The organism is Variovorax guangxiensis, assembly GCF_003952165.1.
Classification (GTDB): Bacteria; Pseudomonadota; Gammaproteobacteria; order Burkholderiales; family Burkholderiaceae_C; genus Variovorax; species Variovorax guangxiensis.
On record NZ_RXFT01000015.1, the window covers coordinates 54,891 to 111,378 of the forward strand.

51 protein-coding genes (2 of these 51 only partly in view) are annotated in these 56,488 nt (G+C 67.7%); 13 read left to right on the forward strand and 38 right to left on the reverse strand.

Going from position 1 to position 56,488, the window contains the following annotated elements:
• A protein-coding gene (locus EJP67_RS27170; protein WP_126024852.1) for a LysR family transcriptional regulator crosses the window boundary here: on the forward strand, positions 1-682 show its 3' portion. 251 nt of this gene lie to the left of the window's left edge; 682 of the gene's 933 nt are visible here — the last part of the coding sequence; the start codon falls outside the window, past its left edge; its stop codon occupies positions 680-682.
• A 12-nt stretch (positions 683-694) separates the two neighbouring features.
• Here EJP67_RS27170 and EJP67_RS27175 read toward each other — a convergent pair whose 3' ends face one another.
• From EJP67_RS27175 to gnd, 5 genes are all read right to left on the reverse strand, one after another.
• Entirely contained in the window at positions 695-2,131 is a 1,437-nt protein-coding gene (locus tag EJP67_RS27175; RefSeq protein ID WP_126024955.1) for an efflux transporter outer membrane subunit, read from the reverse strand.
• Positions 2,132-2,175: 44 nt separating this feature from the next.
• Entirely contained in the window at positions 2,176-3,435 is a 1,260-nt protein-coding gene (locus EJP67_RS27180; protein WP_126024853.1) for an efflux RND transporter periplasmic adaptor subunit, read from the reverse strand.
• A gap of 4 nt (positions 3,436-3,439) precedes the next feature.
• Entirely contained in the window at positions 3,440-6,673 is a 3,234-nt protein-coding gene (locus tag EJP67_RS27185) for an efflux RND transporter permease subunit (protein WP_126024854.1), read from the reverse strand.
• A 189-nt stretch (positions 6,674-6,862) separates the two neighbouring features.
• Positions 6,863-7,414: a GNAT family N-acetyltransferase gene (locus EJP67_RS27190; RefSeq protein WP_126024855.1), complete on the reverse strand. Its 552-nt coding sequence runs from the start codon at positions 7,412-7,414 to the stop codon at positions 6,863-6,865.
• A 15-nt stretch (positions 7,415-7,429) separates the two neighbouring features.
• The gene (gene gnd / locus EJP67_RS27195; RefSeq protein WP_126024856.1) at positions 7,430-8,854 is read right to left on the reverse strand and encodes a decarboxylating NADP(+)-dependent phosphogluconate dehydrogenase; all 1,425 of its coding nucleotides are present in this window, start codon (positions 8,852-8,854) and stop codon (positions 7,430-7,432) included.
• A 160-nt stretch (positions 8,855-9,014) separates the two neighbouring features.
• On the opposite strand from gnd, the gene EJP67_RS27200 reads away from it, so the two are divergent.
• Together EJP67_RS27200 and EJP67_RS27205 are read left to right on the forward strand one after the other, a co-directional pair.
• A complete protein-coding gene (locus EJP67_RS27200) occupies positions 9,015-9,983 on the forward strand; it encodes an AraC-like ligand-binding domain-containing protein (RefSeq protein WP_126024857.1) in 969 nt (322 codons plus the stop codon).
• 100 nt (positions 9,984-10,083) lie between these two features.
• Positions 10,084-10,812, forward strand: a complete 729-nt coding sequence (locus tag EJP67_RS27205) for an alpha/beta fold hydrolase (protein ID WP_126024858.1) — start codon at positions 10,084-10,086, stop codon at positions 10,810-10,812.
• A gap of 12 nt (positions 10,813-10,824) precedes the next feature.
• Here the strand turns inward: EJP67_RS27205 and EJP67_RS27210 are convergent, their stop codons facing one another.
• The 10 genes from EJP67_RS27210 to EJP67_RS27260 form a co-directional block, all read right to left on the reverse strand.
• Positions 10,825-11,442, reverse strand: coding sequence for a 3'-5' exonuclease (locus tag EJP67_RS27210; RefSeq protein ID WP_126024859.1), 618 nt, complete (start codon positions 11,440-11,442; stop codon positions 10,825-10,827).
• The gene (locus tag EJP67_RS27215) at positions 11,439-11,867 is read right to left on the reverse strand and encodes a TfoX/Sxy family protein (protein WP_126024860.1); all 429 of its coding nucleotides are present in this window, start codon (positions 11,865-11,867) and stop codon (positions 11,439-11,441) included. Before EJP67_RS27215 ends, EJP67_RS27210 begins: the two co-directional genes overlap by 4 nt.
• Positions 11,868-11,928: 61 nt before the next feature.
• Positions 11,929-12,318 carry a VOC family protein gene (locus tag EJP67_RS27220; RefSeq protein ID WP_126024861.1) on the reverse strand — a complete coding sequence of 130 codons (390 nt, stop codon included), beginning with the start codon at positions 12,316-12,318 and terminating at the stop codon, positions 11,929-11,931.
• Positions 12,319-12,349: 31 nt separating this feature from the next.
• Complete coding sequence (locus EJP67_RS27225; protein ID WP_240650801.1) at positions 12,350-12,844, reverse strand: GNAT family N-acetyltransferase; 495 nt, start codon at positions 12,842-12,844, stop codon at positions 12,350-12,352.
• A 50-nt stretch (positions 12,845-12,894) separates the two neighbouring features.
• Positions 12,895-13,779 carry an S-formylglutathione hydrolase gene (fghA, locus tag EJP67_RS27230; RefSeq protein WP_126024863.1) on the reverse strand — a complete coding sequence of 295 codons (885 nt, stop codon included), beginning with the start codon at positions 13,777-13,779 and terminating at the stop codon, positions 12,895-12,897.
• Positions 13,776-14,705, reverse strand: a complete 930-nt coding sequence (locus tag EJP67_RS27235; protein WP_126024864.1) for an alpha/beta fold hydrolase — start codon at positions 14,703-14,705, stop codon at positions 13,776-13,778. The genes fghA and EJP67_RS27235 overlap by 4 nt, the downstream gene beginning before the upstream one ends.
• 131 nt (positions 14,706-14,836) lie before the next feature.
• Positions 14,837-15,943, reverse strand: a complete 1,107-nt coding sequence (locus EJP67_RS27245) for an S-(hydroxymethyl)glutathione dehydrogenase/class III alcohol dehydrogenase (protein ID WP_126024865.1) — start codon at positions 15,941-15,943, stop codon at positions 14,837-14,839.
• A gap of 38 nt (positions 15,944-15,981) precedes the next feature.
• Complete coding sequence (locus tag EJP67_RS27250; protein ID WP_126024866.1) at positions 15,982-16,635, reverse strand: glutathione S-transferase family protein; 654 nt, start codon at positions 16,633-16,635, stop codon at positions 15,982-15,984.
• Positions 16,632-17,483: an aromatic ring-hydroxylating oxygenase subunit alpha gene (locus EJP67_RS27255; protein ID WP_126024867.1), complete on the reverse strand. Its 852-nt coding sequence runs from the start codon at positions 17,481-17,483 to the stop codon at positions 16,632-16,634. The genes EJP67_RS27250 and EJP67_RS27255 overlap by 4 nt, the downstream gene beginning before the upstream one ends.
• Positions 17,484-17,497: 14 nt before the next feature.
• Positions 17,498-18,172 (reverse strand): Rieske (2Fe-2S) protein, encoded by a 675-nt coding sequence (locus tag EJP67_RS27260; RefSeq protein WP_126024868.1) that lies wholly within the window; start codon positions 18,170-18,172, stop codon positions 17,498-17,500.
• A gap of 111 nt (positions 18,173-18,283) precedes the next feature.
• Between EJP67_RS27260 and EJP67_RS27265 the strand changes: the two genes are divergently transcribed.
• The gene (locus tag EJP67_RS27265; RefSeq protein ID WP_126024869.1) at positions 18,284-19,252 is read left to right on the forward strand and encodes a LysR family transcriptional regulator; all 969 of its coding nucleotides are present in this window, start codon (positions 18,284-18,286) and stop codon (positions 19,250-19,252) included.
• A gap of 37 nt (positions 19,253-19,289) precedes the next feature.
• Positions 19,290-19,730, forward strand: a complete 441-nt coding sequence (aroQ, locus tag EJP67_RS27270; protein ID WP_126024870.1) for a type II 3-dehydroquinate dehydratase — start codon at positions 19,290-19,292, stop codon at positions 19,728-19,730.
• Positions 19,731-19,748: 18 nt separating this feature from the next.
• Here aroQ and EJP67_RS27275 read toward each other — a convergent pair whose 3' ends face one another.
• The 19 genes from EJP67_RS27275 to EJP67_RS27370 form a co-directional block, all read right to left on the reverse strand.
• Positions 19,749-21,302: a SpoVR family protein gene (locus EJP67_RS27275; RefSeq protein WP_126024871.1), complete on the reverse strand. Its 1,554-nt coding sequence runs from the start codon at positions 21,300-21,302 to the stop codon at positions 19,749-19,751.
• Positions 21,299-22,591 carry a YeaH/YhbH family protein gene (locus EJP67_RS27280; protein WP_126024872.1) on the reverse strand — a complete coding sequence of 431 codons (1,293 nt, stop codon included), beginning with the start codon at positions 22,589-22,591 and terminating at the stop codon, positions 21,299-21,301. Before EJP67_RS27280 ends, EJP67_RS27275 begins: the two co-directional genes overlap by 4 nt.
• 145 nt (positions 22,592-22,736) lie before the next feature.
• A complete protein-coding gene (locus EJP67_RS27285) occupies positions 22,737-24,659 on the reverse strand; it encodes a PrkA family serine protein kinase (protein ID WP_126024873.1) in 1,923 nt (640 codons plus the stop codon).
• 781 nt (positions 24,660-25,440) lie between these two features.
• Positions 25,441-26,568: a molecular chaperone DnaJ gene (gene dnaJ, locus EJP67_RS27290; protein WP_126024874.1), complete on the reverse strand. Its 1,128-nt coding sequence runs from the start codon at positions 26,566-26,568 to the stop codon at positions 25,441-25,443.
• A gap of 108 nt (positions 26,569-26,676) precedes the next feature.
• Positions 26,677-28,614, reverse strand: a complete 1,938-nt coding sequence (gene dnaK / locus EJP67_RS27295) for a molecular chaperone DnaK (protein ID WP_126024875.1) — start codon at positions 28,612-28,614, stop codon at positions 26,677-26,679.
• Positions 28,615-28,732: 118 nt separating this feature from the next.
• Positions 28,733-29,305, reverse strand: a complete 573-nt coding sequence (gene grpE / locus EJP67_RS27300; RefSeq protein WP_126024876.1) for a nucleotide exchange factor GrpE — start codon at positions 29,303-29,305, stop codon at positions 28,733-28,735.
• Positions 29,306-29,456: 151 nt separating this feature from the next.
• Positions 29,457-29,807, reverse strand: coding sequence for an FKBP-type peptidyl-prolyl cis-trans isomerase (locus EJP67_RS27305; RefSeq protein ID WP_013540334.1), 351 nt, complete (start codon positions 29,805-29,807; stop codon positions 29,457-29,459).
• 84 nt (positions 29,808-29,891) lie between these two features.
• Positions 29,892-30,347 carry a winged helix-turn-helix transcriptional regulator gene (locus EJP67_RS27310; protein ID WP_126024877.1) on the reverse strand — a complete coding sequence of 152 codons (456 nt, stop codon included), beginning with the start codon at positions 30,345-30,347 and terminating at the stop codon, positions 29,892-29,894.
• Positions 30,348-30,525: 178 nt separating this feature from the next.
• Positions 30,526-31,377, reverse strand: a complete 852-nt coding sequence (asd, locus tag EJP67_RS27315) for an archaetidylserine decarboxylase (protein ID WP_126024878.1) — start codon at positions 31,375-31,377, stop codon at positions 30,526-30,528.
• A gap of 111 nt (positions 31,378-31,488) precedes the next feature.
• Positions 31,489-32,484 (reverse strand): Bug family tripartite tricarboxylate transporter substrate binding protein, encoded by a 996-nt coding sequence (locus EJP67_RS27320; protein WP_126024879.1) that lies wholly within the window; start codon positions 32,482-32,484, stop codon positions 31,489-31,491.
• A 40-nt stretch (positions 32,485-32,524) separates the two neighbouring features.
• Positions 32,525-33,592: a lactonase family protein gene (locus EJP67_RS27325; protein WP_126024880.1), complete on the reverse strand. Its 1,068-nt coding sequence runs from the start codon at positions 33,590-33,592 to the stop codon at positions 32,525-32,527.
• 9 nt (positions 33,593-33,601) lie between these two features.
• Positions 33,602-34,579, reverse strand: a complete 978-nt coding sequence (locus tag EJP67_RS27330; RefSeq protein ID WP_126024881.1) for a tripartite tricarboxylate transporter substrate binding protein — start codon at positions 34,577-34,579, stop codon at positions 33,602-33,604.
• A gap of 58 nt (positions 34,580-34,637) precedes the next feature.
• Positions 34,638-35,402: an SDR family NAD(P)-dependent oxidoreductase gene (locus EJP67_RS27335; RefSeq protein WP_126024882.1), complete on the reverse strand. Its 765-nt coding sequence runs from the start codon at positions 35,400-35,402 to the stop codon at positions 34,638-34,640.
• A gap of 80 nt (positions 35,403-35,482) precedes the next feature.
• Positions 35,483-37,057, reverse strand: coding sequence for a galactarate dehydratase (gene garD, locus EJP67_RS27340; RefSeq protein ID WP_126024883.1), 1,575 nt, complete (start codon positions 37,055-37,057; stop codon positions 35,483-35,485).
• 19 nt (positions 37,058-37,076) lie between these two features.
• A complete protein-coding gene (locus EJP67_RS27345) occupies positions 37,077-38,372 on the reverse strand; it encodes a TRAP transporter large permease (RefSeq protein ID WP_126024884.1) in 1,296 nt (431 codons plus the stop codon).
• 146 nt (positions 38,373-38,518) lie between these two features.
• Complete coding sequence (locus tag EJP67_RS27355; RefSeq protein ID WP_126024885.1) at positions 38,519-39,007, reverse strand: TRAP transporter small permease; 489 nt, start codon at positions 39,005-39,007, stop codon at positions 38,519-38,521.
• 142 nt (positions 39,008-39,149) lie between these two features.
• Complete coding sequence (locus tag EJP67_RS27360) at positions 39,150-40,130, reverse strand: TRAP transporter substrate-binding protein (protein WP_126024886.1); 981 nt, start codon at positions 40,128-40,130, stop codon at positions 39,150-39,152.
• Between the two features lie 45 nt (positions 40,131-40,175).
• Positions 40,176-41,066, reverse strand: coding sequence for an SMP-30/gluconolactonase/LRE family protein (locus EJP67_RS27365; RefSeq protein ID WP_126024887.1), 891 nt, complete (start codon positions 41,064-41,066; stop codon positions 40,176-40,178).
• Positions 41,067-41,070: 4 nt separating this feature from the next.
• Positions 41,071-41,883 (reverse strand): NAD-dependent epimerase/dehydratase family protein, encoded by an 813-nt coding sequence (locus EJP67_RS27370; protein WP_126024888.1) that lies wholly within the window; start codon positions 41,881-41,883, stop codon positions 41,071-41,073.
• A 238-nt stretch (positions 41,884-42,121) separates the two neighbouring features.
• Between EJP67_RS27370 and EJP67_RS27375 the strand changes: the two genes are divergently transcribed.
• From EJP67_RS27375 to EJP67_RS27410, 7 genes are all read left to right on the forward strand, one after another.
• Positions 42,122-42,991 (forward strand): FadR/GntR family transcriptional regulator, encoded by an 870-nt coding sequence (locus tag EJP67_RS27375; RefSeq protein ID WP_126024889.1) that lies wholly within the window; start codon positions 42,122-42,124, stop codon positions 42,989-42,991.
• 115 nt (positions 42,992-43,106) lie between these two features.
• Positions 43,107-44,114 (forward strand): Bug family tripartite tricarboxylate transporter substrate binding protein, encoded by a 1,008-nt coding sequence (locus EJP67_RS27380; protein WP_126024890.1) that lies wholly within the window; start codon positions 43,107-43,109, stop codon positions 44,112-44,114.
• A 51-nt stretch (positions 44,115-44,165) separates the two neighbouring features.
• On the forward strand, positions 44,166-45,077 hold the full coding sequence (gene kdgD / locus EJP67_RS27385) for a 5-dehydro-4-deoxyglucarate dehydratase (protein ID WP_126024891.1): 912 nt from the start codon (positions 44,166-44,168) through the stop codon (positions 45,075-45,077).
• A gap of 54 nt (positions 45,078-45,131) precedes the next feature.
• Positions 45,132-45,581: a nuclear transport factor 2 family protein gene (locus EJP67_RS27390; protein WP_126024892.1), complete on the forward strand. Its 450-nt coding sequence runs from the start codon at positions 45,132-45,134 to the stop codon at positions 45,579-45,581.
• Between the two features lie 5 nt (positions 45,582-45,586).
• A complete protein-coding gene (locus EJP67_RS27395) occupies positions 45,587-46,573 on the forward strand; it encodes a Bug family tripartite tricarboxylate transporter substrate binding protein (RefSeq protein WP_126024893.1) in 987 nt (328 codons plus the stop codon).
• 134 nt (positions 46,574-46,707) lie between these two features.
• Positions 46,708-48,063: a glucarate dehydratase gene (gudD, locus tag EJP67_RS27405; RefSeq protein ID WP_126024894.1), complete on the forward strand. Its 1,356-nt coding sequence runs from the start codon at positions 46,708-46,710 to the stop codon at positions 48,061-48,063.
• Between the two features lie 94 nt (positions 48,064-48,157).
• Positions 48,158-49,594, forward strand: coding sequence for an aldehyde dehydrogenase family protein (locus tag EJP67_RS27410; RefSeq protein ID WP_126024895.1), 1,437 nt, complete (start codon positions 48,158-48,160; stop codon positions 49,592-49,594).
• A 169-nt stretch (positions 49,595-49,763) separates the two neighbouring features.
• Here EJP67_RS27410 and EJP67_RS27415 read toward each other — a convergent pair whose 3' ends face one another.
• Entirely contained in the window at positions 49,764-51,317 is a 1,554-nt protein-coding gene (locus EJP67_RS27415) for an ABC transporter permease/substrate-binding protein (RefSeq protein ID WP_126024896.1), read from the reverse strand.
• A gap of 111 nt (positions 51,318-51,428) precedes the next feature.
• Here EJP67_RS27415 and EJP67_RS27420 point away from each other — a divergent pair, with 111 nt between their 5' ends.
• Complete coding sequence (locus EJP67_RS27420) at positions 51,429-52,511, forward strand: ROK family protein (protein WP_126024897.1); 1,083 nt, start codon at positions 51,429-51,431, stop codon at positions 52,509-52,511.
• A 6-nt stretch (positions 52,512-52,517) separates the two neighbouring features.
• Here the strand turns inward: EJP67_RS27420 and EJP67_RS27425 are convergent, their stop codons facing one another.
• The 3 genes from EJP67_RS27425 to EJP67_RS27435 all read right to left on the reverse strand — a co-directional run.
• Entirely contained in the window at positions 52,518-54,275 is a 1,758-nt protein-coding gene (locus tag EJP67_RS27425; RefSeq protein ID WP_126024898.1) for an Ig-like domain-containing protein, read from the reverse strand.
• A gap of 264 nt (positions 54,276-54,539) precedes the next feature.
• Complete coding sequence (locus EJP67_RS27430; protein WP_126024899.1) at positions 54,540-55,916, reverse strand: phospholipase D-like domain-containing protein; 1,377 nt, start codon at positions 55,914-55,916, stop codon at positions 54,540-54,542.
• Positions 55,917-55,964: 48 nt separating this feature from the next.
• Positions 55,965-56,488 carry the 3' portion of a glutathione S-transferase family protein gene (locus EJP67_RS27435; RefSeq protein WP_126024900.1) on the reverse strand. 142 nt of this gene lie beyond the right edge of the window, so only the last 524 of its 666 coding nucleotides appear in the window; the start codon falls outside the window, past its right edge; it ends in the stop codon at positions 55,965-55,967.

Genomic DNA, 56,488 nt, shown 5'->3' on the forward strand with positions numbered 1-56,488 from the left:
CGCGGGCAGCCAGGAGCCGAGCGGGGCGGTGCGGGTGGCCGCGCCCAGCAATTTCTTCGACTTCTTCCCGATGGAGTGGGTGTCCGGCTTCCTCGCTGCGAATCCGCGCGTGCGGATCGACTTCGTCCTGAGCGACGCGGCGGCCGACCTCGTCGCCGAGCGCATCGACGTCGCCTTTCGCGGCGGCCCGCTGCGGGATGCGGGCAGCGCGACACGCAGGATATTCGCCAGCTACGGCGGCCTTTTCGCAAGCCCGGGCTACGTGGCCGCGCACGGCCAGCCTGCCAGCCTGCATGAGCTGGGCGAACACCACTGCGTGACGCCGCCGCCCGACGCGGGCAGCTACGCCACCTGGCGCCTGCTGGACGCCGACGGCGCGGAGCAGGACGTGCGCGTGCGGGGCCGCTTCATCAGCAACATGCAGGACGTTCTGCGCAAGGCCGCGTGCGCGGGGCTGGGCATCGCCGCGCTGCCGTCGATCCTGGTGGCGTCCGACGTCGCCGCCGGCCGGCTGGTGCCGGTGCTGCCGCAGTACAGGCGGGCGGGGCGTGGCCTGAGCGTGATCTACGCCAGCCGCCACCACATTCCGCATGCGGTGTCGGCCTTCGTCGAGATGGCGATGGAGAAGCTTGCCGCCAGCCAGGACTGGGGTTCGGCTTCCGTGGGGGCTCCTGCCGGCTGAGCCGCGCGTCGATCAGCCGGCCTTGGCGGTCCGATCGAGGGCGGGGCAGCTCGACGGCGCGCCTGCCGTGTCAGTGCCGCACCAGTCGCCACCCAGCGCCTTCACAAGAAACACCGATGTCAGCAGCCGCTGCCCCTGCAACTGCGCGGCTTGCCGCTCCACCGTCAGCAGCGACTGCTGCGCGGTGATCACGTCGAGGTACGTCGATGCGCCTCCCTCGTAGCGGCTGGTCGCCATGTCGAGCACGCGCCGTGCAGCCGTCACGGCCGACTGCGCCTGCGTGGTGGCGCTGTCGAGCGCCGAGAGGCCGGTGATGCCGTCTTCCACCTCCTGCATCGCCGTGAGCACGGTGCGGCGGTAGTTGCCGACGGTGACGTCGTAGCCGGCCTTGGCGAAGTCGACGTTCGCGCGGATGCGCCCGCCGTCGAACAGCACCTGCGTGGCCGACACGCCCACCGACCACAGCAGGCTGGGGCCGTTGAAGAGCGTCTCGATCAGGCGGCTGTCCACGCCCACCGTGGGCGAGATGACGAAGCTCGGGTAGAAGGCGGCCGTCGCCACGCCGATCTGTGCGTTGGCAGCCGCCATTGCGCGTTCGGCCGAGGCCACGTCGGGGCGGCGCTGCAGAATCTCGGACGGCACGCCCAGCGGCACTGCAGGCGGCCTGATCTCGCGCAGGTCCACCGGCAGCGAGAAGTTCGGCGCCGGCGTGCCGGTGAGCGTGGCCAGCGCGTGCTCGTATTGCGCGCGCTGCTTCTTCAGCACGTCGACCTGCGTGAGCGTGGTTTCCAGCAGCGCCTGCTGCTGCGCCACGTCCAGGCCCGATACCGCGCCCAGGTCGTGGCGCGCCGTCACCAACTCCAGCGCGCGGCGCTGCAGGCCGATGGAGCGCGAGAGCACGTCGAGCTCGATGTCGGTGGAGCGCAGGTTGAAGTAGTTGCTGGCGAGCTCGGCGCTCAGCAGCAGCCTGGTGTTGGCGAGGTCGGCGGCCGATTGCTCGGCGGAGGCCGTGGCGCCCTCGACGGTGCGCTGCACGCGGCCCGCGAGGTCGAGCTCGTAGCTCGCGTTCAGCGAGACGGCGAAGTCGTTCTGCACCGTCGACGAATTGGCGGTGGCGTAGTTGGTGAGCGGCCGGTTGGCCGAGATCTTCAGGCGCGAGGCGCGCGCGCCCAGGCCGAGCTGCGGATAGCGGCTGGCCGAAGTGGCGGCCAGCGTGGCGCGTGCCTGCGCCAGCCGCGCGTTGGCGATGGCCAGCGTGGGGCTGCCGGCCAGGGCCTGCGCCTGCAGCGTGTCGAGCGTGGCGTCGTCGAAGCGCTTCCACCACGGGCCCTTGTCGGCGCTGTCGCTGGGCGTGCTCACGCGCCACGGCTCCTCGAGCTTCCAGCTCACGGGCAGGGGGGTGTCGGGCGTCTTGTAGTCGGGGCCGACGGCGCAGCCGGCTGCGAGCATGAGCAGTGCGGCGCAGGCGGCCGCGCAGGGCAGTCGCGCCAGCGTCACGCCGGCTCCTTCTTCGCCCCGGCAGGCGCCGCCCTGGCAGGAGGCTGATCGGGCGCGACAGCCACGATGTCGCCTTCGGCCAGCGAGTCGGAGGGATTCAGCACCATGCGGTCGGTTCCTTCGAGCCCGTCGATCACTTCCACGTTCTCGCCGTAGTTGCGCCCCAGCGTCACCGCGCGCAGGGCGACGCGGCCCTGTGCATCGACCACCGCGATGCGCGTGCCCTCGGCGCGGAACAGCAGCGCGTTCGCCGGCACGGTGAGCGTGCGGCTCGCGGCCAGCGGCAGCGACACCTGCACATAGGCGCCCGGCAGCAGCGCGCCGTCCTTGTTGGGCAGCGAGACCTCGACCTGCATCATCCGCGTGGTCGTGTCGATGGCGCCCGAGGTTCGCGCCACCTCGCCCTTGAAGGCCTGGCCGCGCAGCTCGGCCTGCGTCACCACCACCGGCTGGCCGGCCTTCACCAGCTGCGCGTAGGCCTGCGGCACGTTGACGTACACGCGCAGCGGATCGGTCTGCGCCAGCATGAAGAGCGCGCGCCCGGCGCCGCCGCCCGCGCCGGCGTCGATCAGGTCGCCCACGTCGACGTTGCGCCGCGTGATCACGCCCGCGAACGGCGCCACCACGCGCTTGAAGCCCTCGGTCTGCTTGAGGCGCTGCACGTTGGCGTCGGCCGCCGCCACGTTGGAGGTGGCCTGCGCGACGGCGCTGCGGCGCTCGTCCAGGTCCTGCTGCGAAACCACGTCCTTCTTGCGCAGCGCCTCCCAGCGATCTGCCGTGCTGCGCGCCAGTTCCAGCCCCGAGGCGGCCTGCGCGCGGGCAGCGACGGCCTGCGAGAGCTGCTGGTCGATCTCGGGCGTCTCGATCTCGGCGAGCAACTCGCCCTTTTCGACGCGGCTGCCGATGTCCCTGGTCCAGCGCTTGAGGTAGCCGCTGGCGCGCGCCGAGATGGGCGACTGCACGAAGCCCTGCAGCGTGCCCGGCAGCGACAGCGTCTGGCCCGCGGTGGGCATGCGGGGCAGGGCGGTCTGCACGTACTGCTTCGCGCGCTCGGCGGTGCCGGCCTCCAGCGCGCGGGCGTTGGCGATGCGCACGAACACGGTGCGCGCCGCGCCCAGCGCCAGCAGCACCAGCACGATCAGCACCAGCCAGCGCGTGCGCCGCACGATCTGCCGGCGGCGCAGCAGCTGCTCGCCGTCGCCCTCCTCGACGGCGATGGGGTGGATGGCCAATGCCGAATGGCGTTGCTCCGTCATGGAATCAGTTCTCCTGGGGGGCGGTCGTGCCCGCTGGCGGTTGATGCTGTTGATGCTGCGCGGCCTCGCGCGCCGCGCGGCGGTGCGCAAGCCGACTGTGCACTCCCGCGAACACGGCGGGCACGAAAAACAATGTCGACACCGTGGCAAAGACCAGGCCGCCGATCACCGCGCGGCCCAGCGGCGCGTTCTGCTCGGCGCCTTCGCCCAGGCCCAGCGCCATCGGGATCATGCCGATGATCATCGCCAGCGCCGTCATCAGCACCGGCCGGATGCGGGTGGCACCCGCTTCCAGCGCGGCCGACAGCGGCGGAATGCCGGCGGCCAGCCGCTCGCGCGCGAAGGACACCAGCAGGATGGAGTTGGCCGTGGCCACGCCCATGGTCATGATCGCGCCCGTCAGCGCGGGCACGCTCAGCGTGGTGCCGGTGATGAACAGCATCCACGCGATGCCCGCCAGCGCCGCCGGCAGGGCGGTGATGATGATGGCCGCGTCCAGCCACGACTGGAAGGTGACCACGATCAGCAGGTACACCAGCACGATGGCCATCGCCAGCCCCACGCCCAGGCCGATGAAGGACGACTGCATCGTCTGCACCTGCCCGCGGATCTCGACGCGGCTGCCGCGCGGCAGCGTGGGCCGCATCTCGTCGACCAGCTTCTGCACCTTCGAGGCCACGCTGGCGAGGTCGGTGCCCTGCACGCTCACGTAGACGTCGATCACCGGCGCGATGTTGTAGCGCGACATCACGGCCGGCTGGCGCGCGGCCTGCGCGTCCACCAGGTTGCCCAGCAGCTGCTGCGAACCGCCGCCCGCCGCCGGCGTGCCGCTGGCGCCCACCGGGATGTTCAGCAGCGAATCCAGCGAATCGACCACGTACTGCGGCGACTGCACCGCGATGCTGTAGACCACGCCGTTGGCCGGGTTCAGCCAGAAGGCGGGCGCCGTCTGCGAGCTGCCCGACAGCGCGATGAGCACGTTCTGCCCCACGTTGGAGGCGGTCAGGCCGTACTGCTGCAGCCGGGTGCGGTCCATCTGCAGGCTCAGCGCGGGGCCGTCCAGGCGCTGGTGCACGTGGGCGTCGACCGCGCCGGGGATCTGGCGGATCGCCTTGGTCAGCTCGGCCGCGCGCGCCGCGTTGCCGGCCATGTCGTTGCCGCTGAACTGCACGTCGATGGCCGCGGGCAGGCCGAAGTTCAGGATCTGCGTGACGATGTCCGCCGGCTGGAAGAAGAACTCGATGCCCGGAAAGCGCTTGGGCAGCTCCGCGCGCAGCAGCGACACGAACTGCTCGGTGGGCTTGTGGCCTTCCTTCAGCGACAGCAGCAGCTCGCCGTCGAAGGTGCCGATGGTGCCGGCGTTGCTGTACGAGAGGTTGATACCGCTGTTGGGCACGCCCAGGTTGTCGAGGATGGTCTCCAGCTGGTCGGGTGGCACCAGCTCTCGGATGGCGGCCTCCACCCGGTCGGTGAGGCGCGCCGTTTCCTCGATGCGCGTGCCGGTGGGCGCGCGCAGGTGCAGGCGGATCTGGCCGGCATCCACCGTCGGGAAGAAGTCGCGACCCAGCGCGGGGTAGAGCAGGCACGACAGCAGGCAGAAGCCGAGGAACAGGCCGATGAAGCCCGCGCGCTTCGACAGCACCGCCGACAGCACCAGCGTGTAGGCGCGGCGCACGCGCTCGAAACGGCGGTCGAAGGCGCGGTAGAGGCGCTGCAGGGCGCTCTGCTTCGCGCCTTCAGCCTGTTGAGCGGGTTGCGCCGAATGCGCACCGCCCATCAGCAGCATCACCAGCGTCGGCACCAGCGTGCGCGACAGCAGGTAGGACGCGATCATCGCGAACACCACCGCCTCGGCCAGCGGCACGAACAGGAAGCGCGCCACGCCCGAGAGGAAGAACATCGGCACGAACACGATGCAGATGCACAGCGTGGACACGAACGCCGCCGAGCCGATCTCGCCCGCGCCGACTTCGATGGCTTCCTTCAGCGGCGTGCCCATGTGCAGGTGCCGCTCAATGTTCTCGATGGTCACGATCGCCTGGTCGACCAGGATGCCCACCGAGAGCGCGAGGCCGCCCAGCGTCATGAGGTTGAGCGTCTCGCCCAGCGCGTAGAGCACCAGGATCGAGACCAGGATCGACAGCGGAATCGTCAGCCCGATGATCAGCGTGCTGCGCCAGTTGCCCAGGAATAGCAGCACCATCGCGGCGGTGAGGGCGGCGGCCAGGATGGCCTCGAACACCACGCCCTTGACGGCCGCCTTCACGAACACCGACTGATCGAACAGCGGGGTGATCTTGATGTCCTCCGGCATCGTCTGGGCGGCGATGGGCAGCATCGCGCGGATGTTGGAGACGATGTCCAGCGTGGAGGCGCCGCCGTTCTTCAGCACCGACAGCAGCACGCCGCGCACGCCGTCCTGGCGCACCACGTTGGTCTGCGGCGAGAAGCCGTCGCGCACGTAGGCCACGTCGCGCAGGTAGGTGGTGGCGCCGTTCACCGTGCGGATCGGCAGGTCGTTCAGGCCCGCGATGGCATCGGGCGAGCCGTTCATCCTCACGTTGTATTCGGTGGCGCCGAACTTGGCCGTGCCCGAGGGCAGGATCAGGTTCTGCGTGTTCACCGCGTTCACCACGTCGGCCGGCGAGAGGCCGCGCGCCTGCAGCGCCTGGGTGTCGAGGTCGACCGAGATCAGCCGGTTCTTGCCGCCGTAGGGAAAGGGAATGGCCGCGCCCGGCACGGTGATGAGCTGCGGCCGCAGCTGGTTGACGGTGGCGTCGAAGAGTGAGTTTTCAGAGCGCGTGGGGCTCGACAGAGCCAGCTGGATCACCGGCACGCTGGAGGCCGAGTACTTGATGACCAGCGGCGGCGTGATGCCCGGCGGCAGCTGCCGCACCTGCGCCTGCATCGAGGCCACCACCTGCGAGATCGCCATCTCGATGTTGGCCGTGGGCTGGAAGAACACCTTGATGATGGCCACGCCCGCCAGCGACTGCGATTCGATGTGCTCGATGTCGCTCACCGTGGTGGTCAGCCCGCGCTCCACCTGGCCCGAGATGCGCTGGCCCATCTCCTGGGCCGGCAGGCCGGTGTAGTTCCAGATGATGCTGACCACCGGGATGTTGATTTCCGGGAAGATGTCGGTCGCCATGCGCGCCAGCACGAAGGGCGTGGCCAGCACGATCAGCATCGCCATGACGATGAATGTGTACGGACGACGCAATGCGAGCTGGACCATGGCGAAGGCTCTCTGCTTCCGGCGGAAAAAGGTTTTGCATCATAAGGAAGTAGATTTAGGTTTGCAGGCGTCAGCGGAGGAGGTGTGGCGCTTTACCAAAAGGCTGCGTGCGGGCGGGCTGCGACAGGCCGAGGCCGGCCGTACAAGGTGGCGGCATGGCGGGGTGTTCGGCCGCCGGCCGGCCGAAGCTCAGGCGGCCGGGGCGAGCACGAGCCGCAGCCGCGTCACGTTCGGGTTGCCCGGATCGCGCTGCACGCGGAAGCCCAGCTTGCGCGCCAGCGCCAGCATGGCGGTGTTGTCGTAGAGGGTGATGTCGGCCAGCTGCCTCACGCCGGCCGCCCTGGCGGCGTCGATCAGCTTGCGCATGAGCTTGGACGCCAGGCCGCGGTGCTGCCAGGCGTCGGCGATGACGATGGCGAACTCGGCGACCTGCGCCGTCTCCGGCGTCTCGCCCCGCACGTAGCGCGCCACGCCCATCTGCTGCTCGGCGCCGTCGGCCATGGTGGTCGCGATGAGCGCCAACTCCCGGTCGTAGTCGATGTGCGTCATGCGCCACAGCTCGTCGGGCTGCGGCGTTCGCGGCGAGAGCAGGCGCCGGTAGCCGGTTTCCTTCGAGAGGCCGTTCACGAAGGCGGTGTGCATCGCGAGATCTTCGGCGCGGATCGGGCGGATGCGCACAGGGGTGCCGTCGGGCAGTTGCCAGTCCTCGACCAGGTGGCTGGGGTAGTCGAGGGCCGGCATGGGGTCACACGGTGTTCAGCCGATCACTTCGGGCCAGTCGGTGTGGAAGAACTGGCCTTCGGGCTTGTCCACGCGCTCGTAGGTGTGGGCGCCGAAGAAGTCCCGCTGCGCCTGCAGCAGGTTGGCCGGCAGGCGCTCGGTGCGGTAGCTGTCGTAGTAGGCCAGCGATGCGCTGAAGGCCGGCACCGGGATGCCGTTGCTCACCGCCAGCGCCACCACTTCGCGCCAGCTCTGCTGCGTGCGGTTGAGCAGGTCCTTGAAGAACGGGTCGAGCATCAGGTTGGCCAGCGCCGGATCGGTGCGGAATGCGTCGGTGATGCGGTTGAGGAAGCGCGCGCGGATGATGCAGCCGCCGCGCCAGATCGAGGCGATGCCGCCCAGGTCGAGGCCCCAGCCTTTCTTGTCGCCCATGGTCTTGATGAGGTCGAAGCCCTGCGTGTAGCTGATGACCTTCGAGGCGTAGAGCGCGTCGTGCACCTTGGCCACCAGCGCCTTCTTCTCCACCGACAGTTCGATCTTCGGCCCCTGCAGCTGCCTGCTGGCGGCCACGCGCGCCTTCTTCTGCGACGAGAGCACGCGCGCTTCCACGGCGGCGTTGATGGTGCTGATGACCACCGCGTTCTCGGCCGCGTTGATCAGCGTCCACTGGCCCGTGCCCTTCTGGCCGGCCTTGTCGAGGATCACGTCGACGATCGGCTTGCCCGTCTCGGGGTCTTTCTGCTCGAGCGCCTTGGCGGTGATCTGGATCAGGTAGCTCTGCAGCTCCCCCTCGTTCCATTCGTTGAAGATGGCGGCCATCTCGTCGGTGCTGAAGCCGGCCGCCTTGAACAGGCTGTAGGCCTCGCAGATGAGCTGCATGTCGCCGTACTCGATGCCGTTGTGCACCATCTTCACGTAGTGGCCCGCGCCGCCGGGGCCGATGTGGATCACGCAGGGCTCGCCGTCCACCTTGGCCGAGATGCTCTCGAAGATCGGCTTCATCACCTCCCAGGTGGAAAGCGGCCCGCCCGGCATGATCGACGGCCCCTTGCGCGCGCCTTCCTCGCCGCCCGACACGCCCGCGCCGATGAAGCGCAGGCCCTTCGATGCGAGGTATGCGTCGCGGCGCTCGGTGTCGGTATAGAGGCTGTTGCCGCCGTCGATGACGATGTCGTCCTTGTCCAGCAGGGGAATGAGCTGCTCGATCACCTGGTCGACCGGGGCGCCGGCCTTGACCATGATCTGGATCTTGCGCGGCTTCGCCAGACCCTGCACGAACTCTTCCAGCGTCTTCGCGCCGACCAGCTTCTTGCCCGGGTTGGCGGCGATGAAGGCCTCGGTGGTGGCCTCGGTGCGGTTGTAGACGCTGACCTGGAAGCCGCGGCTTTCCACGTTCAGAACGAGGTTCTGGCCCATCACGGCCAGGCCGATCAGTCCGAAGTCGCTTTGCTTGTTGCTCATGGCCTGTGGTGTCCTTCCTTCGTGTATGTGCAGGCGGGGCGGCGCCCCGCGCACCGGTTTGATTCGAGGGCCATTGTGCCGATGTGGCGCCCGGCGGGGCGTCGGAGGCGGTCTAAACCCGATTGGCAAGCGGGTCCGCCTTGGCTATGTTCATTCCCCCATGAGCCACGACGCCATCCACCGCTGGTCCACCGACGCCGTGCCGCCCTCGCAGCGGCTCGACTACTGGGTGAGCGCCGTCTGCGAGGGCTTCCTGGAGATGGACGTGACGAGCCCCAAAGCCGGCAGCTTCGGCGCCACGCTCGAATCGGCGCCGCTGGGCCCCATCGTGGTCAACCAGGTGCGCGGCAGCGCGCAGGACGTCTACCGCACGCGCCGGGCCATCGCCCACAGCCGCAACAACTACTTCTACCTGCTGTGCAAGGCCGACTCGGCCTGGGTGGCGGTGCAGGACGGCCGCTCGGCGCGGCTTCTCCCGGGCGACGCGGTGCTGGTCGATTCGCGCCGGCTCTACGAATTCCACCTGCTGCAGTCGGCCGACACCATCTCGATCGAGCTGCCCACCGCCTGGGTCGATGCCTGGATTCCCGATGCCGGCGACCAGGTGGCGCGGCGCATCGACGGGCAATCGGGCTGGGGCGGCGTGCTCAGCGGCTTCGTTCGGCAGCTGACGCCCGAGTTGGCGGCGAAGCCCCCGATGCCCGCCGAGCTGCTGAGCGACCAGCTCGGCAGCCTGCTGGCCCTGGCCACGGGCAGCGGCGCCGCAAATGAGCCGGACAAGGGCAGGGCGGCGCTGCGCCGCCGCGTGCTCGACGCCACGCGCGAGCGGCACGCCGAGTGCGGGCTCACCGCGGCGAGCGTGGCGCGCGGGCTGGGCATTTCCGAACGCAGCCTGCACCGCTGCCTGGTCGCCGGCGAAAGCAGCGCACAGGGGCCCACAACCTTCGCCGCCGCGCTCGCCGGTTTCCGCATGGCGGCCGCGCGCCGCATGCTGGCCGATGCACGTTTCGACCGTCTGGGCATCGCCCAAATCGGGTATCGCGTGGGCCTGGCCGATGCATCACACTTTGTTCGCCAATGCCGTGCGCACCTGGGCGCCACACCCGGCGAACTGCGGCGCAGGCGCTGAACTGGCGCGAACCGGCCATCCGCGTGGCAGGCATCGGCCATTCGCGGCATCGCCCCGTTCCTAAAGTCCCTCTGCATCGAAACAACGAAAGAGACTTCCCATGTCCGATACCTATGTCCTGGTCCACGGCGCGTGGCATACAGGCGCCGAGATCGAAGCCGTGGCCGACGGCGTGCGCGCGGCCGGCCACACCGTGTACTGCCCCACGCTGGCGGGCAACAACCCCGGCGACGACCGTTCCAGCACCGGCCTCGAAGACGCCATCGCCTCCGCCGTGCGCTACATCGAGGAGAAGGACCTGACGCAGGTGCGCCTCGTGGGCCACAGCTACGGCGGCATGGTGATCTCGGGCGTGGCCGACCGCATCGCCCACCGGCTCAAGCGGTTGGTGTACATCAACGCCTTCGTGCCGCTGGACGGCGAATCGCTCAACGACATGGTGCCGCCGCACTACGTGACGATGTTCGATGCCGTCGCCGCGGCCAACGGCAACGCGGTGACGCTGCCCTTCGAGATCTGGCGCGAGGCCTTCATCAACGACGCCGACCTCGCGACCGCGCAGGCCGCCTACGAGAAGCTCAACCCCCATCCGTACCGCACCTTCACGGACAAGATCCGCCTGAGCCAGCCGCTGGCGGCGCTGGCGCTGGGCAAGTCGTACCTGAACTGCCAGCAGGACACCGCGATGCCGCACGGCCTGCCGTGGCATCCGCGCCTGTCGGAGCGGCTCGGCCTGTTCCGTCTGGTGGAGTGTCCGGGCAGCCACGAGATGTTCTTCTCGAACCCGCAGCGGCTCGCGCAGGCCGTCATCGAAGCCGGGCGGGACTGAGCACGGGGCTCTTCAGCCGCCGCCGAAGAGCGCGTCGTACACGCGGATCGACGCCCAGGCGTCGTTCGCGGCGTAGCGGATCTGCGCCTCGGTGAGCTGCCGGTTGGCCCAGTTCGAGGTGGTCGCCTTGCGCGACTTGACGAAGCGGCGGCCGAACACCAGCGCCACCGCCGCCTTCACGCCCACCGACCTGCGGTAGCCGCGCCGGCGGAACTCGTCGTCGATGTCGAACACGGCCTTCGGCTCGATGTTCAGCCGGTTGCGGATCAGCGTCAGGTCGCCCGACAGGCCGAAGCCGACCTTGCGCAGCTCGGTCGAGGCGATCAGCGCGGCCACCACCGGATTGCACTCGGTGCGGTGCAGCTGGAACAGCCAGGCCGCATCGCGCGTGGCGAACTGCACCACGTGCGGGCCGCCCGACACTTCGTTCTTTGCGAAGGTGGGCTTCGATTCGGTGTCGAAGCCCGCGATGCCGGCCGCCAGCAGCGTGGCGGCGGCGCGCTCGGCCTCCTGCAGCGTGGAGACGACCACGACGTTCGCGGCGGTCAGGGTTTCGAAGGGGTCGAGCAGCGCGATCTGTTCGCGCTCGGGCAGGGGCGGGAGCGCGGGGTTGTTGCGGCGCTCGTTCACCGGGCGGCTGCTTTCGTCGTGGTCTTTTTCTTCTTCACGGGTGCTTTCTTGGCCGCCGCCTTCTTTGCAGCTGGCGCTTTTTTCGGTTTCTTCGGCTTCGGCGGCTGGCCCGAGCGCAGTGCCGCCTCGTAGGCGAGCCGGCCCCAGCGGGCAGCCTCCTCGCGGTCCTCGAAGAGGTCCGCCGGGGCGAGCCGGTACGACATCGGCATCGCCTTGCCCTGGCGCATGTAGGTGAAGGGCTGCAGGTTCAGCCTGTCGAAGTGCGGGGCGCTCTCGGCGTCGGACTTCAGGTAGAGCGTTTCGTTGGCGACCAGCGCGATCATCCGGCCCTCGTGCCAGACGCCATGGCCGCCGAACATGCGCCTGGTTTCGATGCGGCCCAGGCGCTCGAAGATCTCGTGCAGGCTTTGGACGAACTCGCTCATCGGCGTGCCTTCGTGCTTCGCACTGCGGCGCGAGCTTGCCTGGGGCGGCCCGGCGCGGCACTCATGCGGTGATCTCGATGCGGTTGCCGTCCGGGTCGAGCACCACGCTCTCGTAGTAGCCGTCGCCGGTGCGGCGCGGGCCGTCGAGCAGCGGATATCCGTCGGCCTTCAGGCGTTGCGTGAGTTCGTCCACGGCGGCGTCGGAGCCCACGCTGATCGCGAGGTGCGTCCAGCCCATGCGCTGGGCGCCGGCTTCGGCCGGCAGGGGCGAGAGCGTGCTGGTGGTCATGGCCTCGATGCGCGCGCCGTCGCCCAGGCTCAGGAAGCAGGAGGCGAAGCCCTTGGCCGGGTTGACGTAGCCCGCGCCCGCGGTGGCGCCGAAGTAGTCGACGTAGAAGCGCTTGCAGCGTTCGAGATCGGTGGTCCAGAGTGCGATGTGGTCGATGCGCATGGGGAAGCGAAGAAGGAAGGAAATCGGCCGCTCAGGCGATGCGCCACGGCGGGCGCGAGGGCGACCAATGGTAGGCGATGCGCTCGCGGCCGCTCGTGGGGTGGCGGTCGGCCGCGCCACGCTCCAGCCCGTAGCGTTCGTAGAAGCGCTGCGCCGAGGTGTTGCCGGCCGCCACGTGCAGCCGCCAGCCGTTGGGAATGCGCACGCAGGCCTCGTCGAGCAGCGCCTTGCCCAGGCCCTGGTTGCGCAGATGAGGCTCGACGAAGAGCTGGGCCACGTACTCGCGCCTCACGAGCAGCACCATGAAGGCCAGCACCTGGCCTTCGCGCTCGGCCAGCACCACGTCGGCGGGCGGGCCGAACTCGGTATGCACGCGATGCAGCCAGTGGGCGATGGGCTCGATGTGCGGCACGTCGCGGTTGGCGGAAATCCAGGCGCGCCGCCAGATGCCCGCCAGCACCATGTTCTCCTCGGCGCCGCCTTCGCGCGACCGCAGGTGGAAGACCGGAGTTTGGGCGGCGGACATGATGCGTTTCATGATACGGCGCGGGGCCGCCGCGGTCGATGGGCCGTGCTCTAGCTGGAGGCCCGCAAGGTCTGCGCGTGGTGCGCGATGTGGTCCGCCATGAAGCTCTGGATGAAGTAGTAGCCGTGGTCGTAGCCCGCGTGGCGGCGCAGCGTGAGCGGCTGGCCGGCGGCGAAGCAGGCGGCCTCGAAGGCCTCGGGATGCAGCTGCTCGGCCAGGAATTTGTCGTCCAGGCCCTGGTCGATGAGGATGCCCTGCGGATACGGCGCCGTGACCTGCGACTTCATGAGCGCGCTGGCATCGTGCGCCAGCCATTGCGCGCGGTCGGCGCCAGGCTCGCCCAGGTAGCCCGCGAAGGCCTTCTCGCCCCATGGGCACTGCGTGGGCGCGCAGATCGGCGCGAAGGCCGACAGCGACCTGAAGCGCCCCGGATGCCGAAGCGCCAGCGTGAGCGCGCCATGCCCGCCCATCGAGTGGCCGAAGATGCCGATGCGCTCGCCGTCGATCGGGAAGTGCCTGGCCACCAGGGGCAGCAGCTCCTGCACGATCCAGCTTTCCATGCGCCAGTGCGTGGCCCAGGGCTCGGCCAGCGCGTCGAGATAGAAGCCGGCGCCGATGCCGAAGTCCCAGTTGTCCCTGGCGCCGGGAATGCCTTCCACCACCGGGCCGCGCGGACTGGTGTCGGGCGCGATCAGCGCGATGCCCAGGCTGGCGGCCATGCGCTGCGCGCCGGCCTTGATGGCGAAGGTCTCCTCGTTGCAGGTCAGGCCCGCGAGGTAGAGCAGGGCGGGCACGCGCTCGTGCGCGGCCTGCGGCGGCAGGTAGACCGAGAAGCGCATCGGCAGGCCGATCTCGAGCGAATGGTGCTCGACGAAGCGCTGCAGGCCGCCGAAGGCGCGGTGCTCGGAAAGCAGCTTGGGGGTGTTGTCGGTCATTGGGGGTTCTTGTCGTTGCTGCGCAGTGCCGGCACGAGCTCGAGCACGGCGTCGGCGAAGGTGCATGGCGCTTCCTGCGGCAGGTTGTGGCCGGCCCCGGCCACCAGCCGGTGCGAGCGCGGGCCGCCGAAGCGGTTGGCGTGGGCGGAGGCATCGGCCGGCGGGCGCACGCCGTCGTCGATGCCGTCGAAGGTGATGGCGGGCACGGTGATCGTCGGCTGGGCCGCGAGGCGGCGCTCGATGTCGGCGTAAGCCGGGTCACCCGGCACCAGGCCGAAGCGGTGGCGGTACGACTGGATCACCACGTCCACGAAGTCGGGATGGTCGAAGGCGGCGGCACTGCGCTCGAAGGTGGCGTCGTCGAACTTCCAGGTGGGCGACCACAGCTTCCACAGCAGCTTCGTGAGCGCCTTGCGGTCTTTCTGGAGACCGGCGCGCCCGCGTTCGCTGTGGAAGTAGTACTGGTACCAGAGGCTGTGCTCGTTGTCGGGCGTGTCGGGTTCCATCGCCTTGGCGATGTTCTGGATGTTGTAGCTGTTGAGGGACACCAGCCCCGCGCAGCGCTCGGGCCACAGCGCCGCGACCACGCAGGCCGCGCGGCCGCCCCAGTCGTAGCCGGCCAGCACGGCGCGCTCGATCTCCAGCGCGTCGAGCAGAGCGAGCAGGTCGGCGCCCAGCGCGGCCTGCTCGCCCGAGCGCGGCGTGGCCTCGCTCAGAAAGCGCGTGGCGCCGTAGCCGCGCAGGTACGGCACGATCACGCGGCAGCCGGCGTCGGCCAGCATGGGCGCGACTTCGGCATACGTGTGGATGTCGTACGGAAAGCCGTGCATCAGCAGCACCGGCGGGCCGTCGGCGGGGCCGGCTTCGTAGTAGGCGACTTCGAGGACGCCCGCCTCGATCCTGCGCAGGGGTTCCATTCTTTCCATCAAGAGACCACCTTCGAGTAGTGAACTGATGCCTGTTCCAGGAACACCGCGGAACCGGCTTGGCCGGGCCGCAGGTGTTGCCCCCTTGCAGGGGGGTGGCGCAGCGACACGAAGTGCGCGTAGCCTGGGGGTTAGTAGATGACCACGCCGCGGATGGATTCGCCGCGCTTCATCAGGTCGAAGCCGTCGTTGATCTTCTCCAGCGGCATCGTGTGCGTGATCAGGCTGTCGATGTCGATCTTGCCTTCCATGTACCAGTCGACGATCTTCGGCACGTCGGTGCGCCCGCGCGCGCCGCCGAAGGCCGAGCCTTCCCACTTGCGGCCGGTGACCAGCTGGAACGGGCGGGTGCTGATCTCGGCACCGGCCTCGGCCACGCCGATGATGATGCTGCGGCCCCAGCCCTTGTGCGTGCACTCCAGCGCCTGGCGCATCACCTTGGTGTTGCCGATGCACTCGAAGCTGTAGTCGGCGCCGCCGTCGGTGAGCTGCACGATGGCATCGACCACGTTCTCCGTGTCCTTGGGGTTGATGAAGTGCGTCATGCCGAACTTGCGGGCCATGGCCTCGCGCTCGGGGTTCAGGTCGATGCCGATGATCTTGTCGGCGCCCACCATCTTCGCGCCCTGGATCACGTTCAGGCCAATGCCGCCGAGGCCGAACACCACCACGTTGGCGCCGGCTTCCACCTTGGCGGTGAAGATCACCGCGCCGATGCCGGTGGTCACGCCGCAGCCGATGTAGCAGACCTTGTCGAACGGTGCGTCCTCGCGGATCTTGGCCAGCGAGATCTCGGGCGCGACCGTGTAGTTGCTGAAGGTGCTGGTACCCATGTAGTGGGCGATGGGCTTGCCGTCGAGGCTGAAGCGGCTGGTGCCGTCGGGCATCAGGCCCTTGCCCTGCGTGCCGCGGATGAGCTGGCACAGGTTGGTCTTGCGGCTCAGGCAGAACTTGCACTGGCGGCACTCGGGCGTGTACAGCGGAATGACGTGGTCGCCCTTCTTCAGCGTGGTGACGCCGGGGCCGACGTCCACCACGATGCCCGCGCCCTCATGGCCCAGGATGGCGGGAAAGATGCCTTCGGGGTCGGCGCCCGAGAGGGTGTAGTAGTCGGTGTGGCAGATGCCGGTGGCCTTGATCTCGACGAGCACTTCGCCAAACTTCGGGCCTTCGAGGTCCACGGTTTCGATGGTGAGCGGGGCGCCTGATTTCCAGGCGACGGCGGCTTTGGTCTTCATGATGTTCGATCTCGGAAGCGGGGGATGGGAGAGGATTCTCAGGCAGGGCCAGCAGGGAAGATACCCGACATGCCGATGAACCCCGGCAGGTGGCGGAAATCCCAGACCCAGTTTCGCAGCGCGGGAAATTCGTCGAGCGAGATGCCGCCTTCGCCCGCGAGCGCCACATAGGGAAAGCAGGCGAGGTCGGCAATCGTGGCCTCCGGCGCCGACGCGAGCCAGCGCAGGCCTTCGGTGGCACGTTCGGCGAGGTGGTCGTCGAGCACGCGGAACACGGCGCGCGCGCCCGCGCGGCAGGCATCGATGTCGAGGTGGTGATAGCCCAGCGCGTCGTGCAGCCGCGCGGCCGAGGCGGTTCGGGTGATCTCGTCGGCGGTGGCGAGCCACTGGGCGACTTCGCCGCGCAGCCTGGCGTCGGCGGGATACCAGCGGCCCTGCGGGTCGTGGCGGCTCGCGAGGTAGACCAGGATGGCCTGCGCGTCGCGCAGCACGAAGCCGTCGTCGTCGATCACCGGCAGCTGGCCCAGCGGATTGACGTTGGCGAGGAACGCGGCCGACCTGTGCTCGCGGCCGGGAAAGAAATCGACCGGCACCGCCTGGTACGCCACGCCCAGCCAGGCCAGCATCTGCCTCACCTTGAAGCAGTTGCCCGAGAGCGGGTAGTCGTAGAGCTTCAGCGTCGCCGTCGTCATGCCGCAGCCCTCACGCCGAAGCGCATGCCGCGCTCGCGCAGCCATCGCCGGTAGGTGACGGAGGAGGTATCGCCGCGCGTGGGCGTCTCGGCGCGGCCTTCGAGCGGCATGCGCTTGAAGGCGTGGTTCTCCAGGATGGGCTTGTCCTGCCCGAAGATGGTGTGCTGGAAGGCGATGAGCTCGGCATCGGTGGAGCGGTCGTCGTAGCAGGCCAGCAGGGTGTGGGCGATCACGTGTTCCTCGTCGACCGGCTGCAGGAAGATGCCGATCGCATCGAGCTCGCCCGCGCGGAAGCTGCTCTTGTAGAGCATGGCCGAGAAGGGCTGCATCACGCGGTACTTGTAGAGCACCTCGCTGCCCGAGGCGTCGTGCGCGGCGGAGGCGCGCGGCTGCCAGAAGCGGCAGTCGGTGGCCCAGATCTCGCCGGTGGCGGGCTCCACCTGCACCTGGTACTGTGCGACCTCGGTGTGCGGCACTTTGCCAAGGTAGTCGGCATGCACGAAGGGAAAATGCGCCATGTCGAGAAAGTTCTCGATCACCCGCAGGCCCGACACCGCGACGCCGATGCCGCCGCAGTCCACGCGGCGGCGGCCGGGTTCGCCGTATTCGGGAAAGTCGAACAGCGGGCGGGCGGGGCGGCCGCTCGGGCAGACCCAGAGATAGCCGTAGCTGGATTGCACGGCGAGCGGGGTGTCGCCGAGGCTGCAGCGGGGAGCGCCGTCGGCATCGGTCGACAGCCGCACGGTTTCGCCGAGCAGCCGGGTTTCGCGCGAGGCCGTTGGCGCCGGCGCGGGGCCGACGACCAGCCAGTCGTCGAGCATGTTGGGATCGTCGGTGACGAAGGGCATGGGTTTCTCTTCTTTCAACCCTGGGGCAGGGCTTCGATTTCGGTGCGCAGCTGGCGGGCAGCTGCGTGCAAGGCTTTCATGGCGGCCGAACCGGAGGCTGCTTCCGTCCACAGGTGGATGAAGGCGAGCCGGGGCTGGGCGTCGAGGACGAGGGCGACGGTTTCCGTGCCGCCGAGCCGGCCCCGCCAGGAGCAGGAAACCCTGGCCATGCCGTGGCTCTCCAGCGCTTCACGAGCGGCCTGGGCGGGCGCGCGAACCGTCAGCGTGCGGCAGAAGTGCCAGCCGGTGGGAACGGCATCGCGCAGTTCGTCTGGAACCGGCGCAGCCTCGGGCGAAAGATTCACCCACAGCATCCCGGCCGCCTCCGCCGTGCCGAAGGTCTTCGCGCAGACGTTGCGCGGCGCCTGCATGGCCGGGTGCGCCGGAATGCTGGTGCACTGCCCGCTGCCGGCCTCGTACTGCCAGCCGTGGTAGGCGCAGGCCAGGCGGTTGTCGATGACCTGCCCGAGCGTGAAGCGCACGCTGCGGTGCGGGCAGCGGTTTTCCCAGGCTTGGGCGGTGCCGTCGGCGGCGCGCCAGAGCGCAAATTCCTGGCCTTCGGCGAAGCCGGCGACGATGTTGGCGCCCGGGCGCAGGTCGGCCGAGCGTGCCACGGGGTGCCACGCGGCCGTGTGTTGTGGAGTGTTCATGGAGGGATCGTGGGAAGCGAACTGTTCGCCGGTGATACCGTACCGTTTCCGCCGCACCGATGAAAGTCACATGAAGAGACGCTGCTTTTCATTCCTGCAACGCTGGGCCGCATGAGCCGCATCGATCTCGCCCTGGTCGAGGCTTTCGTGCTGATTGCCCACAGCGGCAGCCTCACCAAGGCCGAAAGCCTCTCCGGCGTTTCCAAGGCCACCCTGAGCCGGCAGCTCACGCGGCTGGAGGAACTGCTTGGCGCGCAACTGCTGCTGCGCAGCCCGCGCCGCATCTCGCTCACCGAGGCCGGCCGCGCGTTTCTTGTGCGCGGCGAAGGGCTGCTCGACGAGGTGAAGGGCCGACTCGAAGAGGCCAGCACCGAGGTCCACGCGCTGACGACGGGCGTGTCGGGCAGCCTCTCGCTGCTGTCGGACACGCAGTTCAGCACCTCCTTCGTCTGCCATGTGGTCAAGCTGTTCCTCGAGGAGCATCCGCACGTGTGCTGCCAGCTCGACGTGGCCAGCGGCTTCCATGCGCCTCGGATCGGCGACGTCGACTGCTACGTGTGCTCCGAGCCGCCCGAGGCGCCGAACCTCGTGGCTCGCCTGCTGGGGCGGCTGAGCTACGGGCTGTATGCGAGCCCGCAGTACCTGGCGCGGCACGGGGTGCCCTCGTCACCCGATGAGCTGGTGGCGCACCAGTCCATCGTGATGAAGGAGCCTTCGGAGCGCTCGCAGGTGCTGCTGGTGTCGGGCGCGGCCAGCTTCGCGTTCGGCCCCGAGCCGGCCTTCGAGACCAACGACCACTGGGTGATGAAGACCTTCTGCATCGACGGCCTGGGCATCGCGCTGTTGCCCGCCTTCTTCGTGCGGCCCGAACTGGAGCAGGGCGTGCTGGTGCCGGTGCTGCCGCAGTGGCAGCCGGAGCCGCGGCGCATCTACTGCGCCTACCAGCGGCAGCGCTACATGGGGCGGAAGCTGCGCTCCTTCGTCGACCTGATGGCGCGCTGCGTGGTCGACATCGACTCGTACAACTACTACGTCGGCTCGTCCGCCGCGCGCAGGCGCAGGACGGCCGCGAGACCATAATCGGCCTCCGTTCGCCAGATTCCCCCAGACAACCATCATGAAGAAGATCCTCGTCCTCAACGGCCCCAACCTCAACCTGCTCGGCACGCGCGAGCCCGAACAGTACGGACGCGACACGCTGGCCGACGTCGAGCGCCTGTGCAAGGAAACGGGCGCGAAGTTCGGCGTCGAGATCGAATGCCGCCAGTCGAACCATGAAGGCGTGCTGATCGACTGGATCCAGGAGGCCGGCCGCGAAGTGGCGGCGGGCAACATGATCGGCGTGGTGATGAACCCCGGCGCCTACACCCACACCTCGATCGCGCTGCACGACGCCATCAAGGGCGCGAGCGTGCCGCTGATCGAACTGCACATCTCGAACGTGCATGCGCGCGAGGAGTTCCGCCACCACTCGTACATCTCGCCGGCGGCGAAGGGCATCATCGTGGGGCTGGGCGTGAAGGGCTACATCCTCGCCATCACGGCGCTGGCGGCCTGACCCGAGCCCGCGGCGCGCTCAGTAGAGTTGTTTGGGCGCGGAGGCCTTCCAGCTGCGGCTGATGCGGCCCTGGCTGTCGATGCTCTCCAGGTGCACGTCGAAGCCCCAGAGCCGGGCGACGTGCTTGAGCACTTCTTCGGCCGTGTCGTGCAGCGGCAGGTTGTTGCGCTGCGTGTGGCGCAGCGTCAGCGAGCGGTCGCCGCGCATGGCCACGTTCCACACCTGGATGTCGGGCTCGCGGCTTCCCATGTCGTACTGGCGTGAAAGCGATTCGCGCAGCGCGTGGTAGCCGCTGTCGTCGTGGATGGCCGATACCTCCAGTTCCGATTCGCTCTGGAAGTCGCGGATCGCGAAGAAGCGGAAGTCGCGCATCGTCTTCGGACTCAGGAACTGGCCGATGAAGCTCTCGTCCTTGAAGTTGCGCATCGCGTAGTCGAGCGTGCGCAGCCAGTCGGTGCCCGCGAAGTCGGGGAACCAGCGGCGGTCTTCCTCGGTGGGCTTCTCGCAGATGCGCCGCAGGTCGGTGTACATCGCGAAGCCCAGCGCGTACGGATTGATGCCGCTGTAGGCGCGGTGGCCCACCGGCGGCTGGAAGATCACGCCCGTGTGGGAGCTGAGCCATTCCATCATGAAGCCGTCGGCGAGCTGGCCGCGGTCGTACATGGTGTTGAGCAGCGTGTAGTGCCAGAAGGTGGCCCAGCCTTCGTTCATGACCTGGGTCTGGCGCTGCGGGTAGAAGTACTGCGCGATCTTGCGCACGATGCGCACCACCTCGCGCTGCCACGGCTCCAGCAGCGCGGCGTTCTTCTCGATGAAGTAGAGCAGGTTCTCCTGCGGCTCCAACGGAAAGCGCTTGGCAGCGTCGGCCTCGGCCGCCTGCTCGCTCTTGCGCGGCAGCGTGCGCCAGAGGTCGTTCACCTGCTGCTGCATGTGGCGCTCGCGTTCGGCGCGCTGGGCGGCTTCCTGCGCCAGCGAGCGCTTCTGCGGGCGGCGATAGCGGTCGACGCCGTAGTTCATCAACGCATGGCAGGAGTCGAGCAGTTCTTCCACCGCGTCCAGCCCGTGGCGCTCCTCGCACTCGGCGATGTAGTGCCGCGCGTACACCAGGTAGTCGATGATGGACGAGGCGTCGGTCCACATCCGGAACAGGTAATTGCCCTTGAAGAAGCTGTTGTGGCCGTAGGCCGCGTGCGCGATCACCAGGGCCTGCATGGCCATGGTGTTCTCCTCCATCAGGTAGGCGATGCAGGGGTCGGAGTTGATGACGATCTCGTAGGCCAGCCCCATGTGGCCGCGCTTGTAGTTCTTCTCGGTCGAGATGAACTGCTTTCCGTACGACCAGTGCCGGTAGATCATGGGCATGCCCACGCTGGCGTAGGCGTCCATCATCTGCTCGGCGGTGATGACTTCGAGCTGGTTCGCGTACACGTCCAGGCCGTAGCCCCGGGCCGTCTTGGCGATTTCCGAGTGGTAGGTCTCGATGAGCTCGAAGGTCCAGTCGGAAGGGCTGGGCAGGCGCTCCAGCCGGGGCAGGCTGGTGGCCGGAGGAGGGGCGGTGATGGCGGTGTTCATGACGTGACCCCTTCCTTCTTGAACAGGTCGCGGAAGACCGGGTAGATGTCTTGAGCGTCGGACACCTTGCGCATCGCGAAGTTGGGCTCCACGCCTTCGAGCTGCTGGTATTCCTGCCACAGGTTCTGCTCGGTCTCGGCCACCTGCACGTAGGCGTAGTAGCGCACGACCGGCAGAATGTTCTCGACCAGCAGCTCGCGGCAGCGGCCGCTGTCCTGGTGCCAGTTGTCGCCGTCGCTGGCCTGCGCGCCGTACACGTTCCATTCGCCGCTGGGGTAGCGCGCCTTAATGATCTCGTCCATCAGCACCAGCGCGCTGGACACCACCGTGCCGCCGGTCTCGGTGGCGTGGAAGAACTCTTCCTCGCTCACTTCCTGCGCCTGCGTGTGGTGGCGCAGGAAGACCAGGTCGATCTTCTCGTAGTGCCGCGTGAGGAACATGTACAGCAGCATGAAGAAGCGCTTGGCCATGTCCTTGCGCGCCTCGTCCATCGAGCCCGACACGTCCATGAGACAGAACATCACGGCCTTGGCGCTGGGCACCGGTGTCTTCACGCGGTTGCGGTAGCGCAGGTCGATGGGGTCGATGTAGGGCACGTGCCGCATGGTGCGGCGCACTTCGGCGATGCGCTCTTCCGTCTCGCGGATTTCCTTCTGGATGAAGGGCTGCTCGACCTGCGGATGCTTGCGCAGGCTTTCGAGGTGCGCCTCCAGCCGCTTGAGCTCCTTGCGCGGCTCGCCGCCCAGCGCGATGCGGCGGGCGAGGGCGCCGCGCATCGAGCGCACCACGTGCAGGTTGTTGGGCGAGCCGTCGCTGGTGAAGCCTGCGCGGTGGCTCTTCCACTCGGGCACGTCGGCGATCTGCGTGCGGATGAGGTGGGGCAGCGCGAGGTCGTCGAAGAAGACGCGCATGAACTCCTCGCGCGTGAGGCGGAAGACGAAGTCGTCCTCGCCTTCGCCGCTGTCGCTGGCCTCTCCGCTGCCGGAGCCGCCTCCGCCGCCGCCTTCAGGCCGCTTGATGCGGTCGCCCTTCAGGTACTCCTGGTTGCCGGGGTGGACGTACTCGCGGTCGCCGCCGCGGGCGTGGCCGAACACGGGCTCCGACACGTCGTGGCGCGGCAGCGTCACATCTTCGCCCTGCTCCAGTTCGCGAATGTTGCGGCCGCTGACGGCGCGCCTCACCGCTTCCTGGATCTGCCCCTTGTAGCGCCTGAGGAAGCGCTCGCGGTTGCCGATGGACTTGTTCTTGCCCGACAGGCGGCGGTCGATGATCTGCTGCAGGATGGCCACGATGTGTCTACTCCCTTAGTGACGGATCAGGCCGCGTCCCTTCGTGAAACGCCGCGGAACCGGCTTTGCCGGGCCGCTGGCGTTGCCCCCTGCAAGGGGGTTGGCGAAGCGACACGAAGTGCGCGAAGCCTGGGGGTGTGCCATGTCATGAGCTCTTACGCACCCGCAGATACCACTCGCACAGCAGGCGCACCTGCTTGGCCGTATAGCCCTTCTCGACCATGCGGGTCACGAAGTCCTCGTGCTTCTTCTGCTCGTCGGCGCTGCTCTTGGTGTTGAAGCTGATCACCGGCAGCAGCTCTTCGGTGTTGGAGAACATCTTCTTCTCGATCACCGAGCGCAGCTTCTCGTAGCTGGTCCACGCCGGGTTGCGCCCTGCGTTGCCGGCCCGCGCGCGCAGCACGAAGTTGACGATCTCGTTGCGGAAGTCCTTCGGGTTGCCGATGCCGGCGGGCCGCTCGATCTTCTCGAGTTCGGCGTTGAGCGAGGCGCGGTCGAAGACTTCGCCGGTGTCCACGTCGCGGAACTCCTGGTCCTGGATCCAGTAGTCGGCGTAGGTGACGTAGCGGTCGAAGATGTTCTGGCCGTACTCGCTGTAGCTCTCGAGGTAGGCGGTCTGGATCTCCTTGCCGATGAACTCCGCATAGCGCGGCGCCAGAAGCTCCTTGATGTAGCTGATGTACTTCTGCTCGACTTCCGGCGGGAACTGCTCGCGCTCGATCTGCTGCTCGAGCACGTACATCAGGTGCACCGGGTTGGCGGCCACCTCGGAGCTGTCGAAGTTGAAGACCTTGGAGATGATCTTGAAGGCGAAGCGCGTGGAGACGCCGCTCATGCCTTCGTCGACGCCCGCGTAGTCGCGGTACTCCTGGATCGACTTGGCCTTGGGGTCGGTGTCCTTGAGGTTCTCGCCGTCGTATACCTGCATCTTGCTGAAGGTGCTGGAGTTCTCCGGCTCCTTCAGGCGGGTGAGCACCGAGAGCTGGGCCATCATGCGCAGCGTTCCGGGGGCGCAGGGAGCGTTGGCGAGCGAGGAGTTGCGCACCAGTTTCTCGTAGATCTTGATCTCTTCCGAGGCCCGCAGGCAGTAGGGCACCTTGACGATGTAGATCCGGTCGAGGAAAGCCTCGTTGTTCTTGTTGTTGCGGAAAGCTTTCCACTCGCTCTCGTTGCTGTGCGCGAGCACGATGCCGTCGAAGGGTATGGCGCCGAAGCCTTCGGTACCCTTGAAGTTGCCTTCCTGGGTGGCCGTCAACAGCGGGTGCAGCACCTTGATGGGCGCCTTGAACATTTCCACGAACTCCAGCAGGCCCTGGTTGGCCAGGCACAGGCCACCGGAGTAGGAGTAGGCGTCGGGGTCGTCCTGGGCGAAGGTCTCGAGCTTGCGGATGTCGACCTTGCCGACCAGCGAGGAGATGTCCTGGTTGTTCTCGTCGCCGGGCTCGGTCTTGGCGACCGCGATCTGCCGCAGCACCGAGGGAAAGCGCTTGACCACCTTGAACTGGCGGATGTCGCCGCCGTACTCCTCGAGCCGCTTGACGGCCCAGGGAGAGAGAATTCGATTCAGGTAGCGGCTCGGGATGCCGTATTCCTTTTCAAGGATCTCGCCGTCCTCGACCGCGCTGAAGAGGCCCAGCGGCGATTCGTTCACCGGCGAGCCCTGGATGGCATAGAAGGGCACGTGCTCCATGAGCTGCTTCAGGCGCTCCGCGATGGAGCTCTTGCCGCCGCCCACCGGGCCCAGCAGGTAAAGGATTTGCTTCTTTTCTTCCAGTCCCTGCGCGGCGTGGCGGAAATAGGACACCACTTGTTCTATGGCGTCTTCCATGCCATAGAACTCCTTGAATGCCGGATAGATCTTGATGACCTTGTTCGCGAAGATGCGCGAAAGGCGGGGGTCGTTGCGGGTGTCGACCAGCTGGGGCTCGCCGATGGCCTTGAGCATGCGCTCGGAGGCAGTGGCGTACGCCATGGGATCACGCTTGCAGGTGTCCAGGTAATCCTGCAGCGAGATGACTTCCTCGCGGGTGCGCTCGTAGCGGGCGGCAAAGTTGCTGATCACATCCATGGTCACGCCTCCTTCAGGTCGGTGGGCTTTTGGCCCGATGGCGTGCAGCAAAGGCCTTGCGCAACATTTAAAGGTGTGCCTGCCCATGGCTGCATGCCGTGGAAAACTCCCTTACAACAATCTGCTAACAATCAGCATAAAGCAAAGATTGAACCCGGCAAATCATTTGTTAATTCAGAACCACGACGCCAAGTAAAGTTCCACAAAAAGCAAGGAACAAATTTCCAGATTTCAGGTAAATTCAAAGGCTCGCTTTCTTGATTCTCTCCGGGTGAAAACACCTATGCCGAATGGCCATCGTCCGTTTTTGCCTTTTCTCCGGGAAAAAATCGCCTATTGAGCTTCGAGGCTCAAAAAACAGGCGTTCCTGTTGCAATAACGCGCGATCTGCCGTTCGGTTTATTGCTCAACCCAAAAAATATAAAAGCAAACCCTGAGCCACCTTCGGATAGGTGACTCGCGTGAGTCGGTGTCGGTATCGCGCCCGGGACAGGGTCGGCCTGATCCTCCTGGTGCGGATGCACCGCCTCGGTGCGACGAGGGGCAGCGACCGGCGCACCAGTTCAAGGTGACCGGTCTGCTCCAGGGATAGGTGGGGATAGCGGGAGGCTGCTTTCGAGCCCCCGTGTTCAGCGAAGCGGCCCCGGTTCGCTGTTCAACCTTGAGTAGACAGGGCCAGCCTTTCAGCGGGGCTTGAGCGTGCCGAGGCCGGCCATGGCAGCCGGCCCGAAGCACAACGCCGGTTTCCTGCGCAGCGGCAGGCCCGGCGTGTACAGGACGATCAGCTGAAGAATTCCTTCGCCTTGTCGAACCAGCCCTTGTCGGTGGGGCTGTGCTTCTCTCCACCCTTCTTGAGCGAATCGTCGAGGTCCTTCAGCAGCTTGCGCTGGTACTCGGTGAGCTTCACCGGCGTCTCGACACGCACGTGGCAGTACAGGTCGCCCGGGTAGCTCGAGTTCACGCCCTTGATGCCCTTGCCGCGCAGGCGGAACTGCTTGCCGCTCTGCGTGCCTTCGGGAATGTCGATGGCCGCCGCGCCCTTCAGTGTGGGCACGTTGATCTCGCCGCCGAGCGCGGCCGTGGTCACGCTCACCGGCACCACGCAGTGCAGGTTGTCGCCGTCGCGCTCGAAGATGTCGTGCTTCTTCAGGCGGATCTCGATGTACAGGTCGCCCGGAGGGCCGCCATTGACGCCGGGCTCGCCGCTGCCGGTCACGCGCATGCGCTGGCCGTCGTCGATGCCGGCGCGGATCTTCACTTCGAGCGTCTTGTTGCGCTTGATCTTGCCCTGGCCATGGCACGCGGTGCAGGGCTCGGGAATGATCTTGCCGCTGCCGTGGCAGGTGGGGCAGGTCTGCTGCACGCTGAAGAAGCCCTGGCGCATCTGCACCGCGCCCGCGCCGTGGCAGGTGGTGCAGGTGATGGGCTTGGTGCCGGGTTTCGCGCCCGAGCCGTGGCAGGTCTCGCATTCGTCCCAGGTGGGAATGCGGATCTCGGTGGTCTTGCCCTCGGCTGCTTCCTCGAGCGTGATCTCCATCGCGTAGCTCAGGTCGCTGCCGCGGAAGACCTGCCGGCCGCCGCCACGGCGTCCGCCGCCGAACACGTCGCCGAAGATGTCGCCGAAGGCTTCAGCGAAGCCCCCGAAGCCTTCCGCGCCCGGGCCGCGCATGTTCGGGTCGACGCCGGCATGGCCGTACTGGTCGTAGGCCGCGCGCTTCTGGCCGTCGGACAGCATTTCGTAGGCTTCCTTGACCTCCTTGAACTTGGCCTCGGCCTCCTTCGCGGTGTCGCCGTGATTGCGGTCCGGGTGGTGCTTCATCGCGAGCTTGCGATAAGCCTTCTTGATTTCTTCTTCGCTGGCGTTCTTGGGGACGCCGAGGGTTTCGTAGTAGTCGCGTTTGGTGGCCATGGCAGGTCGATCGGGAGATCAGGGAAGCAGCGGGAACTCGGGTGACTTGAAGCGAGAAAGGCTGGAGCACCCTTTCAGGTGTTCCAGCCTTGGTCGGCGGGCTGGAGATCAGCCCTTCTTGACTTCCTTCACTTCGGCGTCGACCACGTTGTCGTCGGCCTGGGCGTGCGATGCAGCTTCCGCGCCAGCGGCACCGGAAGCTGCCGAGGCGCCGGCCGCGGCCTGCGATTCGGCATACATCTTCTCGCCGAGCTTCTGGCTTGCGGTCATCAGCGCGTTCGTCTTTTCCTCGATCGCGGCCTTGTCCTCGCCCTTGAGGGCTTCTTCCAGGTTCTTGATCGCGGTCTCGATCGCTTCCTTCTCGGCGGCTTCGAGGCTGGCGCCGTGTTCGCCCAGCGACTTCTTCACGCTGTGCACCATGGCTTCGCCCTGGTTGCGCGCCTGAACGATCTCGAGCTTCTTCTTGTCGTCGGCGGCGTTCAGCTCGGCATCCTTCACCATCTTCTGGATCTCGTCTTCCGACAGGCCCGAGCTCGCCTTGATGGTGATCTTGTTTTCCTTGCCGGTGCCCTTGTCCTTGGCGCCGACGTGCAGGATGCCGTTGGCGTCGATGTCGAAGCTCACCTCGATCTGCGGCGTGCCGCGCGATGCCGGCGGAATGCCTTCCAGGTTGAATTCGCCCAGCAGCTTGTTGCCCGCGGCGATGTCGCGTTCACCCTGGAACACCTTGATGGTCACGGCCGGCTGGTTGTCCTCGGCGGTCGAGAAGGTCTGCGCGAACTTCGTCGGGATCGTGGTGTTCTTGGCGATCATCTTGGTCATGACGCCGCCCATGGTCTCGATGCCCAGCGACAGCGGGGTCACGTCCAGCAGCAGCACGTCCTTGCGGTCGCCCGAGAGCACCTGGCCCTGGATGGCGGCGCCGACGGCCACGGCCTCGTCGGGGTTCACGTCCTTGCGCGGCTCCTTGCCGAAGAAGGCCTTCACCTTCTCCTGCACCTTGGGCATGCGGGTCATGCCGCCGACCAGGATCACGTCGTTGATGTCGCCCACGCTGATGCCGGCGTCCTTGATGGCCAGGCGGCAGGGAGCGATGGTGCGCTCGATCAGCTCGTCGACCAGGCTTTCCAGCTTGGCGCGGGTCAGCTTGATGTTCAGGTGCTTCGGACCCGAGGCATCGGCCGTGATGTACGGCAGGTTGATGTCGGTCTGCGCGCTGTTCGACAGCTCGATCTTGGCCTTTTCAGCGGCTTCCTTCAGGCGCTGCAGTGCCAGCACGTCCTTGCTCAGGTCGACGCCCTGTTCCTTTTTGAACTCGCCGATGATGTAGTCGATGATGCGCTGGTCGAAGTCTTCGCCGCCCAGGAAGGTGTCGCCGTTGGTCGAAAGCACTTCGAACTGCTTCTCGCCGTCGACGTCCGCGATCTCGATGATCGACACGTCGAAGGTACCGCCGCCGAGGTCGTACACGGCGATCTTGCGGTCGGCCTTGTCCTGCTTGTCCAGGCCGAAGGCCAGGGCAGCGGCGGTGGGCTCGTTGATGATGCGCTTGACGTCGAGGCCCGCGATGCGGCCGGCGTCCTTGGTGGCCTGGCGCTGGGCGTCGTTGAAGTAGGCGGGCACCGTGATCACGGCTTCGCTGACGGTCTCGCCGAGGTAGTCTTCGGCGGTCTTCTTCATCTTGCGCAGGATGTCGGCGCTGACCTGCTGCGGGGCGATCTTCTTGCCGCGCACTTCCACCCATGCGTCGCCGTTGTCGGCCTTGGCGATGGTGTAGGGCATCAGGTCGATGTCCTTCTGGACTTCCTTTTCCTCGAACTTGCGCCCGATCAGGCGCTTGATCGCGTACAGCGTGTTCTTGGGGTTGGTCACGGCCTGGCGCTTGGCCGAGGCACCGACCAGCACTTCACCGTCTTCCTGGTACGCGACGATCGACGGCGTGGTGCGCGCACCTTCCGAGTTCTCGATCACACGCGTGGTGTTGCCTTCCATGATCGACACGCACGAGTTGGTGGTGCCGAGGTCGATGCCGATGATCTTTGCCATGTTCTTACTCCTGAAAGCCTGAAAAATATGTTGTTATGAACTTGTGGATAACCCGTCGCGATTCAAGGCATGAAGCGGGGATTTCCTGTGGGAATCTTGTGCGTCGCCGAACGGCGGGTCACTTCGGGGCGCTGACCGTGACCAGCGCCGGGCGCAGCACGCGGTCGTTGATGGTGTAGCCCTTCTGCAGCACGGTGACCACGGTGTTGGGTTCCTGGTCGGCGGGGACCATCGAGATGGCCTGGTGCTGGTGCGGGTCGAACTTCGTGCCGGGCGCGGGGGCCACTTCGATCACCTTGTTGCGTTCGAGCGCGCTCTTGAGCTGGCGCAGCGTGGCTTCGGCGCCTTCGCGGATCTGCTCGGGCGTGGCGTCCTTGACGGCCAGGCCGGCTTCCAGGCTGTCGGTCACCGGCAGCAGGCTTTCGGCGAAAGCCTCGACGGCGAACTTGCGGGCCTTGCTGACTTCCTCGTCCGCGCGGCGGCGGGCGTTCTGCACGTCCGCCTGGGCGCGCAGGTACTGATCGGCAAGCTCGGCATTCTTGGTCTGCAGCGCGGCGAGCTCGCCCTGGGCGACGGCCAGGGCATCGAGCGCCTCGGCTTCGTTGGCGGCTTGCGCTGCCTCCAGTTCTTCGGGGCTGGGCTCGCCTTGCAGCATTTGAGAATTCTGTGCGGATTGTTGCGGGTCAGACATTTTTCAAAGAACCGGCACGTGCCGGAAAACAAACGATAGCCAGCCACATGGGGCTGGCCGAAGGCATTTCAAGCGAAAAAATGGGGTCGAAACGACCTCCGAGACACGAAAAAGGCCCGAAACCGGGCCTTGGAGCCGTCAGCTGGGAGGCTCAGTGGGCGTCGAGCAGTTCGACGTCGAACTTCAGGGTGGCATTGGGGGGGATCACGCCGCCCGCGCCGCGAGCGCCATAGCCCAGCGATGCGGGAATGATCAGCGTGCGCTTGCCGCCGATCTTCATGCCGGCCACGCCTTCGTCCCAGCCCTTGATGACCTGGCCCGCGCCCAGCGAGAACGCGAAGGGATCGTTGCGGTCGCGGCTGGAGTCGAACTTGGCGCCTTGCACGCCGTCGTTGTAGAGCCAGCCGGTGTAGTGCACGTGCACGTGCTGGCCGGCCTTGGCTTCGGCGCCGGTGCCGACTTCGGTGTCTTCGTATTGCAGGCCGGAGGGAGTGGTGGGCATGGGAAACGCTCCTTGCGTCGATGTGAGATCCGTGGATCGAAGGCGCGGAGTTTACCGAGGCCCGGCGGGCGGCCCCGCCGTCCGTCAGCCGTGGCTACTGTCGTCGCCGGACGGCGCGGGTGTAGGCGCAGGCGCCGGAGGAGGTTCGGGGGAGGGCGCTGCCGGGGGCGCAACGGGAGCCATGGCGGGAGCGGCGGAGGCGGTTGCGGCCGGCGCAGCAGGCGCAGTCGCCGCAGCCTTCTTCTGCTGGCCGAGCTGCCATTTGCCGGCGAAGGCCTGCAGGTCGGACAGGCGCTTGAGCAGGTCCTGCCCGCTGAGCGTGAGGCTGTAGCCGTCGCTGCCATGGCCCACGAGGCCGGCCTCGCGCAGTTCCTTGATGCGGGTGTTGAGCGTGTTGGGGGTGATGCCGCCGACGCTGTCCTGCAGCAGGCGGAAGGTCTGCGCATGGCCGTCGCGCAGGGCCCAGAGCACGCGCAGCGCATAACGGGCTTCGAGCAGGGCGAGCAGCTGGCTGATGGCTGCGTTTTCCTTGGTACTCATCGACATCATCTCCTCGAAGCTGGGCGGGCCGTCGACCTGCGGGGGCAGGGCGATGCCTCGCGTTCTTGTGGTTGGTTATGAACCGTCTCGTTGGGCGGCGACTATAGCGCAATCGATGAGGATGCTACTAGTTTTGTAGCTGTCAAGGCAAGCTGGATGCGGCTTGTGAGACAAAGCCTCACAAATTGGTGTATCCGGCCATGGCTTCGCCCAACCGGATCGCGCGGCCGGGCGACCACTGCGGGTTGAAAGCCAGCGCGGGCGCCGGGAAGAGCATGACGACGGTGGAGCCCAGCAAGAACCGGCCCATCTCGTCGCCCTTGCGGATGTCGATCTGCTGGTCGGTGTAGTGCCACTCGCGCAGTTCGCCCACGCGCGGCGGATTGACCACCCCATGCCACACGGTGGCCATGCTGCCGACGATGGTGGCGCCCACCAGCACCAGCACGAAGGGCCCGCGCGCCGATTCGAAGACGCACACCACGCGCTCGTTGCGCGCGAAGAGGCCGGGCACGCCGCGCGCCGTCGTCGGGTTCACCGAGAACAGGTCGCCCGGCACGTGGATCATGCGCACCAGCCGCCCGTCGCAGGGCATGTGGATGCGGTGGTAGTCCTTCGGGCTCAGGTAGAGCGTGGCGAAGCTGCCGTGCGCGAACTTCGCGGCCAGGGTGGCGTCGCCGCCCACCAGTGCGGTGGTCGTGTAGTTGTGGCCCTTGGCCTGGAAGATCTGGTCGCCTTCGATCGCGCCGAACTGGCTGATCGCGCCGTCCACGGGGCAGATCAGGTCGGCCTGGGCGATGGGCCGGGCGCCGGGCTTGAGTTCGCGCGTGAAGAACTGGTTGAAGCTCTTGTAGTGGCTGATGTCCGACTCGAGCGCCTCGCCCATGTCCACGCCGTACTTGGCCACGAAGCGCCGGATGATCCACGTCGTCACGGCGCCCCGTTCCTTGCCCGCGACCCAGCCGGCGAAATTGGTCAGGGCCTGCTTGGGAAACAGGTATTGGGGCAGTACGGCGGAGCGGTCGGACACGTGGGAATGATCTGGAAAGCGGATCGGAGGGGCATTCTATAAAGGGCTTTTCTCCCGGGACGTAGGAAGCTTCCCTTGGTTCTTCCGGCCAACCCCGCCGATCGCGCCGGATCAGTCGGGCTTGATCCCCGCCGCCTTGATCACCTGCGCCCACTTCTCCACCTCGGCCTTCTGGAAGGCCGCGATCTGCACCGTGCTCAGGTCGGCCGGCTCCATGCCGAAGCCCTTGAGCTTGTCCTGCATCTCCGGCGTCGCGAGGATCTTGCGGATCTCGGTGTGCAGCCGGTCGACCACCGGCGCGGGCGTGTGCGCGGGCACGAAGATCGCCTGCCACGACACCACCTCGAAGTCCTGCAGGCCCGGCACGCCCGACTCGGCCACCGTCGGCACGTCGGGCATCGAGGCCAGCCGCTTCGACGAGGTGACCGCGATCGCGCGCAGCTTGCCGCTCTGGATGTGCGGGCCGGCCACCACCGTGGTGTCGAACATCATGTCGACCTGCCCGCCGATCACGTCCTGGATCGCCGGGCCGCTGCCCTTGTACGGGATGTGCGTGAACTTCACGCCCGACTTGTAGGCCAGCAGTTCCAGCGCCAGGTGCTGCGAGGTGCCCGTGCCGGCCGAGGCCGACGAGAGCCCGCCCGCCTTGCCCTTGCTCGCGGCGATCACGTCCTTCAGCGTCTTGTAGGGGCTCGCCTGGTTCACCACCAGCACCACCGGGTTGGTGCCGATCAGCGTCACCGGCGCGAACGACTTCTGCGGGTCGTAGCCGAGCTTGGGGTACAGGCTCACGTTGATCGCGTGCGAGCTGATCGTGCCGCCCACCAGCGTGAATCCGTCGGGCGCGGCACGCGAGCCGATCTCCGAGCCAACGCTGCCGCCGGCGCCGCCCTTGTTGTCGATGATGACCGTGGTGCCCAGCGCGGGGCCCAGCTTCTGTCCTATCAGCCGGCCCAGCACGTCGGTGGTGCCGCCCGCCGGAAAGGGCACGAGGTAGGTGATCGGCTTGCCCGTGGGCCAGTTGCTGCTGCCCTGGGCGAATGCCGCCGGAAGCGCGGCGGCGACCGAAGAGGCGAGGGCGGTGCGGATGAGTGTGCGGCGTTGCATGCGAAGTCTCCTTGGGTTGTCAGTTGGCGCCGGCTGCCCTTCAGGGCAGGTCGACGATCTCGATCCAGTTCGGGTTCTTGCCCACCTCCAGGTGCTGGGGCGTGCCCAGCGCGCCGGTGTCGGCGTCGATGGCGTAGAGGGAGATGCCGTTCGATTCCTGTCCCGCCGCGATCAGGTAGCGGCCGGTGGAATCGATGGCGAAGCCGCGCGGCCCCTTCTCGGTCGGCGTCTGGCCCAGCGGCTGCAGCTGCCCCGTAGCGGCGTCGACCTTGAATGCCGAGAGCGTGCTCGAGGTGCGCTCCGACGCGTAGAGGAAGCGCCCGTCCGGCGTCAGGTGCAGGTCGGCGGCCCAGGGCTTGCCGGTGAAACCGGCGGGCAGGGTGGTGGTGCTCTGTTCGAGCCTGAGCGTGCCGCGCGCGGCGTCCCATGCGAACACGTGCAGCGCGGCGTCGAGCTCGTCCAGCAGGTAGACGTGACGCTGCGCCTTGTCCCACACGAAGTGGCGCGGGCCCGACTTCGCGGCGGTGGTGGTCAGCGGAGGGTCGTTGGGCGAGAGCAGGCCTTTCTCGGCGTCGAAGCGCCAGCTCGACACGTTGTCGCCGCCCAGGCTGGTGGCGAGCACGAAGCGGTTGCTCGCGTCGGCGTGGATGGCGTGCGCGTTGGGCGCCGTCTGGATCAGCTGGTTGATCGGCCCCACCGCGCCGTCCTTGCCCACGGCGTTGACCGTGATCTTGCCGCCCTGATAGGAGGCCGCGAACAGCCACTTGCCGCTCGCGTCGAGGTCGATGTTGGCCATGCTGTCGGCCAGTGGCGCCTCGCCCAGCTTCCGCAGCCTGCCGCTGGCGCCGTCGATCGACAGCGCGGTCACGCGAAACGGCTGCGAGCGCAGCGCGGCGTACAGCACGCGCTTGTCGCGGCTCACCACCATCGGCATCACCGTGCCGCCCACGTTCAGCGTCTGCACCGGCTTGAGCGCGCCCTGGCTCCTGTCGAGCTCGAGCACCGAGATTTCCTGGCTGTCGGCGTTCGATACGTAGACCCAGGTGGCGGCCGATGCGGGTACCGCCGCGGCCAGCCACAGCAGCGATGCGATGGTCGTCTTCTTCATGGCCGGGGCTCAGGGCTTGATGTTGAGTTTGGTGATGAGCTGCTTGAAGTACACGTTGTCCTTCGCCAGCGTTTCCTTGAACACCGCGCCGTCGGTGTAGACATAGCCCAGGTTCTGCTTGTCCATCACCTCGTGCATCAGCGGTTCGGCGGCGGTCTTCGCGGTGATCTCGCGCAGCTTCGCCATCACTTCGGGCGGCGTGTTCTTCGGCGCGCCCAGGCCGCGCCAGGTGCCGATCGACAGGTCGATGCCGCGCTCCTTGGCTGTGGGCACCTTCTCGAAGCCCTTCACGCGCTTGTCGGCCATCACCATCAGCACCTTGAGCTTGCCGCCCTGCACATGCGTCGTCACCTCGGCCGGGCTCACCGCCACGGCCTCGATGTGGCCGCCCAGCAGCGCCAGCACCGCGGGTGCCGCGCCCTGGAACGGGATGTGGCCGAACTTGGCGCCGGTCTTGTCTTCCAGCGCGGCGGCGGCAAGGTGCCAGATCGAGCCGTTGCCCGAGTTGCCCACGCGCACGCTCTCCGGCGATTTCTTCGCGGCGGCCAGGAACTCCTCGATGGTGTTCCACGGCGCGTCGGCCTTCACCGTGATCGCGGCCGGATCGGCGTTGAGCTGAGCGATCGGCTGGAAGTCGTCGTAGTTGAACTTGGCCAGCCCCAGGTGCGGCAGCGTCAGCAGCTCGACCGTGAGCACGGCGAGCTTGTAGCCGTCGGGCTTGGAATTGATCACCTCGGTCCAGCCGATGGCGCCCCCCGCGCCGGGACGGTTGACGATCACGATGCTCTGCGAGATGTGCTTGCGGCTCGCTTCCGAGAATGCACGCGCCAGGCCGTCGGTACCGCCGCCGGGCTGGTAGGGCACGAGCAGTTCGATGGTGCGGTTCGGAAAGTCGGCCTGTGCGGCGGCCGGTGCCGCCAGCCCGAGCGAGAGGGCTGCCGTGGCCGAGAGGGCGGCGATGCCGCGAATGAACTGCTTGTGTTTCATGATCCTTGTCTCCGTTGTTGTGGTTGAGCGTTGAAGTGTTGAAAAGCGTGGGTGCGCGTCAGGGCATGTACTGCCCGCCGTTCACCTCGATCACCTGCCCGGTGACGTAGCCCGAGAGTTGTTCCGATGCGAGATAGAGGAATGCGCCCACGCATTCATCCGGCGTGCCGATGCGGCCCATCGGAATGCCGGCGCGGAAGTTCTCCAGCATCGCGGGGGTGGAGAAGCGGTCCTGGAAGGGCGTCTGGATGACGCCCGGCGCCACCGCGTTCACGCGGATGCGGTCGCCCACCAGCTCCTTCGCCAGCCCGTGCGTCGCCGTGCTCACGAAGCCCTTCGAGCCCGCGTACAGATAGGCCGAAGGCCCGCCGCCGGTGCGTGCCGCGACAGAGGTCACGTTGATGATGTTGCCGCCGCCGCTCTTGCGCATCAGCGGAACCACCTCGCGGCAGAAAGCGAGCACCGAGCGCGCGTTGATGTGCAGCACTTCGTCGAAGAGTGCATCGTCGAACTCGGCGATGGGCACGCGTTTGACCAGGCTGCCCGCGTTGTTCACCAGCACGTCGATGCGGCCGCCGAACTGTGCCGAGGCCTGCTTCACGCACTCGCGGATCGCGCCCGTGTCGCGCACGTCGGCCTTCAGTGCGAAGGCGGTGCCGCCGGCCGCGCGGATGGTGTCGACCACCTTGTTCGCCGCGTCGGCGGAGCTGTTGTAGTGCACCGCCACGCGCATGCCGCGCGCGGCGAAGGCGATGGCCACCGCCGCGCCGATGCCGGTGCTGGCGCCGGTGACGAGGGCTGTCTTGTCCTTGAGGTCTTCCATGAGGGGCTCCGTTGATGAAGAGACAGGTCTTAGAAAGGAAATCAGAAAGACGTGAACCCGCGCGTCGCGCAGCGCCTTGCTCAGGTCACGGGCGCGGGGTTGAAAAGCACCAGCGCGTTGTGCAGCTTCCAGTGCTCGGCCCAGGTCTTCTTCCGTCCGCTGGCCACGTCGAGCATCAGGCGGAACATTTCCCAGCCGATGTCCTCGATGGTGGCTTCGCCGTCGGCGATGCGGCCCGCGTTCACGTCCATCAGGTCGTGCCAGCGGCGCGCGAGGTCGCTGCGCGTGGCGACCTTGATCACCGGCACCTCGGCCAGTCCGTAGGGCGTGCCGCGGCCGGTGGTGAACACGTGCAGGTTGATGCCGGCGGCCAGCTGCAGCGTGCCGCAGATGAAGTCGCTGGCGGGCGTGGCGGTGTAGATCAGGCCCTTCTGCTTCGCCTTCTCGCCGGGCGCGAGCACGCCGGTGATGGGCGCCGAGCCCGACTTGACGATGGAGCCCATCGCCTTCTCGACGATGTTGGAGAGCCCGCCCTTCTTGTTGCCGGGCGTGGTGTTGGCGCTGCGGTCGACCAGGCCCTTCTTCAGGTAGGCGTCGTACCAGGCCATCTCGCGGATCATGGCTTCGGCCACCTCGGGCGTGGACGCGCGCGAGGTGAGCTGGTCGATGCCGTCGCGCACCTCGGTGGTCTCGGAGAACATCACAGTGGCGCCCGCGCGCACCAGCAGGTCGGTGCAGAAGCCCACCGCCGGGTTGGCGGTGACGCCCGAGAAGGCATCGCTGCCGCCGCACTGCACGCCCACCACCAGTTCGCTGGCGGGCACGGTCTCGCGTTTGCGCGCGTTGAGCCGGGCGAGGTGCTCCTCGGCCTGGCGCATGACCGAATCGATCATCGACATGAAGCCGACGTGCGCGTCGTCCTGCAGGCAGACCACGTCGAGCGCGGTATCGGGTGTGGTGCCGGCACGCTGGTCGGCGATGGGAATGCTGCCCGGCGGCAGCAGCCGCTCGGGCTGCAGCTTCTCGCAGCCCAGGCTCACCACCATCACCTCGCCGCCGAAGTTCGGGTTGAGGCTGATGTTGCGCAGCGTGCGGATGGGCACGACGGCGTCGGGTGCGTCGATGGCCACACCGCAGCCGTAGGTGTGCTCCAGCGCCACCACGTCGTCGACGTTGGGGTACTTCGGCAGCAGCTCGGCCTTGATGCGCTGCACCGCGAACTCGGTGACGCCGGCCACGCACTGCACCGTCTGCGTGATGGCCAGTATGTTGCGCGTGCCCACCGAGCCGTCGGCGTTGCGGTAGCCCTCGAAGGTGTAGCCCTCCAGCGGCGGCAGGGCAGGGGGCTTGACCGTCGCGATGGGAAGGCCGTCGAGCTCGGGCGCGGTCGGCATCCGCATCACGCGCTCGTGCACCCAGCTGCCGCGCGGCAGCGCCTTCTGTGCGTAGCCGATCACCACGTCGTAGCGGCGGATGGCATCGCCTTCGGCGAGGTCGACCAGCGCGACCTTGTGGCCCTGGGGCACGTTGTCCACCAGCCGCAGGCCGTCGGCGAACTCCGCGCCGGCCTTCAGCCCGCCGTCGTTGGCGACGATGGCCACGTTGTCGGCCGCGTGGATGCGGATGTAGAGCGGAGGGCGGGTGGTCTCGGTCATCGCGGGTTCCTTGCTTTGCTTACTTCACGACCATGAACATACTCGGGAGCCAGGTCGAGAAGGCCGGCACGAAGGTGACCACGCCGAGCGCGAAGATCAGCGCCCCGTAGAACGGCCAGATGGTGCGCATCACCGTTCCCACCGACACCCCGCCGATCGCGCAGCCGACGAACTGGGTCGTGCCCACGGGCGGCGTGTTCAGGCCCAGCGCGCAGTTGATGAGCATCACGATGCCGAACTGCACGGAGGTCATGCCGTACTGCTGCGCGATGGGCAGGAAGATCGGCGTGCATAGCAGGATGGTGGCGGCCATGTCCAGGAAGGTGCCCAGCACGAACAGGATGATGTTGATCAGCAGGAAGATCACCCACGGCGTGCTCGTGACCTGCGACAGCATCTGTCCCGTGAGCTCGGCCACGCCGTACAGGCTGATGAGGTAGCCGAAGGTGCTGGAGATGCCGATCAGCAGCAGGATCACGCCGGTGGTGCGCACAGCCTTCGAGGCCGCCTTGACGAAGTGCTCCCACTTCAGCGTGCGGTACACGAAGATCGTGAGGGCCAGCGCGTAGAGCACCGCCACCGCCGCCGACTCGGTGGCCGTGAAGATGCCCGACAGGATGCCGCCCAGGATCAGCAGCACCACGAACAGGCCCGGCAGCGCCGCCGCGAACGAGCGCGCCACGATGGCCCAGCCCGGGAAGGTGCCGGCGGGGTAGCCGCGCTTGACCGCCACCAGGTAGGCGGCCGCCAGGTTGCTGACGGTGAGCACCGCCGCCGGCAGCAGCGCCGCGAGGATCAGCGCCGCGATCGACACCTTTCCGCCCGCGGCCAGCGAATAGATGATGAGGTTGTGGCTGGTCGGCATCAGCGCGCCGACCAGTGCCGCGTGGGTCGTCACGTTGACCGCGTAGTCGGCGTGATAGCCCTCCTTCTTCATCATCGGGATCATCACGGCGCCCATGGCCGAGACGTCCGCCACGGGCGAGCCCGAGACGCCGCCGAACAGCGTGCAGGCCACCACGTTCGACATGCCGAGGCCGCCGCGCACGTGGCCCACGAGGTCGCGCGCCAGGTTGACGATGCGGTCCGCGATGCCGCCGTAGAGCATCAGCTCGCCGGCGAAGATGAAGAACGGGATGGCGAGGAACGAGAAGATGCCCATGCCCGAGGTCATCTGCTGGAAGCCGACCGCCAGCGGCAGGCCTTCATACAGCAGCGTGGCCAGGGCCGACAGGCCGATGGAGAAAGCCACCGGCACGCCCAGCAGGAGGAAGAGCGTGAACGAGAGGCAGAGAATCAAAAGGGGAATGGTCATGATCTGGCCGCCTCGCCGGTGGTGGGGGCGCTATGGACTGTTCGGGGAATGCCGCGGAACCGGCTTTGCCGGGCCGCAGGCATTGCCCCCTGCAAGGGGGTTGGAGAAGCGACACGAAGCGCGCGAAGCCTGGGGGTGTGCATTCGTTATCCCCAGGCGGGTTCCACTTCGCGGCCTTGGGCCAGGGCGATGATGTGTTCGATGGAGAAGAGGACGATCAGCACGCCCGCGACCGAGGCCGGCACGTACTTCCAGCCCTCGGAGATCCACAGCGTGGGCAGCCGGTATTCCCAAACCGAACCGGCCAGCTCGGCGCAGTTCCAGGCCATGGCCAGGCCGAACAGCAGGATCAGCGCGTGGATGAGGTATTCCATCTTCAGCCGCAGCCAGTCGGGCGCGAGCACGAGGAAGGATTCGAGCCCGATGTGGCCCGCGTCGCGCACGCCCACGGCCACGCCGAGCATGGTGACGTAGAGCACCAGCAGCAGCGCGAGGCTTTCGGCCCAGGTGGGGGTGTTGTTGAGCACGTAGCGGCCGAACACCTGCCAGCTCACGGCGCAGATGACCGCCACGAGACCGAGGATGCCCAACCACATGCAGGCACGGGCGAGCGTGCGGCAGAGTTTGGTGTACATGAAGGTTTTTCTCTGTTTTCTCCCTCCCCCTCTGGGGGAGGGCAGGGGTGGGGGCTAGCGGCGTCCCTATGCCAGCGCCGTCGTGCCCCCATCCCGGCCTTCCCCCAGAGGGGGAAGGAGTTGGTTCAGCAGGGCGGTTCGCTTACTTCGTCTCTTGCACGCGCTTCACGAGGTCCTTGAGCTTCGCGTCGGTGATGAACTTGTCGTACACCGGCTTCATCGCCGCCTGGAACGGGGCCTTGTCGACCTCGATGATCTCGGCGCCGCCAGCCTTCACCGTGGCCAGCGACTTCACTTCGCGCTCTTCCCACTGCTTGCGCATGTAGGGCACCGACTCCTTGGCGGCCTGGCGGATCCAGCCCTGCTCCTCGGCGGAGAGCTTGTCCCACACGCGCTTGGAGAACAGCAGCATCTCGGGCGCCATCGAGTGCTCGGTCTTGCTGTAGTACTTGGCCACTTCGAAGGCGCGCGCGCTTTCATAGGTGGGGTAGTTGTTCTCGGCGGCGTCGATCAGGCCGGTCTTCAGGCCCGTGTAGACCTCGCCCATGGGCATGGGCGTGGCGTTGGCGCCCATGGCCTCGAGCATCGACACCCACAGGTCGGACTGCTGCACGCGCACCTTCAGGCCCTTCATGTCGGCGAAGCTGCGCACCGGCTTCTTGGCGGTGAACATCGAGCGCGCGCCGCTGTCGTAGTAGGCCAGGCCCACGAAGCCCTGCTTCTCGCACGACTTCAGGATCTCTTCGCCGATCGGGCCGTCGAGCACCTTGTGCAGGTGGTCGACCGAGCGGAACAGGAAGGGCATGGTCGGCACCTGCGTCTCGGGGCAGATGTTGTTCATGGGCGCGATGTTCACGCGCACCATCTGCAGCGCGCCGATCTTGGCCTGCTCGATCGTGTCCTTCTCGCTGCCGAGCGCACTGTTGTTGAACACCTTGATGCTGTGCTTGCCGCCCGACAGCGCCTTCAGGCGCTCGCTCATGAACTTCACCGCGGTCACGGTGGGGTAGTCGTCGGGGTGGATGTCGGCCGAACGGAACTCGGTGGCGTGTGCAGCCATGGTGGTCAGCGCGGCTGCGGCGCACGCGGAAATTGCGATCAGGGTCTTCTTGGCGAATTTCATTTGTCTCGTCCTCTGGTTTGGTTTGGTGGTTGTTGAAAAAAGGAATCAGCTGCCGAAGGCCGGCTCGGGCACGCCCTGCGCGCCGGGCCGCAGCGCGAACACGCCGCCGGCCAGCGGCTGGTCCGACAGGTCGATGCCGCCGGGGCGGATCGAGGTGACGAACAGGGTGTCGAGGCCCGCGCCGCCGAAGGCGCACATGGCGGGTTTCTTCACCGGCACTTCGAGCGAGCGGTCGAGCCGGCCGTCGGGCGTGAAGCGGTGCACCAGGCCCGCGTCGTTGCCGCAGATCCAGTAGCAGCCGTCGGTGTCCATGGCGGCGCCGTCGGGGCGGCCGGGCAGGGGCTTCATGTCGACGAAGAGGCGGCGGTTGCCTGGCGTGCCGGTGGCGGTGTCGTAGTCGAAGGCCCAGACGGCCTGCACCGTGGGGTGCGAATCCGAGAGGTACATCGTGCGGCCGTCGGGGCTGAAGGCCAGGCCGTTGGGCACGATGAAGTCGTCGAGGCGCTGGTCGGCCTTCGCGCTGCCGCTGGCGTAGCTGTAGAGGCGGCCGACGCGTGCGCCAGCCGCCATGTCCAGCAGCATGGTGCCGGCCCAGAAGCGGCCCTGGCGGTCGCAGCGGCCGTCGTTGAAGCGCATGGCGGGCGCGGCGTGGTCGACGGAGGCGAGCGGCGCGCAGGCCAGCGTGCCGTCGGCCTGCGGCTTCAGCGAGAAGAGGCCGCTTTCCATGCCGGCGATCCACTCGCCGGGCGCGTCGGCGCGCGGCGCGATGCAGGCGATCATTTCATCGGCCCTCCACTGCGCGTGGCCTTCGCCCGCATGCCAGCGGTTCAGCGTGCGCGCGGGAATATCGACCCAGTACAGCGCCTGCTGCGCGGCATGCCACACCGGGCTCTCGCCGGTGCCGTTGCGAGCGTCGAGGACGAGTTCAGCTTGCATCGCCTCAATCGCCGAATGGCCCCTGTGCAGTGAAGGCGCCGCCCTGGTAGATGGCGTTGGGGTCGGTCGGTGCCACCGGAGGCTGCTGCTCGACCTTGTCGCGGAACACTTTGGAGCTGTCCTGCGCAACGAAGCCCAGGTGCGCGGCGGCGCTGTTGTCCCACCACACGTCGCGATTGTTCGACATGCCGTAGACCACCGTGTGCTTCACGCCGGGGGTGAAGAGCGACTTCTCGATCAGCGTGGTGAGGTCGCGGTAGCTCAGCCAGGTGCTCATCATCCGGCGGTTGGCCGGCTCGGGGAAGGAGGAGCCGATGCGGATGCTCACCGTCTCGATGCCCCAGCGGTCGAAGTAGAACTGCGCCACGTCTTCGCCGAAGGACTTCGACAGGCCGTAGTAGCCGTCTGGCCGGCGTGCGGCATGGGCGTCGATGTGCTCGCTCTGCTTGTAGAAGCCGATCACGTGGTTCGAGCTCGCGAACACCACGCGCTTCACGCCATGGCGGCGCGCGGCCTCGTAGATGTGGAACACGCCCTTGATGTTGGCTTCGAGGATTTCCTCGAACGGCCGCTCCACCGACACCCCGCCCAGGTGGACGATGGCGTCGCAGCCTTCCACCAGCGCATGCACCGCGGCCTTGTCCGAGAGATCGCAGGGCACGGTTTCCTCGTTCGCGCCGGTGGCCGGCGCCAGCGAGGCGATGTCGGACAGGCGCAGCACGTTCGCATAGGGCTTGAGCCGCTCGCGCAGCACCTTGCCGAGGCCGCCGGCCGCGCCGGTCAGCAGGAGGCGGTTCATCTTGTTGTTGTCTGTCATGGTTGGCCGTCCTTGCATGCAGGAGTCATGGTTTCCGAGGGGCTGCCGTCGCGGCGGTTTCGCGGAAGCGACCGGTACGATGCCGGTGAAGCAAGGTCGAGGTCGCTAGGTCGAAAAGGCGCTGCATTTCGGTGCCGTGGAAACCGAAGGCCGCTGGCGGACAAGCCCGCGACGCTTGGGGGTTGAGTGATAAGTTATCTGTTGTCGTACAACTAGTTTGGAGATTATCATCGTGGCCATGGTTCAGACGACTGCGGGTAATCCCTTGGTGTCGGATGCTCCGGCGGAGGCGGGCTCTTCGGCTTCTTCCTTCGTGGGGCGTCCGCGCCAGCGCGCGCGCGGCCTCGCGCACGGGCTGGTGGAAGACCTGGGCGAGAAGATACGCAGCCAGTCGCTGCGGCCGGGCGACAAGCTGCCGACCGAGTCGGCCATCATGCAGGCCTACGGCGTGAGCCGCACCGTGGTGCGCGAGGCGCTGTCCAAGCTGCAGGCCGCGGGACTGGTCGAGACGCTGCACGGCGTCGGCACCTTCGTGCTGCAGCCGCGCACCGGCGGGGTGTTCCGCCTCGATCCGGGCGAGATCGCCGCGTCGGTGGACGTGCTGGCCGTGCTGGAGCTGCGCATCAGCCTGGAGACAGAATCGGCCGGCCTCGCCGCCAGCCGCCGCACCGACGAGCAGCTGGTGGCCATGCGCCAGGCGCTCGACGACTTCGAGCGCAACGTGGTGGCGGCGGGCGACACGGTGGGGCCCGACTTCCGCTTCCACCTGCAGATCGCCGAGTCGACCGGCAACCCGTACTTCGCGGACATCATGCGGCACCTGGGCACCACGCTCATTCCGCGCACCCGCATCAGCGCCATCCGCACGCACGAGGGCGGGGCGCCTTACCTGAGCCGCGTCAACCGCGAGCACGAAGAGATCTACGCGGCCATCGCGCGGCGCGACCCCGAGTCGGCGCGCGCCGCGATGCGCATCCACCTGACCAACAGCCGCGAGCGGCTGCGCATGGCGCAGGAGGCGGCGCAGCAGAAGGCGAAAGCCGATGCATCCGCGGCAGGTGCCGCCGATGCGGCCGTGCCGTCGACCGACGGCGCTTCCTCTCACTGATATTTTTCTTGTCCGCCATGCTGGACAAGTCATCTCTCTAGTTGTACGATGACTGATAACTTGTGCGGCTCGTCGCGCGCAAGGCCATGACGACCATCGAACAACTGGAGGCAGCATGACCATCTCCCGACGCGGCGCACTCGGCGCCGCACTGGCAACCACCCTGGCCGCCAGCCTGCCGGCGCGCTCCTTCGCGCAGGCCGCGGCCGGCGCGCAGGGCGGCACCGGCAACTGGCCCTCGAAGCCGATCCGGATCATCGTTCCGTACCCGCCGGGCGGTTCGTCCGACATCATCGCGCGGGCCATCAGCCAGCCGTTGTCCGAGGCGCTGGGCCAGCCCGTCGTCATCGACAACAAGGCAGGCGCCAACGGCAATCTCGGCGCCGACCTGCTGGCCAAGGCGCCGGCCGACGGCTACACGCTGATGCTGTGCGACCTGGGTGCGCTGGCCATCAGCCCGTCGCTCTACCCCAAGCTGCCTTTCGATCCGTCGAAGGACCTGCGCAGCGTTTCCATGCTGGCCTATTCGCCGCACCTGCTGGTGGTGCACCCTTCGGTGCAGGCGAACACGCTGAAGGAGCTGGTCGAGCTCTCGAAGAAAAGCGATCTCAACTTCGCCGTCACCGCCAGCGGCAGCACCGCGCACCTCGCGGGCATCGAGCTGCAGCGCCGCATCGGCGCCAAGTGGGAGTACGTGCCCTACAAGGGCGGCGTGCAGGCCGTGCTCGACACCGTCTCGGGCCAGACGCAGGTGCTCATGAACGGCATGCTCGCCACCTACCCGCAGGTGCAGGCCGGCAAGCTCAAGCTGATCGCCGTGTCCAAGGCCACGCGCATGCCGCTGATCGGCAGCGTGCCGACCATCGCGGAGCAGGGCGCTCCCGGCTACGAGTCGGGCACCTGGCAGGGCATGGTCGCCGCGCGCGGCGTGCCCGACGCGATCATCAACCGGCTCAACCGTGAGCTGGTGCGCATCATCCGCACCGCCGACATCCGCGCCCGCCTCGCGGGCCAGGGCGCCGAGGTCGTGACCATGACCGCGCCCGAGCAGGACCAGTTCTTCGCCAAGGAGCGCGCGCGCTGGGCCCAGGTCATCAAAGAGGCGAACGTCAGGCTCGACTGACCGGCCTCATCCATCTTTTTCCTTTCCCAAATCTTCACTGGACTCTTCCCGATGAACCCGCAAGAACTCAAGACCATCATGGGCTCCGGCCTGCTCTCGTTCCCGTTGACCGACTTCGACAGCAACGGCGACTTCAACAAGAAGGGCTACCAGCAGCGCCTCGAATGGCTGGCTCCCTACGGCGCGAGCGCGCTGTTCGCGGCCGGCGGAACGGGCGAGTTCTTCTCGCTGACCGGCGACGAGTACCCCGGCATCATCCAGACCGCGGTCGACACCTGCCGCGGCGTGGTGCCGATCATCGCGGGCGCCGGCGGCCCCACGCGCTTCGCCATCCAGTGCGCCCAGGCCGCCGAGAAGGCCGGCGCGCACGGCATCCTGCTGCTGCCGCACTACCTCACCGAAGCCGGCCAGGAAGGCCTGGCCGCGCACGTCGAGGCCGTGTGCAGGAGCGTGAAGTTCGGCGTGATCGTCTACAACCGCGCCACCAGCCGCCTGAAGCCCGACACGCTGGCCGCGCTGGCCGAGCGCAATCCCAACCTCGTCGGCTTCAAGGACGGCGTGGGCGACATCGAGGCCATGGTCGCCATCTACCAGAAGATGGGCGACCGCTTCGCCTACCTGGGCGGCCTGCCCACCGCGGAGGTCTATGCCGCCGCCTACAAGGCGATGGGCACGCCGGTGTATTCGTCGGCCGTCTTCAACTTCATTCCGAAGACCGCCATGGACTTCTACAAGGCCGTCGCCGCCGACGACCTGCCGACCCAGCACCGCCTGCTGAAGAACTTCTTCATGCCGTACCTCGAGCTGCGCAACCGCGTGCCTGGCTACGCGGTGAGCATCGTGAAGGCCGGCGCGAAGATCGTCGGCCACGACGCCGGCCCCGTGCGCGCACCGCTCACCGACCTGAAGCCCGCCGAGATGGAGCAGCTCAAGGCGCTGATCGACTCGCTCGGTCCGCAGTAAGCCGGCACCCGGCGGACGAACCGACCCTCATCACAACAGCGGAGACAAGACGCCATGTTCCTCAAGAAGCTCTTCCTGGTCGCCGCCTCGGCGGCCCTGTTCTCGGCCTGCTCGGTGATGCCCTCGGGCAATGCCGCGTCGGCCGCGCCCGAGGTGGCCGCCGCCGCCGAGCGCCTGCGCATCGCGATGATCGACCCCACCGGCCCCGCGCTCGGCGCGCTGGTGGCCGACGACCTCAGCTACGGCCACTCCGGCGGCAAGGTCGACACCAAGACCAGCTTCATCGCCGACCTGCTCGACGGCAAGTCCGACTTCGTGACCATCGCCATCACCGACCAGACCGTGAAGGTGGTCGACGGCAACACCGCCATCGTGCGCCACACGCTCACGGCCGACACCAACGATTCGGGCAAGCCCGGCAAGGTGGCGCTGAAGATCCTCGGCGTCTGGCAGAAGCAGGGTGGCAGCTGGAAGCTGCTGGCCCGTCAGGCCGTGAGGATCTAGTCCGAATGAAGAAGAGAGTCCTTCTCGGGGCCGCCCTCGCGGCCGCCTCGGTCGCGTTGTTGCCGCTGCCTGCCTCGGCGCAAGCCGATGCATGGCCCCAGCAGAAGCCCGTGACCATCATCGTGCCGTTCCCGGCGGGCGGCTCCACCGACATGGTCGCGCGCACCATCGCGCTGCAACTGCAGACCAAGCTCGGCGGCAGCTTCGTCGTCGACAACCGGCCCGGCGCCACCGGCACCATCGGCACCGGCCAGGTCAAGCGCGCCGCGCCCGACGGCTACACGCTGCTGGTGTCCTCTCTCGGCGCCTTCGTCGTCACCCCGCACCTGCAGAAGAGCGTGCCCTACGACGCGACCAAGGACTTCGACTACATCAGCGTGCCCGTTCAGGCGCCCAACGTGCTCGTCGCGAACGCCGCGCGACCCGAACACACCGTGGCCGACGTGCTGGCGCTGCTGCGCAAGACGCCGGGCAAGGTCTCGTTCGCGAGTTCGGGCAACGGCTCGTCCGACCATCTTTCGGCCGAGCTCTTCTGGCAGCAGACGAAGACCGAAGGCGTGCACGTTCCCTACAAGGGCGGCGCGCCGGCGGTCAACGACCTGCTGGGCAACCAGGTCGACTTCTCGTTCCAGAACGTCAATGCCGTGCTGCCGCACATCCGCGGCGGCAAGCTGCGCGCCATCGCCGTCACGGGCGACAAGCGCTCGCCGGTGCTGCCCGACGTGCCCACGCTGGCCGAAGCCGGCGTGAAGGGCGCCGAGGTCTATTCATGGCAGGGCATGGCCGCGCCCAAGGGCCTGCCGCCGGCCGTGAAGAAGAAGCTGAGCGACGCGGTCATCGCGGCGATGCAGGACCCGGAGACAAAGAAGCGCATGCTCGACCAGGGCCTGGAGATCGTCGCCAGCACGCCCGAGGAATTCACCGCCTTCCAGTTGCGCGAATGGACGCGATGGAAGACATTGATCGAAGCCCGCCACATCACCGCGGATTAATGGCACTCCCCCAGGCTTCGCGCACTTCGTGTCGCTTCGCCTACCCCCTCGCCGGGGGCAACACCTGAGGCCCGGCAAAGCCGGTTCCTCGGTGTTCCCCGAAAAGACCGGCTCGGTTTTGGATTGATTCAACGATGACGCTTTCAGATTCCACTTCGTCGCCGTCAGGCGCCCCCGTCGTCACCGGCATGCGCGTGGTCCCCGTCGCGGGCCACGACAGCATGCTGATGAACCTGAGCGGCGCCCACGGCCCGTTCTTCACGCGCAATCTGCTGATCCTGACCGACAGCGCCGGCCACACCGGCGTGGGCGAAGTGCCCGGTGGCGAGAAGATCCGCCAGACGCTGGAGGATGCGCGCGACCTCATCGTCGGCCAGCCCATCGGCCGGCACAACGCCATTCTCAACAGCATGCGCAGCGCCTTCGCCGGGCGCGACAGCGGCGGGCGCGGCCTGCAGACCTTCGACCTGCGCGTGACCATCCACGCGGTCACGGCCGTCGAAGCCGCGCTGCTCGACCTGCTGGGCCAGTTCCTCGAAGTGCCCGTGGCGGCCCTGCTGGGCGAAGGCCAGCAGCGCGACGCGGTGCAGATGCTCGGCTACCTCTTCTACGTGGGCGACCGCAGGAAGACCGACCTGCCCTACGAGAGCGACCCCGGCGCCGACAATGACTGGTTCCGTCTTCGCCACGAGGAGGCCATGACCCCCGAGGCCATCGTGCGCCTGGCCGAGGCCACGCACGCACGCTATGGCTTCACCGACTTCAAGCTCAAGGGCGGCGTGCTGCGCGGCGAGGAAGAAGTCGAAGCCATCCGCGCGCTGCACGAGCGCTTTCCCAAGGCCCGCGTCACGCTCGACCCCAACGGCGGCTGGCTGCTGCAGGATGCGATCCGCCTGTGCCGCGACCTGCACGGCGTGATGGCCTATGCCGAAGACCCGTGCGGCGCCGAAGGCGTGTTCTCGGGCCGCGAGGTGATGGCCGAGTTCCGCCGCGCCACCGGCCTGCCCACCGCCACCAACATGGTCGCCACCGACTGGCGCGAGATGGTGCACAGCCTTTCGCTGCAGTCGGTCGACATCCCGCTGGCCGATCCGCATTTCTGGACCCTTCAGGGCTCGGTGCGCGTGGCGCAGCTGTGCCAGGCCTGGGGCCTGACCTGGGGCTCGCACTCCAACAACCACTTCGACGTGTCGCTCGCGATGTTCACGCACGTGGCGGCGGCCGCGCCGGGCAAGGTGACGGCCATCGACACGCACTGGATCTGGCAGGACGGCCAGCACCTGACGAAGTCGCCGCTGAAGATCGAAGACGGCTTCGTGAAGGTCCCCACGCGCGGCGGCCTGGGTGTGGAACTCGACATGGATGCGGTCGAAAAGGCGCACCAGCTGTACCTGAAGCACGGCCTTGGGGCGCGCAACGATGCACAGGCGATGCAGTACCTGATCCCGGGATGGACTTTCGACAACAAGAAACCCTGCATGATCAGGTAGAGGCGTAGGCTCCGTTTCTCACATCCCGCAGCCGGAGCCCTCGCTCCGGCTTCTTTCTTTCTTTTTTCATCCATCGAGCAGCAAGGAACCCAAGATGCAGAACTTCGACAACCTCATCGGCGGCGAATGGCGTGCAGGCGCCGGCTACAGCCCCAACGTCAATCCGAGCAACCTGTCCGACGTGATCGGCCAGTACACGCAGGGCGATGCATCGCACGTCGATGCCGCCGTGGCAGCCGCCACGGCGGCCTTCCCGGCCTGGGCCACGGGCAGCGTGCAGGCGCGCTCCGACGCGCTCGACAAGATCGGCAACGAGATCCTCGCGCGCAAGGAAGAGCTGGGCACGCTGCTGGCGCGCGAGGAGGGCAAGACCAAGGCCGAGGGCATCGGCGAGGCCGCGCGCGCGGGCTACATCTTCAAGTTCTTCGCGGGCGAGTGCCTGCGCCTGTCGGGCGAGGTGCTGCCTTCGGTGCGGCCGAACATCGGCGTGGAGATCACGCGCGAGCCCGTGGGCGTGGTGGGCCTCATCACGCCGTGGAACTTCCCCATCGCCATTCCGGCCTGGAAGATCGCGCCCGCGCTGGCCTTCGGCAACTGCGTGGTGCTCAAGCCCGCCGACCTCGTGCCGGGCTGCGCGTGGGCGATCGCGGAGATCATCAGCCGCTCGGGCATTCCGGCCGGCGTGTTCAACCTGGTGATGGGACGCGGCAGCGTGATCGGCAATGCACTGGTCAACCACCCCGGCATCCATGCGATCAGCTTCACCGGCTCGGTGGGCGTGGGCCGCAACATCGCGGTGCAGTGCGTCACCAACCACAAGAAGGTGCAGCTCGAGATGGGCGGCAAGAACCCGCAGGTGGTGCTCGACGACGCCGACCTCGCGCAGGCCGTGGAGCTCAGCGCGCAGAGCGCCTTCTACTCGACCGGCCAGCGCTGCACCGCGTCGAGCCGGCTGATCGTCACCGAAGGCATCTATCCGAAGTTCATCGCCGCCATGAAGGAACGCATGGCGAAGATCAAGGTGGGCGACGCGCTCGCGCAGGGCACCGACATGGGCCCGGTCTCGTCGAAGTCGCAGCTCGACCAGGACATGGAATACGTCGCCATCGGCAAGAGCGAGGGCGCGACGCTGGCGGCCGGCGGCGAACTGCTGAAGCTGGAGACCGACGGCTACTACATGTCGCCGGCCCTCTTCAGCGAATCGGCCGCCACGATGCGCATCAACAAGGAAGAGATCTTCGGCCCGGTGGCGAGCGTGATCCGCGTGAAGAACTACGAGGAGGCACTGGCCACCGCCAACGACACCGAGTTCGGTCTCTCGGCCGGCATCGCCACCACCTCGCTGAAGTACGCCACGCACTTCAAGCGCCACAGCCAGGCCGGCATGGTGATGGTCAACCTGCCGACGGCGGGTGTCGATTACCACGTGCCTTTCGGCGGCCGCAAGGGCTCGAGCTACGGCCCGCGTGAACAGGGCCGCTATGCGCAGGAGTTCTTCACGACGGTGAAGACGGCTTACACGCTGGCCTGAGCTTCGGGGATCGGGATCGGGAGCGGGCAGCCGGACGCAGAGGGCGCGAAGGTTTCGCAGAGGGCGCGAAAGGAATACCAAAAAAATGGTGTTCGGGTTCTTTTGCGACTTTCGCGTAGCTTTGTATTTCTTCTGCGTTCGGCTGTCCGCTCCCGTCTTCGCGACGGCGTCAAGTTGGCATCGACGATGGCGGTGCCCGGCGGCGCCTGCGCATGAGGTATTCGACTAGTTCGAAGACGCCTTCGCTCAGCAGGGCCAGTGCCGCCGCCGGCAGTGCGCCTGCCACCAGCAGTTCGCGGTCGTTGAGGGCCAGGCCGGTGACGATGCGTTCTCCGAAGCCGCCTGCGCCGATGAAGGCGGCGATGGTGGCGGTACCGATGGCGATTGCGGTGGCCGTGCGCACGCCGGCCAGCAGGGTGGGCAGCGCGAGCGGCAGCAGCACCAGGCGAAGGCTCTGCGGCGGCGTCATGCCCAGCGCGGTGCCGGCCAGCCGCAGGCCGTTGGGCACCTCGGCCAGGCCCGTCACCGTGTTGCGCATGATCGGCAGCAGCGAGTAGAGCGTGAGCGCGATCAGCGCCGGCAGCGCGCCGATGGCGCCCAGCATCGAGATCAGCACGGCCAGAAGCGCCAGCGAGGGCACGGTCTGCAGCAGGCTCGCGAAACCCAGCACCACCGCGCGCAGCCGCATGTGCGGAAACACCAGGATCGCGATCGGCACGCCGACGAGGATGGCGATGCCCACCGACAGCGCCACCAGCAGCAGGTGCTGGCGCGCGAGCTTCCACAGGTCGGGGCCGAACAGCTTGGCCGTGAAGCCCCGGCGTTCTTCCTTCGGCTGCGCCTTCGCGTCCTTGCCGCCCGCGCTCGCCAGGAAGTCGCGCGCGATCACGTCGAAGGGCACGCCCTGCAGTTCGGCGCGCGCATTCATCGCGATCATTGCGTGCTCGTCGACCTTGCCTTCGAGCGTCTTCAGCGCGGCCCAGGCCTTGGGCAGCCGCTTGGGCAGGTCGAGCTTGTAGAGCACCACGGCGTCGTAGCGCGGAAAGTATTTCCTGTCGTCCTCCAGCACGCGCAGGCCGAGGTGGTCGATCTTGGCGTCGGTGGTGTAGATGTCGATCACGTCGATCTGCTTCGCGGCCACCGCGTCGTAGGCCAGGCCGTGGTCCAGGCCGGTGGGCGTCTGCGTGAAGCCGTAGCGCCCGGCCAGGCCCTTCCAGCCGTCGGCGCGGCCGATGAATTCGTTCGACAGGCCGAACTTCAGCTCCGGGTGCTTCGCGAGGTCGCTCAGCGTGCGCAGGCCCAGCCGGTCGGCGTCGGCGGCGCGCACCGCGAGCGCATAGCCGTCGTTGAAACCCAGCGGTATCGCCACGCCCAGGCCCATCGGCGCGAGCGCGGCGTTCATCTCCTCGCGCGTGCCTGCCGGCGCGCCCTTGAGGATCTCGAGCGCGATGGTGCCGGTGTACTCGGCATAGAGGTCGATGGCACCGGATCGCAGCGCCTCGTACACGATGGCCGTGTTGCCCAGCCCCTGCCGCACGACGGGTGGCGTGGCCGTGTGTGGCGCCGCCGTCTGCGCCAGCAGCTCGGCGAGGATGTACGACTCGGTGAAGCGCTTGGAGCCGACGCGCAACGTCTCGTCCGCCGCCCGCGCGATGCCGCACAGGGCAATCCAGGCGAGGGCGAAGAGCAGGGCGGCGCGCAGGAGGCTGCGGGGCAGGTGCATCCGGGCCAGTGTATAGACAAGCTCCCGCTGCGCGTACCCGTCGATCTCCTACACGCCCTGGTGTGCGGTGCCGATGGGGCTGGCGGCCGTTCGGGACCACAGTGATCCGCGATGAAGAAAAAGACCCCCAAGACCCAGGCCGCGAAGGATGCCCCGCTCCCCGGCCCCGACGTCCACGGCCTGCGTGAACTGCCCGGCCTGCAGGTGGACGGCTACAGCCTCCAGTTGCGCGACAAGGACGGCTTCGTCGGCGACCAGGCCAGCCAGACAGCCTTCCGCGAACTGCTCGAACACTGGCGCAAGCGCCGCCGCCGCAAGGGCAAGGATCCGCTGGGCAACTCGCATTCGCGCGATCTCGGCAAGAAGGAACTCGACCGCGTGCTGCAGGAGAAGAAGGCGTCGGAAGCCACCGACCTGATGCACGTGGCCATCGAGGAGTTCGCGCAGGAGCTGGCCCAGGTCATCCAGCGCTTCATGCGCCAGCCCTCGTGGAAGAAGGTGCAGCGCATCGTGATCGGGGGCGGCTTTCCAGAGAGCGACGTGGGCGAGCGCGCCATTCTGCAGACCGGCGCAATCCTCGAGGAGCTGGGCGTGCACGTGCAGATCGCGCGCCTCTCGCACGACGTGGACGACGGCGGCCTGATCGGCTGGGTGCACCTGGTGCCGCCGGCCATGCTGAAGGGGCACGACGCGATCCTTGCCGTGGACATAGGCGGCACCAACGTGCGCTGCGGCATCGTGAAGACGCGCCACCGCAAGGCACCCGACTTCTCGCTCGCGAAGGTGGTGCGGCGCGAGAAGTGGCGCCATGCCGACGAAGGCCCCAACCGCGGCGGCATGGTCGATCACATCGCCTGCATGCTCGAGGACATGATCCTCTACAGCGAGCGCAAGAAGATCCGGCTCGCGCCCTTCATCGGCATCGGCTGCCCGGGCCTGATCCGCCCCGACGGCTCCATTGCGCGCGGCGCGCAGAACCTGCCGGGCGACTGGGAAGGCCACGCCTTCCACCTGCCCAGCCAGCTGTGGCGCCGCATGCCGATGATGGGTTCGGGCCCGACGCTGGTGCTGATGCACAACGACGCGGTGGTGCAGGGCCTGAGCGAGTTGCCCTTCATGCGCGACGTGCGGCACTGGGGCGTGCTCACTATCGGCACCGGGCTGGGCAACGCGAGCTTCACCAACCGGGACTGAGCCGCTTCAGAGATCTTCGGCGCGCAGGCCCTCGATGCGCATGCTGGCGGAGGTGCTGGCGATGTTCCCCGCCGCGTCCATGGCGCGCACTTCAATGTTCGCGGCGCCGGGGCGCTTCGGCGTCCATGCGCAGACATACGGCGCGGCGCGCAGCGTGCAGGCGGTCCTGCCGTCGACGACGAACTTCAGCTCGGCCACGCCCACGTTGTCGGATGCGTTGGCGGAGAGCCTTGCGGGCACGCCCACCGGCACGCTGGGCGGCACCGCCAGCGCCACGGCCGGCGGCACGATGTCCGAAGGCGCGTTGACTATCACGTTAGCCGACGCCACGGCCGAATTGCCGGCCGCATCGAGCGCGATCACGCGGATGGTCTGCACGCCGGGCGCACTCGGCGTCCAGCTGCAGGTGTAGGGCGGGGCGGTGAAAGTGCAGATCGGAATGCTGTCGCGGCCCACCACCTTCACGCCGACGATGCTCGCGTTGTCGACCACCGCGGGGGCGATGACGGTGAGCTGCCCCACCGTGGCCATCGACGGCGCCGCCACCGACACGGTGGGCGCAGTGGTGTCGGGGCTGCCGAGAGCGAGGTCGATGGTGAACATCGTCTGCCCGTGCACCGCCTTCTGCTCGAAGGCATCGAAGATGGTGAACCAGGTCGCGCCGGGCGCGCGGTTGGCCGAGCGCGCCTTCACCAGCAGCGTGGTCTTGCCTACGGCGAAGCAGCTGAAGCCGCAGTCCCAGTCGAACTGGTAGCGGCCCGAGGCGTCGGCCACGCCGGTCGCGAGCATCACCAGCGGCTTGCCGGGGCCTGGGTTGCGCCATACCGACACCTGTGCGCCGGGCAGGGCGGCGCCGGTGTCGCGGTCGGTCACGCGCACCTGCGTGGCTGCGGTGCCCGCCATGAATTTCGAACTGCCGAGCTTGGGCCAGTCGGTCCAGTCGGTGTCGATGTTGGCCTTGGTGCCGGCGGTGAAGCGGATCATCTCCAGCGTGGCGACGCGGTTGGCGGCCGGGTCGCGGCGCTGCTCGAAGACGGTGCCCAGCAGCGGGTCGAGGCGCCAGTGCTGGCGGCTCCACCAGTAGCGGTCGCTGTCGCTGGCCAGCGCGAGGTCGGTGACGGGCGCGACGCCGGTGGTGTCGGTCACCGCGACGCTGTTGTAGTACTCGCCCGAGCCCGCGCCGAACACGTGCTCCAGCTCGTGCAGCAGGGTCTTGAGCTGGCGGGCGAGGTAGTCCTTCTCGGTGGACTCGGGCGCGCCCGGCGTGGGGGCGCGCGTCAGGCGCAGCGGGTCGTGGATGGCGATCCAGTTCAGGTTCCAGGCCACGCCCTTCTGCGGGAAGGTCCAGCTCGTGGAAAGCCCGCCGTGGCTGTAGCCGCGGGTGGACTTCGAGACGCACACCACCACCTCGCCGTTGACCAGTCCGCTGTAGCTGCACTGCGGCGCGTTGGCGGGCGCGGTCAGCTGCAGGTCGGCTGAGGGGTCGAAGGAGAAGCTGCGCACCGTCTCGCGCGTGAACACGGTGTTGACGTCGGCCACGTACTGCGCGAGTCGGCGGCCGGCTTCAGCGGGGCCGATGTCGGTGGCCAGTTCGGGATCGACGATGAACTTCAGGCGATGGGTGCTCGGGGCGGCCCGGCCGATCTCGTCCATGGCGGCGAAGGCGGTCGACGGGATTCCGGACAGTGCGAAAAGCGTTGTCGCCAGCATCAGGGCCGGGTTCGCCAGATTCGCCGGGGCGCGCAGCGAGAAGAAAGCTCGCATCGGTTTTCCCCGGGGACCGGGGTGCAAGACTCCACGAACGGCGCTCCGGCGGGGCCCGGTGAAGGGCCGCGCCCGAGCGGGCTACCCCGCCAGGCAGGGGGTGCCGGGAGATCCGCCGGTGCCCGTCCGGTGATGACCCGGCGGGACGTGAAGGTTTGTCAATCCCCGAAACCGGTGGGTATTTTAGTGTGCTTGTTCAATTGGTTTCAAATTTGTTGCATCTGTACATCTTGGATTACAGGCCCCGCTCCGGCCCTTGGGCACCTAGAGCTGGAAAGCAACAGTGAGCAGCAGCCCCTCGGCCACGTCGCGCAGCAGCCCCGGGCGCCGCGCGCGATAGGGCTCGCCGGCCGAAGCCGTGGTTTCGATCCACTCGGCCAGCCATTCGATGTGGTCCTGCCCGTAGAACACGACCGCCGCCTCGTGGTTGAGCAGCAGGCTGCGCAGGTCGAGGTTGATCGATCCGCACATCGCGAGCTCTTCGTCGACCACCACGGCCTTGGCGTGGGCCATGAAGGGCAGCATGCGAAAGCTCACGCCCGCGCGCGCGAGGTCGCGCATGGCGCGTGCGCGCACGAAGTCGGCCAACCGGTGGTTGGAGCGGGCGGGCATCGCGATGGTCACCTGCACGCCCCGGCGCGCGGCCAGCCGCAGGGCATCGCGCAGGCCGTCGCCGGGCACGAAGTAGGGCGTGATGGCGAGGATGCGGTGCTCGGCGCGGAAGCAGGCGTCGATCAGCAGTGCGTGTGCCGTGTCTTCCGTCTGGTCGGGGCCGCTCGGCAAGAACTGGGCCATGGCTGTGCCGGCGCCTTCCGCATCGGGCGCGGTGATGGCTCGCACCTTGCGGCTGCGCACCGAGGCCCAGTCGTGGTCGAACTGGCGTGCCGCCGCGGCCGCCACGCTGCCGCGCAGGTCGAAGGAAAGATCGCGCCAGGCCTCTGGATGCTCGTCGTTGCCGGTGAAGTATTCGCCGGCGAGGTTGCGTCCGCCCGACCACAGCCAGCCGTCGTCGGCGATGGTGAACTTGCGGTGGTTGCGCAGGTTGCGCGGCCCGATGCGGCGCAGGCTGAAGAAGGGGCGGAACACCGCCACCTCGCCGCCCGCCGCGCGCAGCCGGTCGAAGTGATGGCGCGGCAGCGAAAGCGCGCCGAAGCCGTCGAGCAGCACCCGCACCTTGATGCCCTCGCGCGCCCGTTGCGCGAGCCGCTCCAGCACCGCGTGGCCCAGCGGGTCGTCGCCGATGATGAAGGTGCACACGTCGATGCGCTCGCGCGCGCCGTCGATCACCTCCCAAAGCGCCTCCCGCGCGGCCTCGCCGTCGGCATGCATGCGGATCGCGCTGCGCCCAGGCGGCGCGAGGCCGAAGCTCTCGATCAGGTCGGCGGCCCAATGGCCCGGCGGCACCGAGCGCGGCGGCCGGGGCGAGCCCGCCGGGCGCAGCTTGCGCTGGCCGAACAGCAGGTACATCGGCAGGATGAAATAGGGCATCAGCACCAGCCCCATGACCCAGGCGATGGCCGTGGTGGGAGCGCGCTGCTCGCGGCGCGCGCGCGTGGTCAGCACGTAGACCAGCAGCGCGAAAGTGACGACGAGAAAGTGCTGCGAAGGAGAAGGCAGCCAGTCGAACTCTTTGGTCGGCATGGACTGGGATGATGCCTCAGCGCCTGGCGCGGTGCCTTCAGTGTCCCTTCAGCGCTGCAGGAAGGCCGGCACGCCCCGTCCCTGCGAGGCGAGGAAGCGCATCATCGGATCGACCGACGCGCGAACCGCGGGCCGGTCGCCCACGCGCGTGCGCCATGCCAGCAGGCGCGGCGTGGCCTCGGTCATGCCCGCGCCCTTGCGGTCGGCGAACACGCAGGCCATGTAGAAGGCGATGTCGGCGAAGGAGTAGGGGCCGGCCAGGTACTCGCGCGTGGCGAGCAGGCCTTCCATCTCCTCGTAGAAGCGCGCGCAACCGGCACAGGCCGCGATCGCGGGAGCGCTCTGCATGGCCTCCTGCAGGCCGAAGAGCTTGATCACGTTCGGGAAGAAGACCTCGTCGGACTTCTGCTCCAGTTGCCGCGCACGGGCCCGATCGGCAATGCCCTCGGGCCACAGCGCGGGGCTGGGATAGCGGTCTTCCAGGTACTCGAAGATCTGCGTCGAATCGAAGAGCGAGACCTCGTCGTCGACCAGCACCGGCACCTGCTGCTTGACTGGGTTGACCCGGAGCA

Bases quoted from the DNA above. Each gene is read 5' to 3' on its own strand.
- EJP67_RS27175 (WP_126024955.1), bottom strand. From the start codon at position 2,131: ATGCTCGCAGCCGGCTGCGCCGTCGGCCCCGACTACAAGACGCCCGAC.
- EJP67_RS27180 (WP_126024853.1), bottom strand. From the start codon at position 3,435: ATGACGGAGCAACGCCATTCGGCATTGGCCATCCACCCCATCGCCGTC.
- EJP67_RS27185 (WP_126024854.1), bottom strand. From the start codon at position 6,673: ATGGTCCAGCTCGCATTGCGTCGTCCGTACACATTCATCGTCATGGCG.
- EJP67_RS27190 (WP_126024855.1), bottom strand. From the start codon at position 7,414: ATGCCGGCCCTCGACTACCCCAGCCACCTGGTCGAGGACTGGCAACTG.
- gnd (WP_126024856.1), bottom strand. From the start codon at position 8,854: ATGAGCAACAAGCAAAGCGACTTCGGACTGATCGGCCTGGCCGTGATG.
- EJP67_RS27200 (WP_126024857.1), top strand. From the start codon at position 9,015: ATGAGCCACGACGCCATCCACCGCTGGTCCACCGACGCCGTGCCGCCC.
- EJP67_RS27205 (WP_126024858.1), top strand. From the start codon at position 10,084: ATGTCCGATACCTATGTCCTGGTCCACGGCGCGTGGCATACAGGCGCC.
- EJP67_RS27215 (WP_126024860.1), bottom strand. From the start codon at position 11,867: ATGAGCGAGTTCGTCCAAAGCCTGCACGAGATCTTCGAGCGCCTGGGC.
- EJP67_RS27220 (WP_126024861.1), bottom strand. From the start codon at position 12,318: ATGCGCATCGACCACATCGCACTCTGGACCACCGATCTCGAACGCTGC.
- EJP67_RS27225 (WP_240650801.1), bottom strand. From the start codon at position 12,844: ATGTCCGCCGCCCAAACTCCGGTCTTCCACCTGCGGTCGCGCGAAGGC.
- fghA (WP_126024863.1), bottom strand. From the start codon at position 13,779: ATGACCGACAACACCCCCAAGCTGCTTTCCGAGCACCGCGCCTTCGGC.
- EJP67_RS27235 (WP_126024864.1), bottom strand. From the start codon at position 14,705: ATGGAAAGAATGGAACCCCTGCGCAGGATCGAGGCGGGCGTCCTCGAA.
- EJP67_RS27245 (WP_126024865.1), bottom strand. From the start codon at position 15,943: ATGAAGACCAAAGCCGCCGTCGCCTGGAAATCAGGCGCCCCGCTCACC.
- EJP67_RS27250 (WP_126024866.1), bottom strand. From the start codon at position 16,635: ATGACGACGGCGACGCTGAAGCTCTACGACTACCCGCTCTCGGGCAAC.
- EJP67_RS27255 (WP_126024867.1), bottom strand. From the start codon at position 17,483: ATGCCCTTCGTCACCGACGATCCCAACATGCTCGACGACTGGCTGGTC.
- EJP67_RS27260 (WP_126024868.1), bottom strand. From the start codon at position 18,172: ATGAACACTCCACAACACACGGCCGCGTGGCACCCCGTGGCACGCTCG.
- EJP67_RS27265 (WP_126024869.1), top strand. From the start codon at position 18,284: ATGAGCCGCATCGATCTCGCCCTGGTCGAGGCTTTCGTGCTGATTGCC.
- aroQ (WP_126024870.1), top strand. From the start codon at position 19,290: ATGAAGAAGATCCTCGTCCTCAACGGCCCCAACCTCAACCTGCTCGGC.
- EJP67_RS27275 (WP_126024871.1), bottom strand. From the start codon at position 21,302: ATGAACACCGCCATCACCGCCCCTCCTCCGGCCACCAGCCTGCCCCGG.
- EJP67_RS27285 (WP_126024873.1), bottom strand. From the start codon at position 24,659: ATGGATGTGATCAGCAACTTTGCCGCCCGCTACGAGCGCACCCGCGAG.
- dnaJ (WP_126024874.1), bottom strand. From the start codon at position 26,568: ATGGCCACCAAACGCGACTACTACGAAACCCTCGGCGTCCCCAAGAAC.
- dnaK (WP_126024875.1), bottom strand. From the start codon at position 28,614: ATGGCAAAGATCATCGGCATCGACCTCGGCACCACCAACTCGTGCGTG.
- grpE (WP_126024876.1), bottom strand. From the start codon at position 29,305: ATGTCTGACCCGCAACAATCCGCACAGAATTCTCAAATGCTGCAAGGC.
- EJP67_RS27305 (WP_013540334.1), bottom strand. From the start codon at position 29,807: ATGCCCACCACTCCCTCCGGCCTGCAATACGAAGACACCGAAGTCGGC.
- EJP67_RS27310 (WP_126024877.1), bottom strand. From the start codon at position 30,347: ATGAGTACCAAGGAAAACGCAGCCATCAGCCAGCTGCTCGCCCTGCTC.
- EJP67_RS27320 (WP_126024879.1), bottom strand. From the start codon at position 32,484: ATGCAACGCCGCACACTCATCCGCACCGCCCTCGCCTCTTCGGTCGCC.
- EJP67_RS27325 (WP_126024880.1), bottom strand. From the start codon at position 33,592: ATGAAGAAGACGACCATCGCATCGCTGCTGTGGCTGGCCGCGGCGGTA.
- EJP67_RS27330 (WP_126024881.1), bottom strand. From the start codon at position 34,579: ATGAAACACAAGCAGTTCATTCGCGGCATCGCCGCCCTCTCGGCCACG.
- EJP67_RS27335 (WP_126024882.1), bottom strand. From the start codon at position 35,402: ATGGAAGACCTCAAGGACAAGACAGCCCTCGTCACCGGCGCCAGCACC.
- garD (WP_126024883.1), bottom strand. From the start codon at position 37,057: ATGACCGAGACCACCCGCCCTCCGCTCTACATCCGCATCCACGCGGCC.
- EJP67_RS27345 (WP_126024884.1), bottom strand. From the start codon at position 38,372: ATGACCATTCCCCTTTTGATTCTCTGCCTCTCGTTCACGCTCTTCCTC.
- EJP67_RS27355 (WP_126024885.1), bottom strand. From the start codon at position 39,007: ATGTACACCAAACTCTGCCGCACGCTCGCCCGTGCCTGCATGTGGTTG.
- EJP67_RS27360 (WP_126024886.1), bottom strand. From the start codon at position 40,130: ATGAAATTCGCCAAGAAGACCCTGATCGCAATTTCCGCGTGCGCCGCA.
- EJP67_RS27365 (WP_126024887.1), bottom strand. From the start codon at position 41,066: ATGCAAGCTGAACTCGTCCTCGACGCTCGCAACGGCACCGGCGAGAGC.
- EJP67_RS27370 (WP_126024888.1), bottom strand. From the start codon at position 41,883: ATGACAGACAACAACAAGATGAACCGCCTCCTGCTGACCGGCGCGGCC.
- EJP67_RS27375 (WP_126024889.1), top strand. From the start codon at position 42,122: ATGGTTCAGACGACTGCGGGTAATCCCTTGGTGTCGGATGCTCCGGCG.
- EJP67_RS27380 (WP_126024890.1), top strand. From the start codon at position 43,107: ATGACCATCTCCCGACGCGGCGCACTCGGCGCCGCACTGGCAACCACC.
- kdgD (WP_126024891.1), top strand. From the start codon at position 44,166: ATGAACCCGCAAGAACTCAAGACCATCATGGGCTCCGGCCTGCTCTCG.
- EJP67_RS27390 (WP_126024892.1), top strand. From the start codon at position 45,132: ATGTTCCTCAAGAAGCTCTTCCTGGTCGCCGCCTCGGCGGCCCTGTTC.
- EJP67_RS27395 (WP_126024893.1), top strand. From the start codon at position 45,587: ATGAAGAAGAGAGTCCTTCTCGGGGCCGCCCTCGCGGCCGCCTCGGTC.
- gudD (WP_126024894.1), top strand. From the start codon at position 46,708: ATGACGCTTTCAGATTCCACTTCGTCGCCGTCAGGCGCCCCCGTCGTC.
- EJP67_RS27410 (WP_126024895.1), top strand. From the start codon at position 48,158: ATGCAGAACTTCGACAACCTCATCGGCGGCGAATGGCGTGCAGGCGCC.
- EJP67_RS27415 (WP_126024896.1), bottom strand. From the start codon at position 51,317: ATGCACCTGCCCCGCAGCCTCCTGCGCGCCGCCCTGCTCTTCGCCCTC.
- EJP67_RS27420 (WP_126024897.1), top strand. From the start codon at position 51,429: ATGAAGAAAAAGACCCCCAAGACCCAGGCCGCGAAGGATGCCCCGCTC.
- EJP67_RS27425 (WP_126024898.1), bottom strand. From the start codon at position 54,275: ATGCGAGCTTTCTTCTCGCTGCGCGCCCCGGCGAATCTGGCGAACCCG.
- EJP67_RS27430 (WP_126024899.1), bottom strand. From the start codon at position 55,916: ATGCCGACCAAAGAGTTCGACTGGCTGCCTTCTCCTTCGCAGCACTTT.